Raw genomic sequence first — 40,967 nt, forward strand, 5'->3', positions numbered from 1 at the left:
CAGCACCGTAGATAATGTTGTTCCCATCTTCACGTTATCCTTACTGCCCATATCAATCAATTCCTGGTTCAGACGGCGGAACTCATCCATCTGCTCATTCTCGAACGCCTCGATGACTTCCTGGATACCCGAGGAAGCAGCGATGGTATCATTCCACCATTTTTCCTGGCTCTCAACCGCATGATGGCTTGCCGATTCAGCATTGTTATGGCCACCCATGCCATCAGCTATGACAAGGAAATGGACATCATGGTCTCCGAACAACTTTCCGCCTGTACCAAAATGATAATCTTCATTTGTCTCTTTCCCGCGGCCTTTGGCATTTATCACACCGATATCTTTTCTGGACATACTCATACTTCTTTCACTCTGTATCTGAATGACAATTCACCTAATGTGATTACATCGTCGGGCTTAAGTTCATAAAGTTTATAGGGCACCAGAGCAGCATCATTGATTTTAGATCCGTTTACAGAACCAATATCCTTGAATGAGTAACAATCATCGTTCTTGATCAGCATCGCATGCTTCCTTGAAATGTTGGAATCATCCACATGATAATCAGATTCCTCCCTGTGCCTTCCTATGAGGAAATTTTCACCAAGTATGGAGACTGCATCACCAATATCATTCTTCCCGTCAAATGGGATCAGGAAGTCCTTTGCTTCTCCTTGTTCCAGTCTGACATTCCTTTTCAGTTCTTCATCATCTTCAGCTTCAAGGAGCGTCGTTTTATCAGTGAGCTCGAAAGATTCAACTTCGTCAGCAGTTTCCTCCCCTTCACTGTCGGTATCTTCCTGTTTGAAGGACATTTCTCCAGATACGGCATGCTCACCCTCTTCAGAGAAGTCATGATCCTCTTCCGCCTGGACGATTTCCTTTGCAGAAATGAACGCATCATAATCCATGGCTCTCAGTGCATCAAATACTTTGACTCTGTGATCATTTTCAAATGCATCCTCTTCAACTGCACTTTTCTTGATCTTCTTCTTCACTTTCTTTTCCACAACAACCGGTTCCACACCCGGACGCCATTTTTTCCAGTAAACATACAAGGCCCCCGCAACTCCCGCAGACAAAAGGAAAGCAGTCCCGAGTAATATGTTGCTGCCGAGCGGCATCTGACTCCAGATCACTGCAAGCAGCACAATAGCAATCAGTGAAGAATATAATTTTTCTTTCCTGTTTAAAGGAGGCATTGTACGGATTTTTTTAACCTGGAATTTATCTGAGTTGCCATACGGCACATCGCCCTGAAGAGAAATGCCTGAATTCTTTATATCGAGAAGATAGTTCTTGATGTTTTCAATACTGAAATTGGGGTGTTTCAAATACTGGCACAAATTTATGTAATCTTCCCTGTCCATATCTGAAATTCGTTTTGATACATTGAAGATGAGACGTTTCAATTCATCCTCTGTCGATTCATCCTTTTCAAACCTTCGGAGCGGCATATACATCAATTTGATATCATAATAGCCTTCTCCTACAAATATTGACTCTTCACTGATGCAGTATTTCTCAATGTTCAGCAGGTTATTACCGGACTTTTTGAGCGTATTGCATATTTCAACGATCAGGCGGTAAAAATCCTCGAACCTGAACTCATCATATTCCAGTCTCTCCCACAGAGAGGCATAATTTTCCGTATTGAAGTGCAGAGTCTGATTATTGTTCTCTTTAACGAAATTGATGGGCAGTGTCCTGTCTATTTCATTATAGAGGAACATCTTATATTCAGTTTCGTTCAAATCGTCAATGGTCAGCCTTTTTCCATTTTCATCATATTCCAATGATGTTTGTTTTTTATTACCTTTTACTTCGATATCATATCCTGAGATATTCAAATATTACCCTCCCAATACAACCATATAGTAGAAAGTGATCAAAACACCTGGTATTACTGCATAAATGAAAGGAAATCTGGTTGCACGGTTTCTTTTGAACTCTTCCATAGGTGTCAAAGATTTTTTCTGTATGCTTTCCTTCATATGTATAATGCTTAAAGTGAGCTGGATTAAAAATGTCCGTGTAAACAATAGATATAAAAGGCCAATGATTCCTGCACATATAATCGCGTACATTATTGAATACAGGCCAAAAAGTATCCCTGTCATCGTACCAACGGCAAAAAACAGTTTCACATCACCGGCACCAATGGCTTTAAAAACATAAAGCACCAACAGTATTATGCCGCATACCAGACCCCCGCCAAAAGATTGGATGAAACCGTCCACACCTGCGTTCAGGGAATGATAGCCCACACCAACAACAGCACCTGAGACATTCAGCCAATTTGGAATGATTTGTTTGATTGCATCATAATAGAAAACAATGCACAGAAATATTCCCAAAATGATAAAATGTATTTCCATAATTAAGCTCCATTCCAAATATATTCAACAGATTTTTTCTTGATTGTTATCGTCCTGCTGAAAAAGGGCAGATTTATCTCAAGAGGCACTTCGGCAACTACTTCAATAGTCTCCTGGTTCACAGCAGGTTCAACTTTAACGCCTTCTGCATTGAAAAATTTACCGTCACCCACCCGGTCTGTATAAAGTTCCTTTACCAGACCTTCAGTTATGCCCGTTTGAGCAGAAACACTCATATTGGAGATGAACTCCCCAATCTTACCCTCAGCATGGCTCCCTACTTTCTCAACAAGAAAATCGACAACATTGTTTTCAGTAACACTGCCGCCCTTCTCCTTGATGACATCCATCATGGCACCCGACTCATTCTCAAGGAGCCCCTCAGCCTCCTGAGCCAGGTAGCCATAATGTGCCATGGTCTGTGTACTCTCAGATACAGACTCCTGCAATGCCATTTCAGCAATGGCTATCTGAACAATGCACATGAGCATGAGTATAAAAGTAACCATGATAGGAATGACCAGCGCAGCTTCAATCGTAATCACTCCATCTTCATTTTCCCGTAAACGTTTGAACACGCCAGTCACTCCTTGACACTATTCTAAAGGCAATCTGTATGATTGTTCTGTTGGTGCATTATTTTCAAACTTCAATTCATAATAGTCACTATCTATTGCATCAGTCATGATATAAACCAGATCAAAAGTCGCTTCTTCATCAGCTTGAAGTTCTTGAGACAAATCTTCTTCTGAAACTTCGAATATAAATTGTTCTCCTCCCATTTCTCCACCTTGTACTACATCAGGATGAACATATTCACCAATTACAATCGGTTCGTCTGTTATATTTTTAACTGTGACATTGACAACCCCCAGAAAATGGGATTCTCCTGCATTCATAACAAATGAATCCATCGGCTCCCCATCGTATTCTTGAGTTTGTTCGAATGAATTTACGGTGACTTGATATGGTATTTCCCATTCATAACTTTCCACTTCAACTGTATCGCCAATCTCATGTATTTCTCCATCTTCAGATTCTGAATCCGCAGATGCCTCTTCGTTAGTATCTTCTGCAGTTTCCTCGTCTGTGTTTTCTTCTGTAGTTTCTCCTTCGGACTCATTACTGTCCGAGCAGGCGCCCAATATCAGAATCAGACTCAAAATGCTTAATATTCCCAAGTGTTTTTTCATCATAAATCCTCTGTCTTATTATGGTTATTTTATCTTCACGAAAATGTAATTGTAGAACTTTGATACTATTCCAAAGGTAATCTGAATGCTGTTTCATTAGGAGACATTTGTTCAAATGTCAGTTCAAAATGTTCATTGTCCCCATACTCGCTCAATATATACACTAGATCAATCGTAGCTTCTTCATCTGGCTGAAGTTCCTGTGAGACATCTTCTTCGGATAAATCATAAACGTACTGCTCTCCACCAGAACTGCCACCTTTAACCATATTTGGATAGACATATTCTCCTATCACTATAGGTTCATCAGCAATGTTTTTCACAGTCATATTCACAATACCTAAGAAATGTGAATCACCTGCATTAGATACCAGTGAATCCAAACTATTACCATCATATTCCTGGGCCTGATCAAAAGAGTTTACTGTCACTTGATACGGGACTTCCCATTCAAAACTTTCAATTTCAGCTGTGTCGCCTATTTCATACATACTTCCGTCTGATTCTTCTTCGGTGCTTTCTTCCTGATTATCCGTTGTCTCTTCTGTACTTTCTTCGGTCGTTTCACCTTCTGATTCATTGTTGCCTGAGCAGGCGCCCAATATCAGTATCAGACTCAAAATACTTATAAATCCTAAATACTTTTTCATTCCGAATCCTCCATCTTAGTATGAATAATGTTTCTCTTTATCGAAAATATAATCGTTCCCTTCTACTTTGCCAGGGAAAAAGGTGGGTAAAAATAAAAGGTTAACTTGTCCACGAACATTACTATTCAAGTAGGTTTGCCCATTATTTGTGAAATCTACACCTGTTGCTTCAGATAATGCCGACTGAATTCTAATCCTTTTTTCTGCATTAAATGTCTGATCCAAAGACCTGAAACTCAAAAATATTCTGGTCATCAGTTCAGGTGTAACAGCAAATCCTTGGTTTTGCTGACCGGGTTTTGGTGGACCGCCTTTTGCGTTCTTTTTGCCAAATATATTGAGAACAAGACCATCCTCGTTATTTAGGAATTCGTTTAAATCATCGACTGTTGCTGCTATAGCTACTGCTATAGCCAATGCGACTCCAATCCATCCTAACTTACTCAACGGATTTTTAACTAACGCATCAAATAAATTTACTGCTAATATAATGGAAGTGACTTCCAGAAGAAATTGACCATAATTAGCGCCAGATTGATGGTGTCCATATATCATATACATGGCTTGTTTAGTATCATAATTGAAGCTTTCCTGTTTAATACCAAAAGGTTTGGAAACTCCAAAGTTGGCCATGATGTATTCATTCATATAGATTTCTGATCGTATTGCATATGGATTGGACATTAACTCAAACATTCTTTGTAATTTATCAAATGCTTTAGTTATGAATTCTTTCCTGTCTTCCTCAGCAATCAATTCGCCATCAGATCCGGCACCAGAGTATTTGCTGTTATACATTTCCAATGTATTGTAGATCTCCTGGTCAGCGGAATATGATTCGGCCATGCCCAGTGCATCATTCAGCGTCTCTAAAAGTTTTCCAAAAGATTCATCTGCCTGCTCTTCGGCTTCATCATATGTTTCATCATATCTTTCATCTTTCTGAAGAATTTCTTCTGATTCTTCATACTTTTTCCAGCTTGTTGTTATAGAATCAATATTGGTGTCAGCATCGGAAATAAGATCAGATGCTGCTTTCTCGACAAAACCAGGCGCCTCTTTTGTTTCAGAGTTGACTGCCAATTTGAAAATTGACGCTTGTGAAAGCAGTCCATACCTTTGTAAATTCCCAAAGCTGGTCATGGTACCCGGTGCGTCAGCCTTTCCCAGTACATAATCATCCAGACTTTCAAAGTCATTTTCTATCGAAGTGAAAAATTCATTGTCCAGAATCAACTTATTGATTTCTTCCAAACCGTCTGTAGATCCGACCATTTCTTTAATCTCATTATTGTAATCCATTGCTGAATTATTGCTGGGTGAGCTTGAATTTCCGGAACCGAAAAGTGCTTTGAGAATATCCTCTTTATAGCTGCCATAATTGGTCTGAATCAGACCTTCTGTTGGTAATGTTTCTGTGTTGAATTTAGATCTGGCATCCTCAAAATACCCGAGCTCTTCTTCTTCATCGTCACGCTTCTTTTCTTTATCTTCTTTTTCTTCATCGCTTAATTCTTCTTCTGATTCTTCATCTTCGGAATCTTCTTTCTCATGCTTGTTTTTCAATTCCAGGTATCTTGGATAATATTTTGAAAGATCCGCCATGTTCGACTTTATAGATTCAGGGATTTTCTCAGATGATGACTCTTTACCTACGATTTTGGAATTATATCTTGATGTGACATCTTCTTTTAAACTTTTAACTTCCTCGTCAACTTTTTTCAGTTCAGCATTCCGCTTTTTGACAAGTTCCATAACTTCTTCAAATTTCTCAAGGAATTCCTGTGTTTCTTCCATATCTTCGGCTCTTGCCGGATCGACTTCAGTTTTAGCTTGTTTCAGCATATCCGTAAAAACCCCGGCCATCTGTATGGGAGCCTGATACTTCATCGTTTCATTGATCTGATATTTGAATATATCCGGATTCAATATATCCCTGTCAGTGTCAAAGGAAGCTGAACTCGAGCTGATGGATACTTGGGATAGATTGGAGTACCCTTCCAATTCTCCCGGGGTAAAAAGCTGCTCTTCGAGTGTCTTCTCAAAAATCGGAAGCGATTCATTGCCGGTAACAAAAATCCCGTAATCAGCGAGTGAACTGTCATATTGTGACATTGTCGACCTGACAGCTGATTCAACAGCGTTATCGAGCTGTCTTTCTGCCGACATTATCCGCACCATATCAATCAGAAGAGCATTGATGATGAAGATGGGAAGTATGATGCAGATGGCAAAGATGGAAACTGAACCGCCATCGTCAAAAATCAGAGGTTTTATAAACTGTTTGATTTTTTTCATTGGTGTTCTAACCTCCAACCCATTGCTCTACTGCTTCTGTAATACTCCCTGCGTCTTCAAGTGGTGTGAAACTCATCAGGAATTTCGCAAAGTTATAAGTCCGCACCATCTCTGTAGATTCGGTAATTATACTTGTTGACTCACCAGTAACATTCGAAACTCCCAGCAGATTTTTGAACATGTCAGGCATATAGAGTCCTGACTCGGTAGTGACCCTGATTTTTTTATAAATTAATATATTTCCTCCGCCGTCGGCAATTTCTATGGAGATCGGTCCGGCGTAGTTATTGGTCACAACCGCCTTCTTGCTCTGGGATATTCCGCCGGAGCCGCCGCCGAAACCGCCGATGCCCAAACTGTCAAAGAGATCGCCTGCGCCTTCGCCAATCCTCCAGTAAAGACCGTCACCGGCTTCATTTCCTGTATACTGGCTTGTATTTTCGATCTCTCCGGTATATGTTTTATTACTGTTGTCATAATTGTAGGCAACCAGATTTGATGACTGGTATGCCACGTAATTTGTCATGCCTGACTGAAAAACTATAATGCATAAAAAAACTGTCATGAGGACGAAAACCATAACAAAAGGGAAAACAAGGGTAGCTTCCATAGACATGCTGCCCCTTTCCCCCTTAAAGAACCGCCGCATTATATCACCCGCCGAATGTTCCAAGGTTTCCTTCTATAGCATCAAACAGACTATTTGCCCAAGATTCAATTCTCCCCTTGAACAAAATCGCAATTCCAATCAGTACCGCCAGTATCAAAAGTACCTCAACTACTTCCAGGCCTTCCTCATCGTTCCAAAAATCAAGCCAAAACTGTGCCATGATATCTCTCCTTAATAATTTGTAAGTTTATATATAAAGCAAGAAACCTTGCGTTATACCAAAGTGGTAAGATCCCGACTAAAAATTGAACATCGTAATCGCGGGATAGATGATTACAAGCAATACTGCAGCAAAGACAAAAATCATCGGGAATATCAGTTTTGACGAAGCTTCTTCCCCTTTGATCCTCGTCAGAGTTTTACGTTTGTCCCACAATGATTTAGACAAATCTTTCAATGACTCAGCCAATTGCTTTCCGCCCCTGCGGTAGTTCATCATTATCGTTGTTGTTAAAACTGAAACTTCCTGTATGCCGCATCGCTGACTGAAGTCTTTCATAGCGTCTTGAAATGATGAATTGGATTGAAGCTTGTTCATTGCTTCATTCAACTCGTAATACAATGGTGAATCGTAAATCCTGTTCATATTTTGCTGTACCGATTTATTAATCGCACCCTGAACCGTTTCCCCGGCATTCACCAGAAGTATTAGCTTGTTGGTAAATTCAGGAAGTTCAAGAAGTATTGATTCTTTCCTTTTCTTAACTTTCGTATCCAGCTCCTTCATCTGTGCATACACCAATATCACAGTCATCACCACACAAAATATCGGAAGCGTGTAGTCACCGGATTCCACTGATGCAAATGCTGCAAATGTCACCAGAGCACAAATAGTGAAAACAGTGACTATTTTGGCCAGATGTATCCTTGTGAATGTCTGGCTCAGTCTGGATCCCCGTAGAATGATCATCTTCTGATGAACCGGCGCTACTATCGAAGGGAACTTTCTATACAGGTCCAGTTTATCCACAAGGAATAGTGAGTAAGGGGCAAGGATAGGCAGAAGTATGCTCCTTTTATATGTCTCTATGAAAGTTTTGTAGTTCTTCTTTTGAATTATCGTTGTGACCAGAATACATATCACAAGAATTAAAATGATCATTTCCATTCCTATTACCTACATTTCGATTTTCATCAATTTCTGACTTATTACCATGCTGAGAATTGTGCACCCCAGCACAACTGTCATAACGATGGGGCCCGGGGTGCCAAATTCATAAAGCGGCCTCACAAAATCTCCTGATGTATATTTCAAGAATGCAATCATGCCAAGAGGCATTACTGCAATGATTCTTGATTCGAATTTCTTTTGGGATACCAGTACTTTTATGTCCTGCTGGATTTCGATTTTTTCGTTGATGATGTCAACAGTTCTCTTGATGACGTCCACAAGGTTACCACCGCTGCGTTTGCATGTTATGAAAACGTCCGAAAAGTTCTTTATGTCTTCTACATCTGAACGTTTTGCAAAGTCGTCGAATGCTCTTTCGATACTTTCACCGTTCTCGACCCGTCTGTTGATGATCGAGAATTCCCTAATGATATATGTATCTTCATTCGGGTACAGGAGTTTCAAATCTTTCAAAGCATCTCTGAATGCATTTTCGATTGACTGTCCTGCTGCCAATGAAGAGGAAAGGGATGCAGCCGCTTCCTTGAATTGCAGCGACAGGATGTTCTTCCGTTTCTCTTTCAATTGCTTCTTCCGTACTTTTGGTGCAAAGAGAGCAAGGAGGCCGAGGAGGAGTGAAATGACCAGATTATCATAGAATAGCTCACCGACCAGCAGGATTATGAGAAATACGACAAGTATTGCAGAGATGATTTCCCAAAAATTCATCTTGTAGTCACCATAATCAATAAGTTGATTATCAGAGGAGCTTCGGGAGTTTATAGCTGCAATGGAACGCCTTCTGCGCTCTTCCTCACGCTTCAGATGCTTTTTCTTCTTTTTTAGATCAGTGTTTGTAATCCTTTTATAAACTATGCCGAATATGGCCAGTACAATGATTACAAGCCCGAAGACCTGGAACAGATCCATTACATCACTTCCGTTTCTTCATCCGTCTGACCATAGAGTTTCTCAATATCTTGCTTCCCTGATATTTCGAGCTTCATGGTGGAATGAAGTTTATTGCCTGTCGGGACAAGATCTCCAATGATTCTGCCTTCCTTGTCCTCTGAAGTTTCCTGGAAAACAAATAATGGATTCAGCTGGATTTCCCCATTTTCAAAGCCGGTTACTTCAGATATCTCCACAACCTTTCTGGAGTGATCCCTGAACCTTGATAAATGGATCATTATATCTATCGCTGATGTTATTTGCTTTCTGATGACATCAATCGGCAGTTCAGCACCGCTGAGCACCATCGTCTCGATCCTGCTCAGCATGTCTTTTACAGAGTTGGCGTGACCTGTGGACAAAGAGCCATCATGCCCGGTGTTCATGGCCTGAAGCATATCAAGTGCTTCCGCGCCCCTGACTTCCCCCACGATGACCCGTGACGGCCGCATCCTCAAAGATGTACGGATCAGGTCTCTTATGGTGATTTCACCTTCCCCCTGGGTATTCGCATTACGGGTTTCGAGACTTATGAGGTTTGGAATACTTTTCAGCTGCAGTTCAGCCGAATCTTCTATCGTCACTATTCTTTCGCTTTTGGGTATGAAGTTCGACAGTACATTGAGAAACGTGGTTTTACCGGAACCGGTGCCCCCGCCTATGAAAATGTTGTATTTGGCTTCAACGAGGTGTTTAAGGAATTGTGATACTTCTTTGTTGAGAGCTTTGAATCTTATGAGGTCATCTATGGTCAAGGCATGTTCGGGGAACTTACGGATTGTCATGGCTGCACCTTTCAGTGCCACTGGCGGCAGTACCACATTTACTCTGGAACCATCTTCCAGTCTCGCATCCACTATCGGTGTCGATTCATTGACCACCCTGTTCACTTTGGACACAATGGACTGGATTGTATCCTCAAGTTTTTGCTGGGACTCGAACCTGACATCCGACTTGAATACTTCACCATGCTTTTCGACAAATATCTCCAAGTAGTTGTTCACCATAATTTCTGTAATATCCTTATCATCCAAGAGGGGCTGCAATACTCCCAGACCGCGGAATGAATTATACATCCGCTCGACAATCACACTCATCTGTCCGGAACTTATCTGATATTGCTTTGCATAAGTGATGACAAACTCTTCGACATACTGTCTCAACTCATCGTTGGAAACTGAATACATGAAGTCCAATACATCTCTCAGCTTGTTTGTCAGATGATCGACTATCGCATCTTCACTATCCTGTTCCTCAAATTTATAATTGGCTATCTCTTCAATATTGCCGGTTTCTTTATGTTTCATTTGATACCTCCATCGACAGAGATATTTTACTCAGTGATTTCAAAAGCTCATGACCGATTTCACTATCCTCAAGCACCTTCTCCTTTTCATTGTAATCCAGCCATTCAGGCTTGAATTTGATTTTGGATTCAATGTTGAAGTTATAGCCGGCATGGCCTGCGAATAGATTTTCACCGAATTTATTGACTATGTAATGCATTTTCTTATTGTCTATTTCCAGTTGTAAACCATTCTTCTCCATGATTGTCCTGGTTTTCATGAAGCTGGTTTCGTTCGATTCCAGCACCCAGAAAATGTCATTGCTCAGACGTAGAATTTCTGAATTGTTTTCATTCAGCCTTGAATCCATATCGATGATCAGGAAATCATATTCATTCAAAGAAGTAATTGTTTTAACCAGATTCTCAATATCCAATGTGTTGAGGGAGTCCACTTCATCAAAATTCATATTTATCGGGAAAAAATCTATCCCCGTCTCTGCATCAGTATCTTTCAGCTTATGAAATTTAGACACCAGCCTGTATGGGTCATCCTTGAGGAAATAGAAGAGTTCAGAACTTTTCGGCTTACTGGCTTCAAGGTAGGATGATGCTGAGAGCAATTGCTCCATCGAAAGATAGAACACTTTCTGTGAATGCTTCGATAGCACTTTACCAAGCATCATGGAGAGCAGTGTTTTCCCGGTTCCGCCATTCGCGCTTGCAAATGCGATCGTACTGGTGTTCCTTTCATTGTTTGATTCCAATAGACGCCCGTCATTGTCGTAATAATACATCAGTAACGTTTCTACGATACTGTCAAAAGGCTGGTATTTGAAAATCTCCTCTTCAAAACCTTGTCCCGTTTCTGAAAGTAAGACAACCCTGTCAAATACATTTTCCACCCTCTGCAATTCATCGTCCGTCGGATAAATTTCTGAGAGCAGGATATTGTAGCTGGAATTTTTAACGGATTCACTCATTACGTTGAAGTCGGTGAAAATTTCAACCACCAGCTTATTATTGTATTCATTGTCCAATAAGTATGTTTCGAACAAATTTATGTATTCAGTATCATTGGATAGCAATACCACTTTGATTTTCTGCATAACTGTCCCGCCATTCGCTAAAATAAATTCTGGATAAAGTTGATAAATGATCAGACATTTAAAAATAAACGCTAAAAGTAGTTAGTAAAAGCAAGTTATTTTATGTAAGTATGTTTACTCTATGAAAGTTATTTAATTAAAAATGATAAACCTTAAGATACACATATATGAGGATATTGTCAAAATTACGTCAAATATTTTTTCAAAAATCCGCGTCAATATTGATGAAAATTGAATATACCACTGTTAAAAAAAGTAATTCATTTCAATCCGTAAGAAATATAATGACATTATTCTATTTATATTAATTTCACATATAACATGGTTATTTACTTTAAAGATAGGATTCATTGTAAGATTCCACTGATATAATCATGCAAAGTTTCAAACCACAAAAAATTCGTTTTCTGTGATTTTATACAGAAATTCTGATATCGGGGAATATCATCCAGCAGCTCAAATTTTTGGGGCAATTTTACACTTTTAACATGTATATGCATCCTTAATATAAAAAACGATGATTTCATATGAAAGAATCATGTGAAATCATCGTTTTATTAATGGAAAAATCCCTGCGGCCGGAACCTATGATACTTTATTCCGCCGGGATAACGGCTCCGTCATAGTTCTCTTCTATGAACTGCCTGATTTGATCGCCCTGAAGCACTTCCATCAGTTTCTTGATGTCGTCGCGGTCCTCATCCCCTTCACGTACAGCGACCAGGTTGGCGTAAGGCGATTCACTGTCCTCCAGTGCGATTGAATCTTCCTGTGGATTCAGTCCGCCGTCGAGTGCGAAGTTGGAGTTGATGATCACTGCCGGCGCTTCGTTGTTCTCATACATCTGGACGAGCATTTCCGGTGCTGTTTCATTGTTGAATTCAAGGTTCTTAGGATTTTCCGTAATATCGTCGAATGTTGCATCTTCGATGTTGATGCCTTCCTCGATTTCAATCAGGCCGGCGTTGACGAAGAATGACAGGAAACGGCCCTCTTCTGCCGGATTGTTGGATACGAGGATGGTCGATCCGTCTGGAATATCCTCAAGTGAATCATAGTCCTGAGAGTAGACGGCCATCGGCTCTATATGGACATTTCCTGCACTGGCAAGTTCGTAGCCGTGGGACTCCGATTCAGTGTTCAGATATGGTGTATGCTGGAAGAAGTTTGCGTCTACTTCTTCATCTGCAAGGAGTCGGTTCGGTGTCGTATAGTCATTGACGATTGAGATGTCGAGCTCAATGCCTTCCTCTTCAAGGATGGTTGCCGCTTCTTCTAGGATTTCAGCATGTGGTGACGGTGATGCCGCGATGGAGATGGTGCCGTCGCCCTCTTCATTCTCGGCAGTTTCACCGCCCTCTTCACCTTCTGAGCCGCCTCCGCAGGCGGCAAGTACAGCTGCAAATACTGACATGGTAAGTAGCAATAAGAACTTTTTCATAAGACAAAACCCTCTTCCTCAATTGTTTTTTTATATGGAGGTCAGCGTTTATCCACAGTTTTGGAGAAGAAATCCCCCGCAATCTGTATGATAAAGACGATAACCAGTATTACTATTGTTGCAACCAGTGTGACATCGCTCTGGTTCCTTGTGAAGCCAACCATGTATGCGAGGTTGCCGAGTCCGCCGGCTCCGATGACGCCGGCAATGGCGGTTGAACCGACGAGCATGATGGCCGTGACGGTGATCCCGGAGATGAGTGCGGGCATGGATTCCGGGAGGAGCACTTTCCAGATGATGGTCCATGTATCTGCCCCCATGGATTCCGCCGCTTCGATGACACCCTTGTCGATTTCCTTGAGTCCGATCTCCACCAGTCTGGCGTAGAACGGTGCAGAGCCGATGATGAGTGCCGGAATTGCGCCGTTCGGCCCCATGATGGTGCCCATCAGCACTTTCGTGAACGGAATAAGCAGGATGATCAGGATGATGAACGGAATCGCCCTGAACAGGTTTACCAGGAATGCTGTGATGCCATATATCGGCTTGCTCGCTTTGACTTCACTTTTTGAAGCCAGGAACAGGATGATGCCGAGCACGATACCGAATATGAACGTGAATGCTGTGGCGATGGCGGTCATATAGATTGTTTCATATGTCGCCTCCCAGACTGCATCCCATCTTACATTTTCAAAGGAGAACATGGTCGTAAATTCATTGATCAGTTCATTCATTGGTCTTCCACCTCCACAGTGACGTCGTGGTCGGCAAGTTCTGCTTTCAGTCTTTGAAGTGTTCCGTCATCCACATCGATTGCGACAAACAGGTGGCCGTATGACTCGTTGTTCGTCCGTTTGATGTTGCCCGACAGTATGTTCAGATCAAGATCGTATTTTTTGACGACCTGTGACACGATCGGCGCTTTCGACTGTGAACCGACAAACCCGAATTTGAGGATCTTCGATGTCGGGAACAGCTCCCGCACTTCATCGAAGGAGAGGGCCGTTTCCTCATCATTGATATCATCTTTGACGAAGCGTTTCGTCACACTGTGCTCCGGATTCTGGAACAGTTTCAATACGGGGCCCGTCTCGACGACCCGGCCGTTCTCCATCACTGCAGCACGGTCGCATATTTTACGGATGACATGCATTTCATGGGTGATGAGCACGATCGTGAGGTTCATTTCATCACGGATCTTCACCAGCAGATCGAGCACTTCATCTGTCGTTTCCGGGTCCAGGGCGCTGGTGGCTTCATCACAGAGAAGGACCTTCGGCTCATTGGACAGAGCGCGGGCGATGCCGACACGCTGTTTCTGACCGCCGGACAGCTGGCTCGGATAGTTGTCCTCGCGGCCCGAAAGCCCGACCAGTTCCACCAGTTCCTTCACCTTTTTCTGCCGCTCCTTTTTTGGCACTCCTGCAATTTCCAGCGGGAAGCTGATGTTTTCCGCAACGGTCCGGGACCAGAGCAGGTTGAAGTGCTGGAATATCATGGAGACTTTCTGGCGTTTTTTGCGCAGGGCCGGCTTCGACATGCTGCTGATGACGTCCTCCCCGATGACGACGTCGCCTGATGACGGCATTTCAAGACCGTTGAACAGCCTGATGAGTGTTGATTTTCCCGCACCGGAATAGCCGATGACGCCGAAGATCTCACCCTGGCTGACATTCATGCTGACGTCGTCCACAGCCTGGATATCAGCGCTTTTTGTCTTGAATATTTTCGTTACATTCCTTATATCAATCATCTGCGTATCATCCTGACTTCGTAAAAATAAAGGCCCGCTCATTTAGGAGCAGGCCGGGTATTCGCTACAGGCCTCTCATCTGTGATCTTGTGACCAGTGAATTGGCACCTTGTCATGAAGACGGTTGCCGTGGCTTCCAAGGGCACTATCCCTCCACCACTCTTGATAAGAGTATTACCTTATTAGATTGTCATCAATGGTATCATTTTAAAACCTATCGGTCAACCATAAATTCCTCCATCACTTCTGTGAGGTAGGTGACGGACCGGAAGGCATAGACTTCCCGGACCAGTTCCCCGTGCTCGAAAAGCAGGAGGGCCGGAGCAGATCTGATTTCATACGCCTCAATCAGACCCTTGTGGAAATTCAGGTTGATTGAAGTATATTCGAAACCCTTCATCTCCGAGACGATGCCGAGCATGCGCTCTGCAATTGTACAGTTCGCACAGATCGGTGCGTAGCAGTACAGTATGAATTTATCTTCAGACTGGATATGACTGGTAATATCCAGGGAGCTTATCTCTTCTTTCATCATTACCAAACTTACCTTTCATAATGAGGCCGGTATCCACGTAGAACTCGTGTCTCATCAGCAGATTTGCCAGATAGTCCCTCGGACAGCGGCCGACTTCGCCGAATTTCGGATCGATATAGATGTGTGTGCTTTCACTGAGATGTTTTTTGAACCATTTCCTGATTTTCCGCCCTTCCTTATCCGCATCGGACAGGATATAGATGTCGGAACCATTGAGCTGGTCAAGGATCTCGTCCAATTTCGAGACTCCCATCGTACCATGGGTGCAGATGATCTGTACAGGTTCAATCAATACTTCTTCGATTCGTCGCTTATCAGTCTTACCTTCAACTATGAGCACTTTATCGGAAAAATACATTTTTATCACCCTTGGTCTCGTATTTTCAAAAAAACTCCAGACAGTGTCCAGAGTTCATCAGTTTATGCATCCACCATTTCATCGTATGCGTCTGCATCCATAAGGCTATCCAATTGTGATTCATCCGACACTTCGATGACAACCATCCAGGCGCCTTCGTACGGAGATTCGTTGACAAGCTCAGGGCTGTCCTCAAGTTCCTCGTTCACTTCCACTACTGTACCGCTCAAAGGTGCATAAAGCTCAGAGACCGTCTTGACGGATTCCACGCTTCCGAATGACTCACCTTTAGTAATTTCATCCCCTTCGGCAGGCAGCTCGACGAAAACGATGTCGCCCAGTTCGGACTGTGCAAATTCAGTGATTCCAAGTCTGACTTTACCGTCTTCCTGTTTCACCCATTCATGATCTTCTGAGTACTTCAAATCTTTTGGTGTTGACACGATAATAACCTCCTTTGACTTTACAACTATATAATCTCACAGTTCACACTGTTTAAGCAAGGTAAACCTAACCGGTGAAAGCCTTTTGCCAGACATCCTCTTTGAAGCCGAGAAGCACCTGCTCACCGTCATAGGCGAGCGGTCTTCTGATCAGCATGCCGTCGCCTGAGAGTATATCGACCTTTTCGTCATCCGACATCGACGGCAGGCGGTCCTTCAGTTCCAGCTCCTTGAACTTTTTGCCCCGCTTATTGAAGAAATCGTCGATATCATTGTCCGACTTTGAAATGATCTCTTTGAGCTTCTCCTTTGAAGGCGGCGCCTGTACCATGTCATGTGCCTGGAAATCGACATCATTCTCCTCCAGAAACTTGCGGCCTTTGCGGCACGTTGTGCATTTAGGGTATTCGTAAAGTGTAATCATCAAATATCCTCCAGATTCAGTCTTACTTATAATATACCTTTATATGTACTTGTAATGCAAATACAGAAACGCAAGCCGGTTATTTTATATAATGGAGGAAAGATGATAGAATATGTTTGATTATGATATGAAAAAGGAGCTATCCGATATGGCAATGGAAACAATCACCAAATATGAGGATTTTAAAGCAAAGACTGAGAGCGATGATAAGATCATCGTCAAATTTTTCGCCGGCTGGTGCCCGGACTGTACAGCGATGAACATGTTCATCGACCCGATCATGGAGGAATACAATCACATTGACTGGTATGAACTGAACAGGGATGATGTCCCTGAGGCAGCAGAGGAAAATGAAGTGATGGGCATCCCGAGCCTGCTCGTTTTCCAGAACGGTGAAAAACTCGCGCATCTGCATTCCGCCAATGCCAAAACTCCGGAATCCGTCACGGAATTCCTCAGGGAGAACGTCTGATACAGATCCCGCAAAATCCCGCGCCCCTTTATGGAGTGCGGGATTTTACCGTTATCTGTCTTCTTCGAATATGTTGAGGTATTCCTTCAGTATCCCGGCGTGGATCTGGCCGGGGGCCGCCTGGTTCACAAGATGCCCGTATGTCAGGCATGAACCGAATACCCCGCCGGCCACACGTGTAATCTTGCCCGCCTCACCCATGGCGATTCCAACGACCTGGCAGTTGAATTTCCTGCGTGCGTCATGCACCGCACTCAGCACGCTCAGTACATCACGGCCGTCCGCCGGCTGGTATGCAAGCTTCAGTATGTCGCCGCCGCGTTCGTACATATTTTTATACGTCGCCATCATGTCCTCGAAATGCGGGGTATCCCGGAAATCATGCTGGCTTAACAGCACCGCGACCCCTTTCTCTTTCGCCTGGGCGATCAGCTGGTCCACAATCTCCTCATACATAAAAAATTCTATATCCACGATATCGATTTCGGAATGATTGATCGCATGGGAGAGGAGGGACTGGTACTCCGCGGCGGATTTTGTGCCGTTCCCACCCTCACCGTTTGTACGGTAAGTATAGATAATCGGATAATCGCTCATTTCCCGGGCAATATGATCGACAAGGGCGAAATGGTCTTCATGGTTCATCGCATCAAAAGAGTCGCTCCTGATTTCCACGATGTCGAATTTATCACTGCTCCCTCCCGCTTCTGCGATTTCCGCCCGTATCTCTTCAGCGGTGTGCCCTGTAAAGGAGACCACAACTTTTGGCTGCCCTTCACCGATTGTTACATCCTTGATCTTCATACTCAGCGCCTCCGTTTTTCCCGTTTATTTATATACATTATAGAATGTGGATATAAATTTCAATAGAATCAGTATAGATGTACACCGTTTCGGCTGTTTGTTTATTTCATTATAGGGGATAAGGATAGAGAGGTGAATGATATGCTTAAAATAAAAAGAGTATATGAAGAGGAATCGCAGCAGGATGGCAAAAGGTATCTGGTTGACGGCGTCTGGCCGCGGGGTGTGAAAAAGGAGGATCTGGACCACGACGAATGGTACAGGGAACTGTCCCCTTCATCGGAGCTGCGCAAATGGTTCAATCATGACGCCGGCAAATGGGATGAATTCAGGAAGAAATATTTCAAGGAGCTGGATGGGCATGAAGACCTGCTCAGGGATATCAAAGAAGACAGTGACGGCCATAACGTGACACTGCTGTACGGTGCAAAGGATGAGGAGCATAACCAGGCAGTCGCCATAAAGGAATATATTGAAAAGATGTAGATATTGAAAAAGCAGATGCCGCGGCATCTGCTTTTTAGTCTTCCTCATACGGTTCGGGATGGACATAGGAGGAATAGACGCCCTCCTCGGCGAGCGATCTTTCAACTTTGTCGCATATGTCATGCGCTTCATCCAGCGTGATGGTCCTGTCGACGAAGATCGTTACATCGAGGAATACGCTGTCACCGTGATATCTTCCCTTGACCGATGAGACCCCTTCCACGCCGTCGATCTTCATAACATCGTTGATGTAGAACTCGAGGTGCTCCTCATGGAAGCCGTCACTCAGTGTGAAAATCGCATCCTTGCATATTTTGAAGCCGGTCCAGACGATCAGCGCGCCCAGTATGAGTGCAAGTATCGGGTCGGCGATGGGATAGCCGACCTGTGTGAAGATCAGGCCGATTCCCGTGCCGATGCTGACCATGCCGTCGGACAGGTTATCGATCGCCGCCGACTTGAGGGAGCTGCTCTTCGTCTTTTTGGCGAGATTGCTGTTGTAGAGGTAGACCATCAGCATGATGAATCCGCTGATGAAGCTGATCCACAGTGTCAGGGGATTCGGCGTGGTGTACTCTCCTGCGGTCAGTTTGGGGAAGTTATCCATGATGACCTGGAGGCCGACGAACATGATGATGAAAGACACGAGCAGCGTCGAGATGTTCTCCGACTTCATATGGCCGTACGGGTGGTTCCTGTCCGCGGGTTTCAGTGAAATCTTCAGCCCGATGAGGACCGCAACAGATACCAGTATGTCTGTCATGTTATTGAAAGCATCTGCCTGCAGTGCCGCAGAATTGAACTGGACACCCGTTATGAATTTCGCGGCTGAAAGGATGATGTATGTGAACAGGCTCAGGTATGCACCCTTTTGAGCACGTTTCAGGTTACTCTCCATGATCTTACCTCCGGCTTAATGCGATTTGAAGAAATGATATGTATCTTGGATGGAGCCCGGATCATCTGAAAGACAGCAGAAAATAAAAATGCCTAACCGCTCGGGTTAAGCATCATCTAATGGAGACGGCGGGAGTCGAACCCGCGTCCAGAGACCTTGATACATTTCTTTCTACGTGCGTAGTCCATATTTGGAATTCGCATGGCTGACGGTAATGGACGAACCACATACCATGCTAGTCTGATTGATCTCTTCACCCGGTCTGCAGACGGAAGACCGGATGCGTATCCTGCTAAGGTTGAATCATCCGGTCAGGTCGCACAGGAAACGACAAGGGATGATGCAGAGCGCTATTACGCAGCTACTGCGAAGTTGTTTTGTTTGCCAGTTATTATAAACTGAGTATCGTTTTTGCGGAGACGAAACCTCCGGCACGCTTAAAATGCCCAAACAGCCCCTGTCGAATCCGGAACGTCCCCGGATTTAAAAGGGTCGCCTCTCTACAAGGCGTGATAACTATTATAACAGATTCAACGGTGGAATTCAAGCCCGCGCCTACCGGCTGCGGTCCTTCATGGCACGGTCGATATCCCGCTTCATCTGTTTCTGCTTGAGGTCTTCACGCTTGTCATACTTCTTCTTGCCTCTTGCAACACCCAGCAGCACTTTGCAGAAACCGTTCTTAATATACAGTTTCAGCGGAATGAGTGCATATCCCGTTTCCTTCGAAATGCCGTAAAGCTTGTCGATCTGCTTCCTTTTCAGGAGGAGCTTCCGTGTCCTGAGCGGATCGTGATTGTAGCGGTTGCCTTCCTCGTAAGGGGCGATGTGCATGTTGTACACATACATCTCCCCCTTGAAAACACGGGCATAGGCATCCTTCAGATTGGCAGAACCGCGCCGGATCGACTTGATTTCCGTCCCTTTCAGTTCAATCCCCGCTTCGATCGTCTCTTCTATAGTATAATCATGGCTTGCCTTCCTGTTTTGAGCAAGCGGTCTGTCATTTGTCTTTTTCATCGCCCATTACTTCTTTCCCTTGCGTTTTTTTGCCGCATGTTTTGCGCCTTTGTAGAAAGGCTTTTTATTGGCCTTCCCTTTATCAAAGTGCTTCTTGCCGTCCTTCTTTCCGCCTTTTCCCTTACCTTCCGGCTTGGTTTTGGCCTTGATTTCCACAGGACGGCTGCGTTTTTCCCTCGGTGCGCGTTCAGGCATGCCGACCACTTTGAAGTCGATGAGTTTTTCCGCCAGATTCACGTCCATTACTTCGATTTCCACCGGGTCACCGATGCGGTAAACCTTCCCTGTGCGGTCCCCGATGAGTGCAAGATGCCTCTCCTGATACTGGTAATGGTCATCTGTCAGGTTCGACACATGGACCAGCCCTTCAATCGTATTCGGCAGTTCGACGAACATGCCGAAGTTCATTACGCCGGATATGACACCTTCGAAAGTCTCACCGACATGCTCAAGCATATACTCCGCCTTCTTCAAATCATCCGTATCACGTTCCGCGTCCTGGGCGCGGCGTTCCCTGTCGGAAGTGTGTTCTGCCGCATCCGGCAGGTATTCCGCTGTCCTGTCTATCGTCTTCCTGTCCGTCCTGCCTTCGATCAGATACTGTCTGATCAGCCGGTGTACGATCAGATCGGGATAACGTCTGATCGGTGATGTGAAGTGCGTATAGAACTCGGCGGACAGGCCGAAGTGGCCCAGGTTGTCCTCTGCATAGCGCGCCTGCTGCATGGAGCGGAGCATCAGCGTACTGATGACCATTTCCTCCGGACGTCCTTCCACCTCTTCAAGAATTTCCTGGAGCGCCCTCGGATGGATTTCATTCCCCTTGCCTTTTACGACGATGCCGAAATTCGTGATGAATTCGAAGAACTGTCTGAGTTTCTCCTCTTTCGGATCTTCGTGAACACGGTACAGGAACGGCACTTCCATCCAGTGGAAATGCTCCGCGACCGTCTCGTTGGCAGCGAGCATGAATTCCTCGATCATCTTCTCGCCGACCGAACGTGTCCTGAGGACGATATCGCCCGTGGAGCCGTCCTCATTGACCAGCACCTGTGCCTCGTTGAAGTCGAAATCGATTGCACCCCGGGCTTCCCGCCGGTTCCTCAGTATCTGTGCAAGTTCTTCGGCCTCCTGGAGCATCGGGTATACATCCTCGAACATGCTGATCAGTGCCGGATCTTCATCCACGAGCATTTTATTGACCGCATCATATGTCATCCTGCGGTCGGAATGGATGACACTTTGGAAAATTTCATGGTTCATAACTTTCCCGTTCCGGTCGATCTCCATACGGCAGCTCATCGTCAGACGGTCCTCATGCGGATTCAGGGAACAGATCCCGTTCGACAGGCGGTGCGGAATCATCGGAATGACCCGGTCCACCAGATAGACACTCGTTGCACGGTCATAGGCCTCCGTATCGAGGGCCGACCCCTCTTTGACGTAATAGCTGACGTCGGCAATGCTGACTGTGAGTTCATGGTTGCCGTTGCCGAGTTTCTTCACGGCCACGGCGTCATCGAGGTCCTTCGCATCCGCGCCGTCGATGGTGATGGTGAATTCATCCCGCAGATCCGTGCGCCCCTCGAGCTCGGAGGATTCAATCGTCTCCGGCACTTCTTCAGCTTCCTTCAGCACCTCTTCTGGGAAGTCGATCTCGATGCCGTGCTGATAGATGATCGACAGTATATCCACACCGGGATCGTTCTTATGGCCGAGTATCTGGATGACATGGCCTTCCGGATTATCCTCGCCTTCGCGGTATTTCGTGATTTCCACAAGCACTTTGTGGCCCTCGACAGCGCCCAGATTCTGCTTTTTCGGGATGAAGATGTCATCGATGATTTTCTGGGAGTCAGGGATCACAAAGCCGAAATTCCTGCTCGGCTTGTACTCGCCGACCACACGCGTGATGCCGCGCGTCAGTATGCTCGAAACTGTTCCTTCCTGCTTGTCGCTCTCATCACCCGCGCGTGTTGATTTGTGCACTTCAACGAGCACTGTATCACCGTCGAGTGCACCGTTTATCGCGTTCGGCGGGATGAAAACATCCTCAAGCTCCGGGTCTTCGGGACGGAGGAAACCGAACCCCCTCTTGTGCATCGAGAGCCTGCCTTTTACGAGATTCGTTTCACTCGTCTCCATATATTTATCTTTCTTCGTCCTGAATATTTCCCCGGATTCTTCAAGTGAAACCATGTCCTTCACCATTTCCTTGAAGTCCTCCGATTCATATGCAGAAAGCTCTTTTTGGAAATCATCCATCGTCATCGGCTTGTAGTCATCCGACCGTATGATTTCCATTATCTGTTCTCTGTAGTTACCCATGGATTCGCCTCCTATTTCAATTCCAGTCCAACTGGTTCATAAAGTGATGCAGATCCTCGAATAGTTCCTTCTTCTCTACATCTATCGTCAATACGTGGCCCGACTCGGGGTACCACTTCAATTCCTTCTCATCTTCGTCAGTCGAAGTTTCATCATAGATGATGTTCGCCGAATCCGGGTTGATCATTTCATCCTTTTCCGACTGGGCGATGAAAAGCGGATCGAACACATCATCCAGTTTTCCGTTCACCAGGCTGATCATGTCGCGGATTTCATCCAGCATGCCGGTCGGCTCAAAGCGGGACATCTCCTTGTCCACGACGTCTGCCGCCTTCCCTTCCATCTCCTTGAAGCCGCGCGCGTACTCGAGCACACCTTCATACATCGTCTCACGGTCCTTCAGATACATCGGGCTGCAGATCGTGGCCACACCCATTACATCCCGCTCAGTCGCAAGACGCAGTGCAAACACACCGCCGATGGAGAGACCCGCGACAAAAATTTTGTCATATCCCTTTTCCCTCAGGAAATCATACGCCTCGAGCACCTGGGACCACCACACATGGGGGCTTGACTGGAGAAGGTTTTCAGGAGGTTCGGCGTGGCCTTCGTAATGCGGGGCATAGGAAGTGATACCCTGTTTCTGAAGGTACCGTCCGAGCTGCCTCACATCCGATGAATTCCCTGTGAATCCATGGAGCAGAAGCACAGCTTTCTTCCCTTCTTCAAAGAAAAACGGTTTTGGCAATTGTATCTTCATAGTTATACCCTACTTTCACTTCGTTAATTTCATTGTACGTTAAATTAACCACTTATAAAATAAAAACCCCCTATTGCTAGGGGGTGGATCCATCAGCCTAAATATGTCAGCAGCAGCATGATCATGAAGAACAAAAGAGACAGGATGACTGTCGCCCTGTGAAGCACAAGATCCATGCCACGCGCTTTTTGTTTACCGAATAATTGCTCTGCACCGCCACTGATTGCACCTGAGAGGCCGGCGCTTTTCCCTGACTGTAGCAATACCACTGCAATTAAAGATATACAAACGATAATCAGTAGCACAATGAGAAGTGTTTGCATGTGGTAATCCCTCCATAAATATTAACACTAAGAATATTAACAGATTTAGAGTATTTTTGCAAACCGCTCCCGGACCTGTCAGGGCGATGGTTGCAGCGGTGTTTCGGTGGGCGCCGTCGCTGCCTGCGATGTCCGGATAACGCAAAAGACACACCGGCCGCAGCCGGTGTGTCCAGAGTATCAGAACGGTTACTTCTCATCCAGGTTGTAGAAGGAGGAGAGTCCGTCATATTTTGCTGTTTCGAAGAGTTCGTCTTCGATGCGGAGCAGCTGGTTGTATTTGGCAACACGGTCGGTACGGGATGGTGCACCTGTTTTGATCTGGCCGGCGTTGACTGCAACTGCAATATCTGCGATCGTCGTATCTTCAGTTTCACCTGAACGGTGTGAGATGACTGCAGTGTAGCCTGCGCGTTTGGCCATTTCGATCGCTTCGAATGTTTCTGTAAGCGTACCGATCTGGTTCACTTTGATGAGGATGGAGTTGCCGACACCTTCTTCGATTGCTCGTGCGAGTTTTTCCGTGTTGGTAACGAACAGGTCGTCACCAACGAGCTGCACTTTGGAACCGAGTTTTTCTGTAAGGAGTCTTGTGCCTTCCCAGTCGTTTTCATCCAGCCCGTCCTCGATGGAGATGATCGGATATTTGTCGATCATCTCTGCATACCAGTTGACCATTTCTTCTGAAGAGTAGGATTTGCCTTCGCCTTTGAGTTCGTATTTGCCTGTATCTGCATCATAGAACTCGCTTGACGCTGCATCCATCGCAAGGCGGATCTGTTCGCCCGGCTTGTATCCTGCCTTCTCCACTGCTTCGATGATCGTGGAGAGTGCCTCTTCGTTGGAACCGAGGTTCGGAGCGAATCCGCCTTCGTCGCCCACGCCTGTGTTGTAGCCTTTTTCGTTCAGCACTTTCTTGAGGTTGTGGAAGATTTCAGCACCCATGCGGAGGGCTTCCTTGAAGGACTCCGCCCCTACAGGCATGATCATGAATTCCTGAATATCCACGTTGTTGTCGGCGTGCTCTCCGCCGTTGATGATGTTCATCATCGGTACAGGGAGCTGTACTGCGTTGAATCCGCCGAGATATTTATAGAGCGGCTGACCCATGAAGTCCGCTGCCGCTTTGGCAACAGCCATGGAGACACCAAGGATGGCGTTCGCGCCGAGTTCGCCTTTGTTGTCTGTGCCATCAAGCGCAATCATCATCTTGTCGATGGAAACCTGCTCGAGTACGCTGAAGTCACCGTCCACAAGTTCCGGTCCGATCTTTTCGTTGACGTTCTCAACAGCTTTCTCCACACCTTTTCCGAGGTAGCGCGTTTCATCTGCGTCGCGGAGTTCCACTGCTTCGTATTCACCAGTGGAGGCACCGGATGGCACCAGTGCGCGGCCGAAAGCACCGCTTTCTGTAAGAACTTCCACCTCGACTGTCGGGTTCCCGCGGGAGTCGAGTACTTCGCGTGCATAAACATCTGTAATTAATGGCATATCCAGATCTCCTTTTAATTGGTTTTATGATTTTATTATCCGGGATTAACAAAGATATTACAAACTTTATATGATCAGGCTCTCGCCGTCCATCTCTCCGGGTTTTTCAAGGTCCATCAGGTCGAGAAGTGTCGGTGCAAGGTCGGCAAGTCTGCCGCCGCCCCTTAATTCAGCACCTTCCTTCGTCACTATGACAGGCACCGGATTTGTCGTATGCGCCGTCATCGGATTGCCGTCGGCAGACGTGACTTCATCCGAGTTGCCGTGGTCTGCTGTGATGATCACCGTGCCGCCCTGGCCGATGATTTCATCGACGATCGGCCCGAGGCACTCGTCCACTGTTTCGATGGCTTTGACGGTCGGTTCGAGCTTGCCGCTGTGCCCCACCATATCCGGATTGGCGAAGTTCAGGAGTATGAGATCAAGGTCCTTTTTGGCAAGTTCCTCCATGCATCTGTCCCTGACTTCATATGCGCTCATTTCCGGCTGCAGGTCATATGTCGGCACTTTTGGTGAATCCACAAGCACCCTGCGTTCACCGTCGAATTCATCGTAACGGCCGCCGCTCATGAAATAGGTCACGTGAGGATACTTTTCAGTCTCGGCGATGCGGAGCTGCTTTTTGCCGGCCTTTGCGGCCACTTCGCCGATGGTATTATTGATGTCCTCTTTCTCGAACACGACATCAGCGCGTACATTGTCACTGTATTTTGTGAATGTGACGAACTTCAGATCCGAATATTTCCTGTCGATTTCAAAACCCATGAAGTCTTCGTTCGTATAGACTTCGGACAGCTGCGCCGCACGGTCCGGACGGAAGTTGTAGAAGATGACAGCGTCATTATTCATCACGCCGTGGTCATAGTCCCCGTCATGGTCGAAGATGACGAACGGCTTGACGAATTCATCAGAGATGCCCTCGTCGTAGCTCGCCTGGATCCCTTCTGCAGCAGAGTCGAAACGTGGACCTTTACCATTGGAAATTGCCTGGTAGGCAACTTCCTCACGGTCCCATCTCTGGTCGCGGTCCATTGCATAGTAGCGGCCGCTGACTGTTGCGAACTCGCCGATACCGATTTCCCGGAATTGCTTTTCCGACTCTTCGACATAGTTCAGTGCTGATTCCTGGTTCACATCACGTCCGTCGAGGAAGGCATGGACATAGACACGTTCAAGTCCCTTCTCCTTCGCCATTTTGAGGATGGCAAACATATGCTCATAATGGGAATGGACGCCGCCGTCACTCAGGAGTCCCATCACGTGCAGCGAGCTGTCGTTGTCATTCACATGATTCATGGCATCGAGCAGGACTTTATTGTCGAAGAAATCGCCGTCTACGATGGACTTGTTGATGCGTGTCAGACTCTGATAGACGATGCGCCCGGCACCGATGTTGAGGTGGCCGACTTCCGAGTTGCCCATCTGGCCTTCCGGAAGACCGACGTCAAGGCCGCATGCAGACAGTTCATTATGCGGATATTTCTCAAAGAAGCGGTCGAAATTCGGCTTGTCGGCAGCCTTGACCGCATTCCCTTTCACTTCATCCCTGTTGGCAAATCCGTCAAGGATGATCAGTCCAACCGGTCCGGTCATTGCCTGGCACCTGCAACGAGCGCCATGAAGGATTCAGGCTCGAGGGAGGCACCGCCGACAAGTGCACCATCAATATGCTCCTGCGCCATGTATTCTTCGACGTTTGCCGGTTTTACGGAACCGCCGTACTGGATGCGGACCCGATCAGCTGTCGCCTGATCATAGAGGGAGGCTACAGTTGCGCGGACATGGCCGCACATCTCATTCGCATCAGCGCTTGTCGCTGATTTGCCCGTACCGATCGCCCAGATCGGCTCATATGCGATGACAGATGCTTTCACCTGCTCGGAAGACAGGCCTTCGAGCGCTTTGGCCACCTGGTCTTTCACACGGGACTCGGCATTGCCGCCTTCCCGTTCCTCATCCGTTTCACCACAGCAGATGATCGGTACAAGTCCTTTCGCATGCAGGGCATGCGCTTTCTTATTGACTGTTTCATCCGTTTCAGCGAAATGTTCACGGCGTTCGGAGTGGCCGACGATGACATATTTTACACCCAGGTCTTCGAGCATTGCCGGGGATACTTCCCCTGTGAATGCACCGCTGTCCTCGAAATGGCTGTTTTCTGCACCGATGCCGAGCTCTGAACCTTCAGTTTTTGCCACGAGTGAAGGGAGATGGATGAACGGTGCGCAGATGGCACTTTCCACTTCGTCCTTCTTCGGCAGCGCGCCGAGTGCGTCGATGAATGCATCACCTTCTGAAACTGTCTTGTTCATCTTCCAGTTACCTGCTATAAATGGTGTTCTCATATACATCCTCCTAGTATCATTTGATTCCACTTGCTGCTATTTGTCGTCTATGACCGTGAGTCCCGGCAGCTCCCTGCCTTCAAGATACTCCAGTGAAGCGCCGCCGCCTGTTGAAATATGGGAGAAATCATCCGCATATCCGAGTTCCATCGCCGCTGCTGCGGAATCGCCGCCGCCGATGATCGTCGTTGCGCTTTCGAGTTCGGCAATCGCCTTGCATACACCGATCGTGCCTTTCGCGAATGCTTCCATTTCGAATACACCCATCGGTCCGTTCCAGACGACTGTGCGGCCGCCGGCGAGCACTTTCCTGAATGCGTTGATGCTGCCTTCACCGATGTCCAGACATTCTTTATCCGCAGGGATTTCATCGACGGAAACCGTCTCGTGCGCTGCATCCGGTGCAAAGTCGTCCGCCGCTACAACATCGACAGGCAGGACGATCTTATCGCCCGCCTTCTCAAGCAGGGAGCCGGCGAGTTCAATCTTGTCTTCCTCAAGCAGTGACTTGCCGATCTCTTTCCCCTGTGATTTGAGGAACGTGTAGGCCATGCCCCCGCCGATGATCACTTTATCCGCCTTGGAGAGCACATTTTCGATGACACCGATCTTGTCGGAAACTTTTGCGCCGCCGAGGATTGCCACAAACGGACGCTCTGGCGCATCGATTGCACCGCCGATGAAATCAATTTCCTTCTGCATGAGATAGCCGGAAACTGTTTCGATGTTGGAACCGACTCCGACGTTGGATGCATGGCTGCGGTGTGCTGTACCGAATGCATCGTTTACGAAAACATCCCCGAGGGAAGCCCAGTATTTTCCGAGCTCCGGATCATTGCCGCTTTCCTTCTTTCCGTCGAGGTCTTCAAAACGGGTGTTCTCAAAGAGCAGGATTTCTCCGTCGCGGAGTGCGCTGACTGCATTCTCAAGCTCTTCTCCCCTCGTGTGGGGGACGAATACCACTTCTTTGCCCAGTTTATCGGAAAGTTTGTCGGCGACAGGCTGGAGCGTGAGATCCTTTTTATCCTCTTCGGTCTTCACTTTGCCGAGGTGGGAGAATAAAATGACCTGTCCGCCCTGATCGAGCACGTATTCAATAGTCGGGAGTGCCTGAACAATGCGGTTGTCGTTCGTGATCTCCCCGTCTGACAGCGGGACGTTGAGGTCTGCACGGAGCAATACCTTCCTGCCCTTCAGTTCTACATCTTCTACAGTTTTTTTCATCGTCTTGCCTCCAATACTTTTATTCTCTTCCATTATACCCATTGTACAAATCTAAATAAAATAAAAACGGGCGGTTCCCCGCCCGTTCTGGATTAAAGAATTATTTGCTCGTCGCCAGGTGTTGAAGCGTCCTTACAAGCTGGGAAGTGTAGGACATTTCGTTATCGTACCATGCAACGGCACGTACAAGCTGTTTTCCTTCTACATCCATTACACGTGTCTGTGTGCCGTCAAACAGGGAACCTTCAGTGATTCCGATGATGTCGGAAGAAACGATCTGGTCGTCAGTGTAGCCGAATGAAGGGTTTTTCGCCGCTTTCATCGCTTCGTTCACTTCATCCACTGTTACGTTTTTATCCAGGACAGCTGTCACTTCAGTGAGTGAACCGGTTGCCACCGGTACACGCTGTGCGCCGCCGTCGAGTTTACCGTCGAGTTCAGGGATGACCTGTCCGATCGCTTTCGCTGCACCTGTTGAGTTTGGAACGATGTTCATTGCTGCAGCGCGTGCACGGCGGTAGTCACCTTTTGGATGCGGTGCATCCAATGTGTTCTGGTCGCCGGTGTAGGCGTGGATTGTTGTCATGAGACCGTGGTTAAGTCCGAATTTGTCATTCAGGACTTTGACTACAGGTGCAAGGCAGTTTGTCGTACATGAAGCTGCTGAAACGATCTCTTCAGAGCCGTCAAGCACATCTTCGTTCACGCCGAATACGATTGTCTTCATGTTGCCTTTACCAGGTGCGGAGACAAGCACTTTCTTGGCGCCTGCTTCGATGTGTTTCCTTGCACCTTCCTCATCTGTGAAGAAACCTGTACACTCAAGCACGATATCGATGTCGAGGTCACCCCATGGAAGCTGTGCCGGATCTTTCTGGTTGAAGGATTTCACTTCCTGGCCGTTGATTTTGAAGCCGCCCTCGATCTGCTCGAGCTCACCTTCGAAACGTCCCTGCGTTGTATCATACTTCATGAGGTGTTCGAGGAAATCGTCATCAGTCAAGTCGTTGACCGCCACCACTTCGAGGTCGTCGTAATTCTGAATTACCCTTGCTGCAAGTCTTCCGATACGTCCAAATCCATTAATTGCTACTCTTACCATAATATATGGCCTCCTTGATTATATAGATAAACTGTTCAGCTATTTAACAAATACTCTGCGATTGTCTCATCGATGAAAAGCAGTGTATTCTTCGGGGCAATCTTCATATATGCCCGCACTGCCTCTTTCTTGCTGCTGCCGCCTGCAACTGCGAGAACTGCCTGCTTGCTTTCAAGATCTTCAAGTTGAAGTCCGATGGTCTTCACTTTGCGCAAAATGTCACCTTCAGCATTGAAATAATAGCCGAATGTCTCACCGACAGCCCCTTTTTCGCGGAGCTGGCCAAGTACATCCTCTGAGACGTTGCGTCTCTTTGCCATCGTAAATGCCTCGCCGATGCCATGGAGCACAAAGTCGGATGCCTGGTTCAGTTCTGTCACTTCCTTCACTGCCGGCTCGAGTTTGAGTGGTTCCAGTACGTTCTCCCCGACATTGTCCGGGGCGTACAGCACTTTATGGCCGCTGCCTGTTGCGACTGCCAGACGGCTTGCTATGGAGTTGGCCTGGTTGCCCACTTCCTCTCCAAGTCCGCCTCTTGCCGGCACAAACAGCAGTTTTTCATCCGTCGGCTTCAGGTAGTTTCCCACATTCGCCATCGTGGATCCGCCGGCGACAGATATGACTGCACCGTCGAAAAACATCTTCTGAAGTTCTTCAGCCATCATTTTGGACAATTCCTTTTGAAGTTCGGGGCTCTGGTCCGCATCTCCGTTCACGATGAAAAAGTCCTTGAGTCCGAACTTTTCCCGAAGACCGCGTGCAAGATCGCTGCGGCGGTCAATCGTCGTGATGTAGGGGGAGAGTTCGTCCATTACATCAATACCCGCCTGCGACACGGTTATGCCCCTTTTATCAATCAGAATCAATCCGAGGGACTGGAGCGTGTCCACTTCCCTGCGCAGTATCCTCTCAGTCAGGTCCAATTTCCTGGCAAGTGTACGCCTGCCGATTGGCTGATTCGCTTCTATCCGCTTCAATAGTTCAAAACGTTTTAAAAGCTCATCTATGGCTTCCGGGGCGATGCGTCTTTGAATGTCCAACAACCTCTGCCACATGGGCAACAACACCTCCCGCCACTGTGAGACCTATTTCGTCCCACCAGGGACAAAAAAATAACTACATGTTTAATATAGCACATATATTAAAAAATGCAATTATTTCCGCCCGGGTAACTTTGATTCATATTCACCTTTTACCCAAATATTCCTTTAAGTAATCATATACCTGCACAAAGTCGATGAGCCCTTCCTGCACGACTTCCCCCTCATGTTTGAGCACGGGTACGCGCACCATATACTCCTCCTGGAGCCGGTCATCCTCATCTATGTCGAATGATGTCAGTTTCACTTTGTTGTATCTGAGCTCCGACAATGCCAGTTTGATCTGTTCACGTCCGTCATCGCAGAGCTGACAGTTCTTCCTTGTATAATAAACGAGCTCTATCATGCCTAAGCCTCTTTCCTGCCGAATTTGTTTTTCACCATGCGGAAGACCTGATCGGCCATTTCGGTACTGATGATGCCAAGCGCTATCGCACCTGACACGAGTGCCGCCTGGAATGCATACTCCTGTGCCTCTGTATACTGGTTCATGACCACATGCCGCATCGCTTCATATGCCGTGCCGCCGGGTACGAGCGGAATGATGCCGCATGTGATGAAGATGATGACCGGCATCTTCATCCGCCTGGAATTGAAGAGCGACACAGCCGTCAGGAAGATGGCCCCGATATATGACGCAAGGACCGCATCCGTCCCGCCTTCTTGGAAGAGATAGAATACGATCCAGCCGACCGCTCCGGTGGCGCCGCAGCTTATGAGTGCACGCCTCGGCGCATTGAACAGTATCCCGAAGCCGGCTGAAGCGAAGAAGCTGGCGATCAGCTGATAGATATATATCATTGCACTCCCTCCTATGACAGCATGAATACCAGGCCGACGCCGGCGCCGATTGCAATCGCCGTAAGTGCCGCCTCCGCACCTTTGACGATGCCCGCAAGCAGATGGCCGCGGATCATTTCACGTATCGCATTTGTAATCAGCACACCCGGCACGAGCGGCATGACGCTGGCGATGACGATCGTATCCAGCATCTGTCCCGGCCCGGACCCCACATAGAGGACGCTCACGATGCCGATGAACAGTGCGGCAAAGAATTCGATGAAGAATTTCAGCTTTGTATACCGGAGTATGCCTTCCAGTATGAGCACGCCGCTGGCACCCCCGATGAAGGCCGCCGGCACATCGATCAGCACACCTTCAAACAGATAGAGGAACATGACACCGATGATGCCGCCCGAAAGCACGACAAGCCAGAACGGGAACATCCGTGCTTCATGGATCGTCTCCAGCTGCTTTATGGCCGTTTTGAGCGGCAGACCGTCTGATATCCTGCGGGAGAGGTTGTTGATGCTGTCCACCTTTTCCAGATTGTTCGCACGCTCCTCTATGCGGACCGTCTGCGTCAGCGCATAATCGTTCATAGAAAAAATAATGACCGTGGGAGTGACGAACACCTGAGCATTTTCGATACCGTAGCTCGACGCGATGCGTAACATCGTGTCTTCGATACGGTAGGTCTCCGCTCCATTTTCCAGCAGTATTTTCCCACTGTTTATCGCAATGTAAAATACATCCCGCACAAAGTCTTCACTGTAGACTCTGTCTGGAGCTTCAATGATCTCAAGTTCGCCATTCACACGGCCCACCTCGATTCAATTACACCCCCGGAGAGAATCGAACTCCCATTTTAAGAACCGGAATCTTACGTGTTATCCATTACACCACGGGGGTACGTTTTTATAAGCAATGAAAACATATACAGTATAGCAATAATTCCATTTGAATGAAAGAGTTAAATTTACCCTTTCTGCAATATCCATTCCGAGCATTTTCTTTTGACCTTATTTGACTAATATGGTATAACATAATTAGCGCATTAATGAAATGAACATTTTCAGGAGGTAGAATAAATGAATTTAATCCCTACAGTCATTGAACAGACAAACCGCGGTGAACGTGCCTATGACATCTACTCAAGGCTGCTTAAAGACAGGATCATCATGATTGGTACAGGCATCGATGATAACGTTGCAAACTCAGTAGTCAGCCAGCTGCTCTTCCTGCAGGCCCAGGACGCAGAGAAGGATATTTACCTTTATATCAACTCGCCGGGCGGCAGTGTAACAGCAGGCATGGCAATCTATGACACCATCCAGCACATCAAGCCCGACGTACAGACAATCTGCCTCGGCATGGCAGCATCAATGGGATCATTCCTGCTCGCAGCCGGTGCAAAAGGCAAGCGCTTCGCACTGCCTAACGCAGAAGTCATGATCCACCAGCCGCTCGGCGGTGCACAGGGTCAGGCGACAGAAATCGAAATCGCCGCCAAGCACATCCTGAGAACACGCGAAAAACTCAACAAGATCCTTGCAGAACGTACAGGTCAGCCGCTCGATAAAATCGAGAAGGACACAGACCGCGACAACTTCATGACAGCCGAAGAAGCAGCAGAATACGGTCTCGTCGACGAAGTGATGGAACCGGAAGCACTCGATAACAAATAATTTTTCATTTCCGGATAGAGCAGGCCCCATTTTTGGGTGCTGCTCTTTTTTTGTGGATTTATGCGGGCGCCGCCGGTTTCATCGAGTCCGGAAGATCTGCATCCCGGACATCGCGGAATGTACGCCCCCTAAACACGGTTGCCGGACACGGCATCGACCTCCCGCCAAATTTTTTCATCATTTCCTGATTACCGGATTACCATCGGGGTTATACTGTATGTAAGAGGAGGCGTTTTATTATGAATGTACTGATTACAGGCGGCACCGGCTTCATCGGCGGCAAGCTGACTGAAATCCTCAAGAAGGAACATGATCATGTATATATACTGTCGCGGGGGAATCACTCTTCCGAACATCCCTACCTTCATTATATAAAGTATGATTCGGACAAGCCGGATGATGATACATGGATGGCGGACATGCCGAAGCATATTGACATCGTCTATAATTTTGCAGGGGCATCGCTCCAGCACAGGTGGACGGACGCCCATAAGCAGGAAATCCTCGATTCGAGGATCGATGTGACGCGCATGCTCAACAGATGGGTCGAGAAGGCTGGAATCAAGCCGGATGTCCTTGTGAATGCGAGTGCGATCGGCTATTATCCGGTAAGTGAAAGCGCCCGTTTTGACGAGGGGGATGCGTTTGCACCGCACGATTTCCTGTCTTCTGTCGTCACCGCCTGGGAATGGGAGGCGCAGAAGTGCGCAGAACACGGCGTGCGCGTGGTGCTGGCAAGGTTCGGTCTGATCCTCGACAGCGGACAGGGCGCCCTGCCGAAAATGGCCATGCCGTACAAATTGGGCGCCGGCGGCAAGCTCGGCAGCGGGAACCAGTGGTACAGCTGGATCCATGTCGATGATCTGTTGAACGCCCTGCTTTTTGCCGGTGTCAACAAAGACATCGAAGGCCCCGTGAACATGACCGCACCGATGCCGCACAGGCAGAAGCAGTTCTCCGTATATCTGGCTGCAGCGCTCGGCAGACCTGATTTCATCAAGACACCCGGCTTCCTCATCGAGAAAGTGCTGGGCGAGCAGTCCATGCTGATATTGAAAGGCCAGTATGTCATGCCGGAAGTGTTGATGAAACATGACTTCAAATTCATCTTTCCAACGCTTGAAGTCGCCCTTGAAGACCTTTTCGAAGAGGAGAAAGCGGCCAAAGCGTAAAGCAGAACCACCTCAGGCATACATACGCCTGAGGTGGTTCTTCATGCCGGCATCAAAATGTGACGGCCTCGCCTTTTTTCAGCTTTTCCGCAATCTTGTCGAGCTTTCTCAGCCTGTGGTTCACACCCGACTTTGAGATTGCACCGGTGGACATCATCTCGCCGAGCTCCTTCAAGGAAACCTCCTGATGCTCCACGCGCAGCCTGGCTATCTCCCGCAGCCTGTCAGGGAGTTCCTCCAGCCCGATTTCCGAATCGATGAACTGGATGTTCTCCACCTGCCTCATCGCGGCACCGATGGTTTTGTTGAGATTGGCCGTTTCGCAGTTGACCAGCCGGTTCACCGAGTTGCGCATATCGCGCACGATGCGGACATCTTCGAATTTCAGAAGGGCCTGGTAGCCGCCGATCAGACTGAGGAATTCCGCAATCTTCTCCGCTTCCTTCAGATATGTTATGAACCCGCGCTTCCGTTCGATGTATTTGGCATTCAGTTCATAGCCGTTCATCAGCTCGGCAAGGCTTGCCGCATGCTCCTCATACAGTGAAAAGATCTCAAGATGGTACGCCGAGGTTTCCGGATTGTTGACGGAGCCGCCCGCAAGGAACGCACCGCGCAGATAGCTTCTGATGCAGCATTCCTTCGACTTGATCTCCTTGCTGATTTCGTGGGAGAGTATGCCTTCCTGCATGATGTCGAGATCCTCGAGCACCATCTGGCTGTCTTTTTTGATCCGGCATATATATACATTGTTTTTCTTCAGCTTCATCTTCCTGCGCACGAGCAGTTCGATTTCCACCCCGTACACATTTTTGATGAGGCTGAATATCCTTCTTGCAATCGCCGCATTTTCGGTCTGGATGTTGATGATCCAGTCCCCGTCAAAATGACTGAGTGCGCCGTTCATCTTGATCAGTGCGGAAAGCTCACTTTTCATGCAGCACGTATCCACTTCGATCCTTGTCAATTCGTTCTTCATGTCAGAAGCAAATGACATGCAATCACGCCCTTAAATATTATCTCATTTCCTGTACTGCAAAGTGCTGATCTCCTTCAAAGCGATGTCATAGATTTTCTCTGCAAGCACTTTGTTGTTGTGTCTCACCGCACCCTGGTCATCGATATGGACCAGCCGGTAATCCGTTATTATTTTGACGCCCATCTCTTCAAGACGGCGGCTGTCGCTGTCCACAACAGTCATGCCGTTCCTGTCATAGTAACCGGATATACGGCCTTTGATATTCTGGTCGTTCAGTATGATGAAGTCCATTACACGCTCACCCATATGGAAATTGATCGCCTCGAGATGGTCGGCCGCGGTGTACTCTACGGTTTCGCCCACCTGGGTCATGATGTTCGATACATAGACCTTTATACCGCTTGAATTGATGATCGCCTCCTTCATCCCGGCAGGTATGAGGTTCGGCATGATGCTTGTGTAGAGGCTGCCGGGACCGAAGACGACGACGTCGGATTCCCAGACCGCCTCTATCGCTTCAGGGGTTGCGACGGTGTCATTCGGAATCAGGTAGACTTCCTCGATTTTCTGCTGGACTTCCGGGATGTAGCTCTCGCCTACGATGATCGAGTTGTCCTTCATGCGCGCCGCAAGCTTCGGACTGATGTTCGTTGACGGGATCACGGTCCCCTTGACGTTCAGTATTTTGCTCAGTTCCTCAACAGCCACGGCAAAATCGCCGGTCATATCATACATGGCTGCCAGCATCAGATTCCCGAGTGCATGGCCGCCGAGGGCATCTTTGTTGAACCTGTAGGTGAACAGATTCTCAAGCTTCGTCTCCACGTCACTGAGGGCGCTCATCACGTTCCTGATATCCCCCGGCGCCGGCATGTCGATCTGGTCGCGGATGATGCCTGTCGATCCGCCGTCGTCCGCCACCGAAACGATCGCCGAAATGTCCACAGGGTACTGTCTGAGTCCTCTTGCCAGTACGCTGAGTCCGGTGCCGCCGCCGACCAGGGTGATTTTAATCTTCTTCATAAGATTTGCTCTCGACCGGTGCATCCCTGTGCACCGCCTTCATTTTAAAGTCGAACGGCTCCGAGAGGTCCTTTGCAAGCTGTTCAGCAAGAGTAACTGAACGGTGCTGTCCCCCTGTGCAGCCGATGGCAATGACCACCTGGGATTTGCCCTCTTTCATGAACTGCGGCAGCATATATTTCAACAGATCGAGCAGCTTGGTGTAGAATGTCCGTGTTTCCTTCCACTTCATCACATAATCGGAAACCGGCTTATCCAGCCCGGTCATCGGCCTGAGCTCATCTACATAATGAGGATTCGGCAGGAAGCGCACGTCGAATACAAGGTCCGCATCGATCGGGATGCCGTTCTTGAAGCCGAAACTCATGATATTGACGTTGAACGGCGACTGGTTCTCCCCGCTTCCGTGCTCGAATATTTTATTCCTGAGTTCTTTTTCGGTCGTCTCCGACGTGTCGATGATCTTGTTCGAACGGCCTTTCAGCTCGGAGAGGAGGCGGCGTTCGACATGGATGGCGTCGAGTACATTCAATGTATTATCAATCGGGTGGGCCCGGCGCGTTTCCTTGTATCTCTTCACAAGCGCCTCATCCGAGGCATCGATGAAAATGATTTCGAGAGCAATTTCATTGTTGTCCCGGAGTTCTTCGATTTCTGAAATGAGACTTTCAAAAAACTCCTTGCCACGAAGATCGATGCCGAGCGCCACACGGGACATGTGACCGTCCGCGGTCTCCATGAGCTCCACTACTTTCGGCAGCAGGATCGGCGGCAGGTTGTCGATACAGAAATATCCCATATCCTCCAGTGCCTCGATGCCGACGGATTTACCCGCACCGCTCATCCCGGTCAAAATTTTAAGTTCTTTCACTCATCCCACACCCTCCTGATATTCTTAAGGCTACTTTACACTAATTCATGTCATTAAAAAAGATTATGGCAATATATTATGATACTAGCCGGAAGCTTTGTTTTCAATGGCAGGGCTCAGCCCACCGTCATTGAACAGACCCCCCGGATGCGCTCCGGAGGGTCTGCCGTCTGTTATCTGGATTCCTGCATATCTGCAAGTTTTTCAATATAATGCTGCGCATTCTGCGCGGCTATGCTTCCGTCGCCCGTCGCTGTGACGATCTGGCGGAGTGTCTTGTCGCGGACATCGCCTGCTGCGAAGATGCCCGGTATAGGCGTCTCCATCTCGTCGTTGGCATTGACGTATCCGAGGTCGTTCAGTATGCCGAGGGACTCGAACGGCGCCGTCAGCGGCTTCATGCCGACATAGACGAATACGCCGTCCGCCTCGAAGTCGTAGATCGAGCCGTTTTTCTTGTCGAGCAGTGTGACGCTCTCCACCCTGCTGTCGCCATTGATGGCTTGAATTTCCGTATCCCAGATGAAGTCGATCTTATCGTTCTTGAAGGCACGGTCCTGCAGGATCTTCTGCGCCCTCAGCTCGTCCCTTCTGTGGACGATTGTCACCTTGCTTGCGAATTTGGTGAGGAATACACCCTCCTCGACTGCGGAATCCCCGCCGCCGATGACAACCAGTTCCTTCTCCTTGAAGAACGCGCCGTCACACACTGCACAGTAGCTCACGCCGCGCCCGCCGAGTGTGTCTTCACCATCGACGCCGACCTTCTTGTATTCCGCGCCTGTCGCGATGATCACCGTTTTGGTCCTGATGTCTTCGGTACCCGTTCTCAGGATCTTGATATCCCCGTCGATCTCAACGGATTTTATATCACCGTATTTATATTCAGCCCCGAATTTCCGGGAGTGCTCGAACATCTTGGTGGAGAGTTCCGGCCCGGTGATGAAATCGAATCCCGGGAAGTTCTCGACCTCTTCGGTGTTCGCCATCTGTCCGCCCGGCATGCCGCGCTCGAGCATCACTGTTTTCAGGTTTGCACGCGATGCGTATACCGCAGCCGTCATTCCCGCCGGACCTGCACCTATGATGACGACATCATAAATAGTTTCTTCAGCCATGATCATTACTCCTTTGTCTCTTAATCATTCTTATATATTATAAATGCTCCTGTGCAATATTTCATCAAATGTGCCTGATTTTCTCAATCGCCTTGTTCAACCGGTAGAGTGTGGTATCGAACGCCTCCACCAGCGCCTTCTTCGTCATCTTCCTGTCGCGCTTATGGAAGTGCAGCGTTGCAGCCGCAAGTGCATCAGTATCCTCGACATCCTCTTTTCTGTCATACAGGCCATGGAACGTCTCAATCCACGCCAGCTGGTCCTCCTCACCGGTGTAGCCTGCCACCCTCAGGGCCTCAAGGCCTTTGTGCATGCGTCCGAGCCGGACCAGGTTCAGCCCCTGGAACAGATGGGAAATGTACAGTTTTTCATAATCTTCGAGAGATTCGATCGTATCCCATACTTCATGTCCCAGAATCGCATCGCGCGGTTTGACGTTATAGATCCTGTATATCCCGAGCAGTCGCATATATGCATCATCGCTTTTCAGATACTTCATTTCAAGATCCGTGATCTGCTGTGATGCCTCATCCTTCTTCCAAGGACTGTAGGCTTCATCCACCTTATGGAACAGCTGCATCCTGTCCCAGAACATCTCCGCTTCCGCCCGGCTGCCCATATGGTAGCTCGAATGGCTCAGTGCATGGAGCAGCTGGAAGCTGACGAACGCCTGCTTCCTGTACAGCGGATAGAGCAGCTCATATGAACGCTCGTATTTCTTCAGGAAATTGAGCACCAGCCCCACTTTGAAACGTGCATCGTCATCAAGGGGCTGGACGACTTCCATCTTCTTCAGGTAGTCACGGTATTTCTTTGTTTCCCCCGTGTGATAATAGAGCAGCGTCATGTGGCTCAGAGCATGCATGTCCGTCCGGTCTTCCTTCAGCAGCTCTTCGAGCAGGGCATGCGCTTCCTCGTAGCGGTTCAGGAATAGAGCCCCCATCGCCTTCATATTCCTGAACTCCCGCTCCTCCTGTATGTCCACCGGCAGTGTGGAAAGCAGCTCGAGCGCCTCTTCGATGCGGGCATTCATGAAGAGATGCTGGAACAGGTGCTGGCCGGTGAACCGGACCGCCTCCTTCTCCACTTCCTCCTCATCATCGATGCTCACTTCAAACATGTTTTCGAGCTCTTCATCATACCCGGAGTCCGGTTCATGCTTCACATACTGCACACCGAAGAGGAACGCCTTGTTGGGATCATTCATGATGATGTACAGCTGGCTCAGTATAAAATAAAATTCAGCATCGTACTGATGCTGAATGAACTCATTGATCAGAATATGTTCGGCTTCCGTCCCGCGGCCCACCTCAGCAAGAAGATAGGCATACTGGGACAGGTACGCAAGATTGTTCCCCTCGAGTTCAATCGCCTTCTGGAAACTCCTCAGAGCATCATGCTTATTGTTTTGTCCTGATTTTTTCATCCCCTGATTGAAATGGAACTCTCCACCCTGGTTGAAGGGGATTACTTTCCTATTGTCATTCATCATTCCTGCTCCTTATAACAAGCGGGTTCCCGTAGCAGGTTGAATGGTCGGGGACATCTTTTGAAACGACGGCCCCTGCACCGACAACCGCGTGATTTCCAATCACCACACCCGGCAGAATCGTCACGTTCGCACCCACCATCGTATCATGGCCGATCCTCACATCACCGATGCGGTATTCGTCGACCAGATATTCGTGGGTCAATATTACTGTATTATACCCGATTATACTATTTTTGCCAATATGGATGCGCTCAGGGTACATGAGATCCGGCATGGCACGGAATGCGAGGGATACGTTGGCCCCGAGCTTCATGCCGAGCGCCTTCCTGTACAGTACATGCTTGATCTTTGTGGAAGGTGCGTAGCGTCCGAGCTCGATGAATATGAAGTTTTTTATCACTTTGAACCTGGAGATGGTCCTGTACATATTCCACAGCGGATTGACTTTCCCTGCTTTTGTGATCTCGAGCCTTCTCATCGCTATCTCCCTTTTTTACGGTTTTTACCCTTTTTGTGACCCTGCTTTTTCTTGACCGTCTGACCGGCCTGCTTTCTTTTCCCCCGGGCGGCTTCAGCGCCCCCGGGGCCGTATATGCCCTGTACACTGCCGTATTTCGGCAGGTCATATTTCATCTCGCGGTAGATCCACACTGCAGCTGCCAAAACGATGAGCAGGATCGAGATGACCTGTGCCGTGCGGAGGACGTCGCCGATCATCAGGCTGTCCGTGCGCATTCCTTCGATGAAGAACCTGCCTGCTGAATAAAAGATGAGATAGAGCAGGATCGTCTGCCCCACTTTAAGTTTCGGCCGCAGCATGAGGAGGATGACAAAACCGAGCAGATTCCACAGTGATTCGTACAGGAATGTCGGATGGTAGTAGGCGCCGTCGATG

At 47.7% G+C, this 40,967-nt stretch carries 46 protein-coding genes, 1 tRNA gene, 1 other RNA gene and 1 riboswitch (1 of these 49 running past the window's edge); of the genes, 4 read left to right on the forward strand and 44 right to left on the reverse strand.

Translation table 11 applies throughout. The features are described from left to right. From WN59_RS11050 to WN59_RS11140, 20 genes are all read right to left on the reverse strand, one after another. Window positions 1-351: the start of a PP2C family protein-serine/threonine phosphatase gene (locus WN59_RS11050; RefSeq protein WP_046517163.1), read on the reverse strand. It extends 453 nt beyond the left edge of the window; the window shows 351 of its 804 coding nt (coding positions 1-351); the start codon lies at window positions 349-351; its stop codon lies off the left edge, out of view. 2 nt (window positions 352-353) lie between these two features. Further along, window positions 354-1,847, reverse strand: coding sequence for a DUF6382 domain-containing protein (locus tag WN59_RS11055; RefSeq protein WP_046517166.1), 1,494 nt, complete (start codon window positions 1,845-1,847; stop codon window positions 354-356). A gap of 3 nt (window positions 1,848-1,850) precedes the next feature. After that, the gene (locus WN59_RS11060) at window positions 1,851-2,375 is read right to left on the reverse strand and encodes an A24 family peptidase (RefSeq protein WP_046517168.1); all 525 of its coding nucleotides are present in this window, start codon (window positions 2,373-2,375) and stop codon (window positions 1,851-1,853) included. Between the two features lie 2 nt (window positions 2,376-2,377). Beyond that, the gene (locus tag WN59_RS11065) at window positions 2,378-2,953 is read right to left on the reverse strand and encodes a TadE/TadG family type IV pilus assembly protein (RefSeq protein WP_046517170.1); all 576 of its coding nucleotides are present in this window, start codon (window positions 2,951-2,953) and stop codon (window positions 2,378-2,380) included. A gap of 18 nt (window positions 2,954-2,971) precedes the next feature. Beyond that, on the reverse strand, window positions 2,972-3,568 hold the full coding sequence (locus tag WN59_RS11070) for a hypothetical protein (RefSeq protein ID WP_046517172.1): 597 nt from the start codon (window positions 3,566-3,568) through the stop codon (window positions 2,972-2,974). Window positions 3,569-3,633: 65 nt separating this feature from the next. Then, window positions 3,634-4,218, reverse strand: coding sequence for a DUF4352 domain-containing protein (locus WN59_RS11075; RefSeq protein WP_046517175.1), 585 nt, complete (start codon window positions 4,216-4,218; stop codon window positions 3,634-3,636). 15 nt (window positions 4,219-4,233) lie between these two features. Then, a complete protein-coding gene (locus tag WN59_RS11080) occupies window positions 4,234-6,516 on the reverse strand; it encodes a pilus assembly protein TadG-related protein (RefSeq protein WP_046517178.1) in 2,283 nt (760 codons plus the stop codon). Window positions 6,517-6,523: 7 nt separating this feature from the next. After that, window positions 6,524-7,165 (reverse strand): TadE/TadG family type IV pilus assembly protein, encoded by a 642-nt coding sequence (locus WN59_RS11085; protein ID WP_331386422.1) that lies wholly within the window; start codon window positions 7,163-7,165, stop codon window positions 6,524-6,526. A gap of 4 nt (window positions 7,166-7,169) precedes the next feature. Further along, entirely contained in the window at window positions 7,170-7,346 is a 177-nt protein-coding gene (locus WN59_RS13560; protein ID WP_082099271.1) for a Flp1 family type IVb pilin, read from the reverse strand. A gap of 78 nt (window positions 7,347-7,424) precedes the next feature. After that, window positions 7,425-8,294, reverse strand: a complete 870-nt coding sequence (locus tag WN59_RS13350; protein WP_052747415.1) for a type II secretion system F family protein — start codon at window positions 8,292-8,294, stop codon at window positions 7,425-7,427. A 9-nt stretch (window positions 8,295-8,303) separates the two neighbouring features. Continuing rightward, window positions 8,304-9,227 (reverse strand): type II secretion system F family protein, encoded by a 924-nt coding sequence (locus tag WN59_RS11095; RefSeq protein ID WP_052747417.1) that lies wholly within the window; start codon window positions 9,225-9,227, stop codon window positions 8,304-8,306. Then, window positions 9,227-10,555, reverse strand: a complete 1,329-nt coding sequence (locus WN59_RS11100; RefSeq protein WP_082099273.1) for a CpaF family protein — start codon at window positions 10,553-10,555, stop codon at window positions 9,227-9,229. Before WN59_RS11100 ends, WN59_RS11095 begins: the two co-directional genes overlap by 1 nt. After that, the gene (locus WN59_RS11105) at window positions 10,545-11,642 is read right to left on the reverse strand and encodes an AAA family ATPase (RefSeq protein WP_046517182.1); all 1,098 of its coding nucleotides are present in this window, start codon (window positions 11,640-11,642) and stop codon (window positions 10,545-10,547) included. Before WN59_RS11105 ends, WN59_RS11100 begins: the two co-directional genes overlap by 11 nt. A 595-nt stretch (window positions 11,643-12,237) precedes the next feature. Then, the gene (locus WN59_RS11110; protein WP_046517185.1) at window positions 12,238-13,083 is read right to left on the reverse strand and encodes a MetQ/NlpA family ABC transporter substrate-binding protein; all 846 of its coding nucleotides are present in this window, start codon (window positions 13,081-13,083) and stop codon (window positions 12,238-12,240) included. A gap of 41 nt (window positions 13,084-13,124) precedes the next feature. Continuing rightward, window positions 13,125-13,817: a methionine ABC transporter permease gene (locus WN59_RS11115; RefSeq protein ID WP_046517187.1), complete on the reverse strand. Its 693-nt coding sequence runs from the start codon at window positions 13,815-13,817 to the stop codon at window positions 13,125-13,127. After that, window positions 13,814-14,836, reverse strand: a complete 1,023-nt coding sequence (locus tag WN59_RS11120; RefSeq protein ID WP_046517189.1) for a methionine ABC transporter ATP-binding protein — start codon at window positions 14,834-14,836, stop codon at window positions 13,814-13,816. Before WN59_RS11120 ends, WN59_RS11115 begins: the two co-directional genes overlap by 4 nt. A 72-nt stretch (window positions 14,837-14,908) precedes the next feature. After that, a riboswitch (SAM riboswitch) is annotated at window positions 14,909-15,008 on the reverse strand. Window positions 15,009-15,050: 42 nt separating this feature from the next. After that, window positions 15,051-15,371, reverse strand: coding sequence for a thioredoxin family protein (locus WN59_RS11125; RefSeq protein ID WP_052747419.1), 321 nt, complete (start codon window positions 15,369-15,371; stop codon window positions 15,051-15,053). Then, a complete protein-coding gene (locus WN59_RS11130; protein ID WP_017547919.1) occupies window positions 15,319-15,729 on the reverse strand; it encodes a toprim domain-containing protein in 411 nt (136 codons plus the stop codon). The genes WN59_RS11125 and WN59_RS11130 overlap by 53 nt, the downstream gene beginning before the upstream one ends. A gap of 62 nt (window positions 15,730-15,791) precedes the next feature. Further along, window positions 15,792-16,172: a glycine cleavage system protein GcvH gene (gene gcvH, locus WN59_RS11135; RefSeq protein WP_017547918.1), complete on the reverse strand. Its 381-nt coding sequence runs from the start codon at window positions 16,170-16,172 to the stop codon at window positions 15,792-15,794. 67 nt (window positions 16,173-16,239) lie between these two features. After that, on the reverse strand, window positions 16,240-16,596 hold the full coding sequence (locus tag WN59_RS11140; protein ID WP_046517191.1) for an arsenate reductase family protein: 357 nt from the start codon (window positions 16,594-16,596) through the stop codon (window positions 16,240-16,242). Window positions 16,597-16,750: 154 nt separating this feature from the next. Here WN59_RS11140 and WN59_RS11145 point away from each other — a divergent pair, with 154 nt between their 5' ends. Then, entirely contained in the window at window positions 16,751-17,068 is a 318-nt protein-coding gene (locus tag WN59_RS11145) for a thioredoxin family protein (RefSeq protein ID WP_046517326.1), read from the forward strand. Window positions 17,069-17,119: 51 nt separating this feature from the next. Here the strand turns inward: WN59_RS11145 and aroD are convergent, their stop codons facing one another. After that, the gene (gene aroD, locus WN59_RS11150; RefSeq protein WP_046517193.1) at window positions 17,120-17,872 is read right to left on the reverse strand and encodes a type I 3-dehydroquinate dehydratase; all 753 of its coding nucleotides are present in this window, start codon (window positions 17,870-17,872) and stop codon (window positions 17,120-17,122) included. Window positions 17,873-18,013: 141 nt separating this feature from the next. On the opposite strand from aroD, the gene WN59_RS11155 reads away from it, so the two are divergent. Beyond that, window positions 18,014-18,358, forward strand: coding sequence for a DUF488 domain-containing protein (locus WN59_RS11155; protein WP_046517194.1), 345 nt, complete (start codon window positions 18,014-18,016; stop codon window positions 18,356-18,358). A gap of 34 nt (window positions 18,359-18,392) precedes the next feature. Here WN59_RS11155 and WN59_RS11160 read toward each other — a convergent pair whose 3' ends face one another. The 16 genes from WN59_RS11160 to WN59_RS11230 all read right to left on the reverse strand — a co-directional run bounded on the left by WN59_RS11160 (window position 18,393) and on the right by WN59_RS11230 (window position 32,641). Further along, on the reverse strand, window positions 18,393-19,256 hold the full coding sequence (locus WN59_RS11160; RefSeq protein WP_046517196.1) for a cation diffusion facilitator family transporter: 864 nt from the start codon (window positions 19,254-19,256) through the stop codon (window positions 18,393-18,395). 117 nt (window positions 19,257-19,373) lie between these two features. Then, window positions 19,374-19,735, reverse strand: a transfer-messenger RNA (tmRNA) gene (gene ssrA / locus WN59_RS13410). 76 nt (window positions 19,736-19,811) lie between these two features. After that, window positions 19,812-20,276 (reverse strand): SsrA-binding protein SmpB, encoded by a 465-nt coding sequence (gene smpB / locus WN59_RS11165; RefSeq protein WP_046517198.1) that lies wholly within the window; start codon window positions 20,274-20,276, stop codon window positions 19,812-19,814. Window positions 20,277-20,282: 6 nt separating this feature from the next. Next, the gene (gene rnr, locus WN59_RS11170; RefSeq protein ID WP_046517200.1) at window positions 20,283-22,604 is read right to left on the reverse strand and encodes a ribonuclease R; all 2,322 of its coding nucleotides are present in this window, start codon (window positions 22,602-22,604) and stop codon (window positions 20,283-20,285) included. 16 nt (window positions 22,605-22,620) lie between these two features. Beyond that, window positions 22,621-23,364, reverse strand: a complete 744-nt coding sequence (locus WN59_RS11175) for an alpha/beta hydrolase (protein ID WP_046517202.1) — start codon at window positions 23,362-23,364, stop codon at window positions 22,621-22,623. Between the two features lie 92 nt (window positions 23,365-23,456). Beyond that, window positions 23,457-23,687, reverse strand: a complete 231-nt coding sequence (gene secG / locus WN59_RS11180) for a preprotein translocase subunit SecG (protein WP_046517203.1) — start codon at window positions 23,685-23,687, stop codon at window positions 23,457-23,459. 189 nt (window positions 23,688-23,876) lie between these two features. Beyond that, on the reverse strand, window positions 23,877-25,178 hold the full coding sequence (eno, locus tag WN59_RS11185) for a phosphopyruvate hydratase (protein ID WP_046517205.1): 1,302 nt from the start codon (window positions 25,176-25,178) through the stop codon (window positions 23,877-23,879). Window positions 25,179-25,244: 66 nt separating this feature from the next. Then, a complete protein-coding gene (gene gpmI, locus WN59_RS11190; RefSeq protein WP_046517207.1) occupies window positions 25,245-26,771 on the reverse strand; it encodes a 2,3-bisphosphoglycerate-independent phosphoglycerate mutase in 1,527 nt (508 codons plus the stop codon). Continuing rightward, a complete protein-coding gene (gene tpiA / locus WN59_RS13845) occupies window positions 26,768-27,523 on the reverse strand; it encodes a triose-phosphate isomerase (RefSeq protein ID WP_046517209.1) in 756 nt (251 codons plus the stop codon). The genes gpmI and tpiA overlap by 4 nt, the downstream gene beginning before the upstream one ends. A 36-nt stretch (window positions 27,524-27,559) precedes the next feature. Beyond that, window positions 27,560-28,747 (reverse strand): phosphoglycerate kinase, encoded by a 1,188-nt coding sequence (locus tag WN59_RS13850; protein WP_046517211.1) that lies wholly within the window; start codon window positions 28,745-28,747, stop codon window positions 27,560-27,562. A gap of 100 nt (window positions 28,748-28,847) precedes the next feature. Next, window positions 28,848-29,849 carry a type I glyceraldehyde-3-phosphate dehydrogenase gene (gene gap, locus WN59_RS11205; protein WP_408005403.1) on the reverse strand — a complete coding sequence of 334 codons (1,002 nt, stop codon included), beginning with the start codon at window positions 29,847-29,849 and terminating at the stop codon, window positions 28,848-28,850. A 35-nt stretch (window positions 29,850-29,884) separates the two neighbouring features. Continuing rightward, the gene (locus tag WN59_RS11210) at window positions 29,885-30,904 is read right to left on the reverse strand and encodes a sugar-binding transcriptional regulator (RefSeq protein WP_046517214.1); all 1,020 of its coding nucleotides are present in this window, start codon (window positions 30,902-30,904) and stop codon (window positions 29,885-29,887) included. Between the two features lie 130 nt (window positions 30,905-31,034). Continuing rightward, a complete protein-coding gene (locus WN59_RS11215; RefSeq protein ID WP_046517217.1) occupies window positions 31,035-31,295 on the reverse strand; it encodes a glutaredoxin family protein in 261 nt (86 codons plus the stop codon). A gap of 2 nt (window positions 31,296-31,297) precedes the next feature. After that, on the reverse strand, window positions 31,298-31,750 hold the full coding sequence (locus tag WN59_RS11220) for a threonine/serine exporter family protein (protein WP_046517218.1): 453 nt from the start codon (window positions 31,748-31,750) through the stop codon (window positions 31,298-31,300). A gap of 11 nt (window positions 31,751-31,761) precedes the next feature. Then, on the reverse strand, window positions 31,762-32,547 hold the full coding sequence (locus WN59_RS11225) for a threonine/serine exporter family protein (protein WP_231577223.1): 786 nt from the start codon (window positions 32,545-32,547) through the stop codon (window positions 31,762-31,764). A 22-nt stretch (window positions 32,548-32,569) separates the two neighbouring features. Continuing rightward, a tRNA-Arg gene (locus WN59_RS11230) sits at window positions 32,570-32,641 on the reverse strand. Between the two features lie 179 nt (window positions 32,642-32,820). On the opposite strand from WN59_RS11230, the gene clpP reads away from it, so the two are divergent. Together clpP and WN59_RS11240 are read left to right on the forward strand one after the other, a co-directional pair. Further along, the gene (gene clpP / locus WN59_RS11235; protein WP_046517220.1) at window positions 32,821-33,417 is read left to right on the forward strand and encodes an ATP-dependent Clp endopeptidase proteolytic subunit ClpP; all 597 of its coding nucleotides are present in this window, start codon (window positions 32,821-32,823) and stop codon (window positions 33,415-33,417) included. Between the two features lie 239 nt (window positions 33,418-33,656). Continuing rightward, window positions 33,657-34,589, forward strand: a complete 933-nt coding sequence (locus WN59_RS11240; protein WP_046517222.1) for a TIGR01777 family oxidoreductase — start codon at window positions 33,657-33,659, stop codon at window positions 34,587-34,589. A gap of 52 nt (window positions 34,590-34,641) precedes the next feature. Here the strand turns inward: WN59_RS11240 and whiA are convergent, their stop codons facing one another. The 7 genes from whiA to WN59_RS11275 form a co-directional block, all read right to left on the reverse strand. After that, window positions 34,642-35,586: a DNA-binding protein WhiA gene (gene whiA, locus WN59_RS11245; RefSeq protein ID WP_046517224.1), complete on the reverse strand. Its 945-nt coding sequence runs from the start codon at window positions 35,584-35,586 to the stop codon at window positions 34,642-34,644. A gap of 24 nt (window positions 35,587-35,610) precedes the next feature. Further along, a complete protein-coding gene (locus WN59_RS11250) occupies window positions 35,611-36,591 on the reverse strand; it encodes a gluconeogenesis factor YvcK family protein (RefSeq protein WP_046517226.1) in 981 nt (326 codons plus the stop codon). Further along, window positions 36,578-37,462 carry an RNase adapter RapZ gene (gene rapZ / locus WN59_RS11255; RefSeq protein WP_082099275.1) on the reverse strand — a complete coding sequence of 295 codons (885 nt, stop codon included), beginning with the start codon at window positions 37,460-37,462 and terminating at the stop codon, window positions 36,578-36,580. The genes WN59_RS11250 and rapZ overlap by 14 nt, the downstream gene beginning before the upstream one ends. A 173-nt stretch (window positions 37,463-37,635) precedes the next feature. Next, the gene (gene trxB, locus WN59_RS11260; RefSeq protein WP_046517228.1) at window positions 37,636-38,580 is read right to left on the reverse strand and encodes a thioredoxin-disulfide reductase; all 945 of its coding nucleotides are present in this window, start codon (window positions 38,578-38,580) and stop codon (window positions 37,636-37,638) included. A gap of 64 nt (window positions 38,581-38,644) precedes the next feature. Then, the gene (locus tag WN59_RS11265) at window positions 38,645-40,069 is read right to left on the reverse strand and encodes a tetratricopeptide repeat protein (RefSeq protein ID WP_017547893.1); all 1,425 of its coding nucleotides are present in this window, start codon (window positions 40,067-40,069) and stop codon (window positions 38,645-38,647) included. Further along, window positions 40,062-40,550, reverse strand: coding sequence for an acyltransferase (locus WN59_RS11270; RefSeq protein WP_046514927.1), 489 nt, complete (start codon window positions 40,548-40,550; stop codon window positions 40,062-40,064). The genes WN59_RS11265 and WN59_RS11270 overlap by 8 nt, the downstream gene beginning before the upstream one ends. Window positions 40,551-40,552: 2 nt before the next feature. Further along, window positions 40,553-40,967 (reverse strand): prolipoprotein diacylglyceryl transferase family protein (locus WN59_RS11275; RefSeq protein ID WP_046515415.1); only part of this gene is annotated, 415 nt, incomplete at its 5' end.

This window comes from Salinicoccus sediminis, from assembly GCF_000986795.1.
GTDB classification, from domain to species: Bacteria; Bacillota; Bacilli; order Staphylococcales; family Salinicoccaceae; genus Salinicoccus; species Salinicoccus sediminis.

What these genes read in the sequence shown, in the direction of transcription:
- WN59_RS11085 (WP_331386422.1), bottom strand. Translation starts at nt 7,165, where the DNA reads ATGCGGCGGTTCTTTAAGGGGGAAAGGGGCAGCATGTCTATGGAAGCT.
- WN59_RS11110 (WP_046517185.1), bottom strand. Translation starts at nt 13,083, where the DNA reads ATGAAAAAGTTCTTATTGCTACTTACCATGTCAGTATTTGCAGCTGTA.
- WN59_RS11270 (WP_046514927.1), bottom strand. Translation starts at nt 40,550, where the DNA reads ATGAGAAGGCTCGAGATCACAAAAGCAGGGAAAGTCAATCCGCTGTGG.
- WN59_RS11070 (WP_046517172.1), bottom strand. Translation starts at nt 3,568, where the DNA reads ATGAAAAAACACTTGGGAATATTAAGCATTTTGAGTCTGATTCTGATA.
- WN59_RS11075 (WP_046517175.1), bottom strand. Translation starts at nt 4,218, where the DNA reads ATGAAAAAGTATTTAGGATTTATAAGTATTTTGAGTCTGATACTGATA.
- WN59_RS11130 (WP_017547919.1), bottom strand. Translation starts at nt 15,729, where the DNA reads ATGTATTTTTCCGATAAAGTGCTCATAGTTGAAGGTAAGACTGATAAG.
- WN59_RS13350 (WP_052747415.1), bottom strand. Translation starts at nt 8,294, where the DNA reads ATGGAAATGATCATTTTAATTCTTGTGATATGTATTCTGGTCACAACG.
- eno (WP_046517205.1), bottom strand. Translation starts at nt 25,178, where the DNA reads ATGCCATTAATTACAGATGTTTATGCACGCGAAGTACTCGACTCCCGC.
- WN59_RS11095 (WP_052747417.1), bottom strand. Translation starts at nt 9,227, where the DNA reads ATGGATCTGTTCCAGGTCTTCGGGCTTGTAATCATTGTACTGGCCATA.
- rnr (WP_046517200.1), bottom strand. Translation starts at nt 22,604, where the DNA reads ATGGGTAACTACAGAGAACAGATAATGGAAATCATACGGTCGGATGAC.
- WN59_RS11210 (WP_046517214.1), bottom strand. Translation starts at nt 30,904, where the DNA reads ATGTGGCAGAGGTTGTTGGACATTCAAAGACGCATCGCCCCGGAAGCC.
- WN59_RS11125 (WP_052747419.1), bottom strand. Translation starts at nt 15,371, where the DNA reads ATGATGAAAGAAGAGATAAGCTCCCTGGATATTACCAGTCATATCCAG.
- secG (WP_046517203.1), bottom strand. Translation starts at nt 23,687, where the DNA reads ATGCAAACACTTCTCATTGTGCTACTGATTATCGTTTGTATATCTTTA.
- gap (WP_408005403.1), bottom strand. Translation starts at nt 29,849, where the DNA reads ATGGTAAGAGTAGCAATTAATGGATTTGGACGTATCGGAAGACTTGCA.
- trxB (WP_046517228.1), bottom strand. Translation starts at nt 38,580, where the DNA reads ATGGCTGAAGAAACTATTTATGATGTCGTCATCATAGGTGCAGGTCCG.
- WN59_RS11120 (WP_046517189.1), bottom strand. Translation starts at nt 14,836, where the DNA reads ATGATTGATATAAGGAATGTAACGAAAATATTCAAGACAAAAAGCGCT.
- WN59_RS11140 (WP_046517191.1), bottom strand. Translation starts at nt 16,596, where the DNA reads ATGATTACACTTTACGAATACCCTAAATGCACAACGTGCCGCAAAGGC.
- WN59_RS11105 (WP_046517182.1), bottom strand. Translation starts at nt 11,642, where the DNA reads ATGCAGAAAATCAAAGTGGTATTGCTATCCAATGATACTGAATACATA.
- WN59_RS11155 (WP_046517194.1), top strand. Translation starts at nt 18,014, where the DNA reads ATGCTTAAAATAAAAAGAGTATATGAAGAGGAATCGCAGCAGGATGGC.
- WN59_RS11115 (WP_046517187.1), bottom strand. Translation starts at nt 13,817, where the DNA reads ATGAATGAACTGATCAATGAATTTACGACCATGTTCTCCTTTGAAAAT.
- whiA (WP_046517224.1), bottom strand. Translation starts at nt 35,586, where the DNA reads ATGTCATTTGCTTCTGACATGAAGAACGAATTGACAAGGATCGAAGTG.
- WN59_RS11215 (WP_046517217.1), bottom strand. Translation starts at nt 31,295, where the DNA reads ATGATAGAGCTCGTTTATTATACAAGGAAGAACTGTCAGCTCTGCGAT.
- WN59_RS11250 (WP_046517226.1), bottom strand. Translation starts at nt 36,591, where the DNA reads ATGAAGAAGATTAAAATCACCCTGGTCGGCGGCGGCACCGGACTCAGC.
- WN59_RS11100 (WP_082099273.1), bottom strand. Translation starts at nt 10,555, where the DNA reads ATGAAACATAAAGAAACCGGCAATATTGAAGAGATAGCCAATTATAAA.
- WN59_RS11265 (WP_017547893.1), bottom strand. Translation starts at nt 40,069, where the DNA reads ATGAATGACAATAGGAAAGTAATCCCCTTCAACCAGGGTGGAGAGTTC.
- WN59_RS11160 (WP_046517196.1), bottom strand. Translation starts at nt 19,256, where the DNA reads ATGGAGAGTAACCTGAAACGTGCTCAAAAGGGTGCATACCTGAGCCTG.
- WN59_RS11080 (WP_046517178.1), bottom strand. Translation starts at nt 6,516, where the DNA reads ATGAAAAAAATCAAACAGTTTATAAAACCTCTGATTTTTGACGATGGC.
- tpiA (WP_046517209.1), bottom strand. Translation starts at nt 27,523, where the DNA reads ATGAGAACACCATTTATAGCAGGTAACTGGAAGATGAACAAGACAGTT.
- gpmI (WP_046517207.1), bottom strand. Translation starts at nt 26,771, where the DNA reads ATGACCGGACCGGTTGGACTGATCATCCTTGACGGATTTGCCAACAGG.
- smpB (WP_046517198.1), bottom strand. Translation starts at nt 20,276, where the DNA reads ATGAAAAAGACAAATGACAGACCGCTTGCTCAAAACAGGAAGGCAAGC.
- WN59_RS13850 (WP_046517211.1), bottom strand. Translation starts at nt 28,747, where the DNA reads ATGAAAAAAACTGTAGAAGATGTAGAACTGAAGGGCAGGAAGGTATTG.
- WN59_RS11220 (WP_046517218.1), bottom strand. Translation starts at nt 31,750, where the DNA reads ATGATATATATCTATCAGCTGATCGCCAGCTTCTTCGCTTCAGCCGGC.
- WN59_RS11175 (WP_046517202.1), bottom strand. Translation starts at nt 23,364, where the DNA reads ATGAAGATACAATTGCCAAAACCGTTTTTCTTTGAAGAAGGGAAGAAA.
- aroD (WP_046517193.1), bottom strand. Translation starts at nt 17,872, where the DNA reads ATGAAGATCAAGGATGTAACAATCGGTGAAGGGCAGCCAAAAGTTGTG.
- WN59_RS13560 (WP_082099271.1), bottom strand. Translation starts at nt 7,346, where the DNA reads ATGGCACAGTTTTGGCTTGATTTTTGGAACGATGAGGAAGGCCTGGAA.
- WN59_RS11240 (WP_046517222.1), top strand. Translation starts at nt 33,657, where the DNA reads ATGAATGTACTGATTACAGGCGGCACCGGCTTCATCGGCGGCAAGCTG.
- WN59_RS11060 (WP_046517168.1), bottom strand. Translation starts at nt 2,375, where the DNA reads ATGGAAATACATTTTATCATTTTGGGAATATTTCTGTGCATTGTTTTC.
- clpP (WP_046517220.1), top strand. Translation starts at nt 32,821, where the DNA reads ATGAATTTAATCCCTACAGTCATTGAACAGACAAACCGCGGTGAACGT.
- WN59_RS11145 (WP_046517326.1), top strand. Translation starts at nt 16,751, where the DNA reads ATGGAAACAATCACCAAATATGAGGATTTTAAAGCAAAGACTGAGAGC.